The organism is Kitasatospora sp. NPDC002543 (assembly GCF_053594915.1).
Genome location: NZ_JBSFWR010000064.1, coordinates 1 through 48,758 on the forward strand (window position 1 = coordinate 1; position 48,758 = coordinate 48,758).

Here is a 48,758-nt window from a genome sequence, read left to right on the forward strand (position 1 = left end):
GCGGTGAACTCGCCCTGGGGGAAGACCACGCTGACGTTGTCGAGGGCGACGACGCGGGTCTCCCCCTCCCCGTAGACCTTGTTCAGGCCGGTGGCTCGGGCGGCCGCCAGGCCGGTGCGGACGGCGGTTGCGGTCGACGTGGTCACGGGGGACTCCTTGGGCTCGCGGACTTGTACCTCCATGTTCCGCGACGTGATCATGGTCCTGCGTCGCTCCGCCGGACGGTTGGTCCTACCACCGCTGGGCGTACGGAGAGGAGCACCCCTCCTCCTGCGGTATGACGTGGACCCTGAGGCGACGGGGATGGCCGGAACGGATATCCTTCGTGGCCGAATCCCGGACAGTTCGTCAGATGGCAAGGAAACATGACAACTTCCGGGGCTGGGGACATGCGAAAGAGTGAGTCGGGCGACTAGGCTCTGGGTGGTTTCGCAGACGCCCGGATGGTGGAACGCAGACACGGGCAGCTTAAAACTGCTTGGCCGCGAGGCCGTGCCGGTTCGAGTCCGGCTCCGGGCACCGATCACCCGGCGGGGGCGCGACGGCGTCCCCGCCGGTCGCAGTTCACCGATCCTCCTCGCGGCGTATCTCGGAATTTTTGCCAAGCCATTACCCTTGTACACGGGCGGTGCAGTGCCGCCACGGAGGGAATGAGCAATGAGAAGCAGCAACCCGGTCTTCTCGCGGGAGGGGTCCTTCACCCGCGACTCCGGCTACGCAGGGTTCGGCAGCGCCCCGCAGGCCGGGAACCCGTACGGCAACAACCCCTACGCGGGCACGTCCTACGCCCAGCAGCCGCAGGGCCAGGCTCCGATGACCGACGAGCAGCTCTACGAGCTGTACAACGGTCCGTCGGCCGGTCCGGCCGCCACCGGGCGGATGACGCTGGACGACGTGGTCGCCCGCACCGCCATGACGCTGCTGACGCTCGTCGCCGCCGGCGCGGTGGCCTGGTTCGTGCTGCCGTTCGAGAACTTCGGCTACGCGATCGCCGCCAGCCTGGTGGCCATGGTCGTCGGCCTGGTGGTCTCGTTCAAGCGCAGCGTCAGCCCGCCGCTGATCCTGACCTACGCGGCCCTCCAGGGCTTCGCGATGGGCGCGATCTCGCACGCCTTCAACACCTGGCTGAACGGCATCGTGATCCAGGCCGTGCTGGGCACGGCGGCGGTCTTCGCGGCGATGCTGTTCGCCTACAAGAGCGGCCGGATCCGGGTCACCGCGCGCTACCAGCGGATCGGCATCGCGATCGCCCTGGGCTTCGTGCTGCTGATGCTGGTCAACGTGATCGCGATGGCCTTCGGCGCCGACATGGGGCTGCGCTCCGGCCCGCTGGGCATCGTGGTCGGCCTGATCGGCATCGGCCTGGGCGCCTTCTTCCTCTCGCTGGACTTCCACGAGATCGAGACGGCCATCGCCCAGGGCGCCCCGCAGCGGGAGTCGTGGCGGGCCGCCTTCGGGCTGACCCTGTCGCTGGTCTGGATCTACATGGAGATGCTGCGGCTGATCGCGATCCTGCGCGGCGACGACTGACCGCCCTTCCCGTCGTGAACACTGCCGCCGGGCCCCGGAGCGACTCGCTCCGGGGCCCGGCGGCTTTTCTCGCCTAGGCTCCTGTCCATGCATGACGTAGAGCCCCTGGACGTGGATCCCCTGGTCGAAGCCGTCGACAGGTTGGCGGATCGTTTCCGCTCGCTGCCGCAGAGCAAGCTGCTGGGCGCGGTGCCCGGGCACGCCTCGCGGGCGGCGGCCGCGCTGGAACTGGCGCGCCGGCTGGCCGGGCTGGCCGCGGCGGCGGAGGGCGGCCCGCGGCGGGAGTTCCCGGAGGCCGGGGCCTTCGCCGTGGGGGACCAGCTGGCCGTCGCCGGGCACGACCTGGCGGCCGCGCTGGCGGCGCTGCCGGAGGGCGCGGAGGTGGCCCTGCCGGCCGGGCCGGTGGCGGCGGCCGGGGTGCTGGCGGGCGCGGTGGCCGCGGTGCGGGAGACGACGGCGCTCTGCGGCTGAGGCCCGGGGGCGCACACGCCGAAGGCCGGCCGGATCGGTAACCCCGTGATCCGGCCGGCCTTCGGTGCGCCCGGCGCCGGTGAGCGGCTGTCAGATGCTGGCGACCACCCGGTCGGCGAGCACGTAGACGGCCTCCTCGTCGGTGGAGAAGGTCAGCGAGTACGAGCCGGAGAAGCGCGAGCCGCCGAGCAGCCGCACGTGCTCACCGGCCCGGACGGCGTCGATCAGCCGGTACGCGGCCTCGCGGTCGCCCGGGGCCACGCAGAGGGTGGTGCCGTCGGCGAAGGCGTACACGTCCAGGGTGCCCAGCGGGCCCGGGCGGACGTCGATCAGGGCGACCGCCTCCTCGGCGAGGGCGGCCAGCCGGCTGTCGGTCCACTCCCGGGACGGCGCCTGGCTGGGGACGAAGTCGGGGTGCGAGGGGTGGCGGCGCGGGTCGGGCGCGGCGACCGGGGCCTCCTCGACGGCCGGATCGGTGTCCAGCAGCCCGGCCTCCAGGCCGGTGGCCAGCAGGTCGGCCTCGCGGCGGGCCCGGGCGTCCTTGGTCTCGCCGACCGGATGGCCGGGGCGCAGCGGCACGCCGCCCTCGGTGCCGTGCTCGGTCGGGGCGGTGCCGCCCTCGTTGATCATGTCCTCCAGCGCGGAGCGCAGCGCCTCGCCGAACTCCGGGTCCATCGTCCCGGAGTTGTCGACGGCGTCCTGCGGGCCGGTGGGGCGCGGGAAGAAGAGCGGCCACTCGTCGGTGCCGGAGAACGCGCCGGAGAACGGGGAGTCGAACAGCGGGGCGTCCTCGGCCGCGCGGGCCTCCTGCTCGGCCCAGAACGCCCGGGCCTCGGTGATCTCCCGCTCGCGGTCGGCGGCGAGCGCCTCGGCGACGGCCCGGCGTATCGCGGTCTCGTCCACCGGGGCGGGCGCGGCCTGGGCCGCGGCCTGCGCGTCCAGTCGGCGGGAGAGTCCGCGGAGGTGGAGCAGCACGGCGGTCGACACGGTGATCAGGATCAGCAGCAGGATGGTGTAGACGGCGCTCACGGAACGTACTCCTAGCGAGGAGCGGAACGGGGTTACGTGTCCACACTGCCGCATGCGGGGCTGTTACTGCAGTGGCGAATGTCCAATTCCTCCGGGACTTTCGCTCTTGTCCCCAAATTGTTAGGTAACACCGTTCTACGCAGTGGAGTTGATCCGCTCCGCAGTGTCGATTTCCGGGTCGAAAACGAAAGAAAAGAGGGCCGGATCGGCCTCGCGGTGTGATCCGGCCCTCAATTACGCTGCGTCACTCCAAATGGGTGGTCCAGACCCTTCGGAGGGTGCCCCCGGGGGTCAGCTGAGGCGCTCGATGACCATCGCCATGCCCTGGCCGCCGCCGACGCACATGGTCTCCAGACCGAACTGCTTGTCGTGCCACTGCAGGGAGTTGATCAGCGTGGTGGTGATCCGGGCACCGGTCATGCCGAAGGGGTGGCCGACCGCGATCGCGCCGCCGTTGACGTTCAGCTTGTCCAGGTCGACGCCGAGGTCGCGGTAGGAGGGGATCACCTGGGCGGCGAAGGCCTCGTTGATCTCGACCAGGTCGATGTCGTCGATGGTCAGGCCGGCCCGCTTGAGCGCCTGCCTGGAGGCCTCGACCGGGCCGTAGCCCATGATCTCGGGGGAGAGCGCGCTGACGCCGGTGGAGACCACCCGGGCGAGCGGGGTGATGCCGAGCTCCCGCGCCTTGGTGTCGGACATGATGACGAGCGCGGCCGCGCCGTCGTTCAGCGGGCAGCAGTTACCGGCCGTCACGGTGCCGTCGGGGCGGAACACCGGCTTCAGGCCGGCCACGCCCTCCAGCGTGACGCCGGCGCGCGGGCCGTCGTCCGTGCTGACCACGGTGCCGTCCGGGAGCGTCACCGGGGTGATCTCGCGCTCCCAGAAGCCGGCCTTGATGGCGGCCTCGGCGAGGTTCTGCGAGCGGACGCCGAACTCGTCCTGCTCGGCGCGGGTGATGCCCTTGAGCGCGGCCAGGTTCTCGGCGGTCTGGCCCATCGCGATGTAGGCGTCCGGCAGCAGGCCGTCCTCGCGCGGGTCGTGCCACGCGCCGCCGCCCTCCTCGGCCCGCTTCTTCGTCCGGGCCTGGGCCTCGTCGAAGATCGGGTTCGTGGTGCCCGGCAGGCCGTCCGAGGTGCCGTTCACGCTGCGCGAGACGGTCTCCACGCCGGCCGAGAGGAAGACGTCGCCCTCGCCCGCCCTGATCGCGTGCAGCGCCATCCGCGTGGTCTGGAGCGAGGAGGAGCAGTAGCGGGTGATGGTGGCGCCGGGCAGGTAGTCCATGCCCATCTGGACGGCCACGATGCGGGCCAGGTTGTGGCCCTGCTCGCCGCCGGGCAGGCCGCAGCCCAGCATCAGGTCGTCGATCTCGCGCGGGTCGAGCTGCGGCACCTTGGCGAGCGCGGCCTGGATGACGTGGGCGGTCAGGTCGTCCGGGCGGACGTCCTTGAGCGAACCCTTGAAGGCCCGGCCGATCGGCGAACGGGCGGCGCTGACGATGACGGCTTCGGGCATGGCGGGCTCCTCGCTGGGTGACGGCGGACCTGGCGTCCGGGAGGAAAGTTACCGCCTGGTAGCTCAGGCGTCACCCGGGCCGGCGTGTGAGCTGGCCGACGTGTTCCCGGAGGCCGTACCGGCCTCCTTCCCGCTCTCCGGGCGGGGTAGGCCGATCCGCAGCCGGTGCCTCAGCTGGGCCCAGCGGCGGCCGGTGCCCTCCGCCGGTACGGCCGCCACCTCGGTGCCCTCCCGGCCCGCCGCCGCCGCGGCCGCCACCGCGACCGGCAGCACCGCGGCGCCCGGGACGGCCGCGGCCGGGCGCTCCTCCTCCGGCCAGAGCCCGAGCGCGGCGCAGACCGAGGGCAGCACGGCCATCGCGGCGGTCGCGTAGCCCTGGGCCGAGGGGTGGTAGCGGTCGGCGGCGAACATCTCCGGGCGCGCCGCGAACTCCGGGCCCAGCAGCGAGCCCAGCGACACCGTCCGGCCGCCCGCCTCCACGACCGCGATGGTCTGCGCGGCGGCCAGCTGCCGGCTCAGCCGGCGGGCCACCCAGCGCAGCGGCGGCCGCACCGGCTTGATCGTCCCGAGGTCCGGGCAGGTGCCGACGACCACCTCGCAGCCGTTGGCACGCAGGGCGGCGACGGCCTCGCCGAGCTGGCGGACGGCCAGTTGGGCCGGGCTGTGCCGGGTCACGTCGTTGGCGCCGACGATGATCACGGCGATGTCCGGCCGGTGCCGCAGGGCCCGTTCCAGCTGACCGGGGAGATCGGCGGAGCGGCCGCCGGAGCGGGCCACGTTGACCAGCCGGACCGGCCGCTCGGCCACCGAGGCGAGGCCCGCGGCCAGCAGCGCGCCCGGGGTCTCGCCGGCACGGGCCACACCGAGGCCGGCGCCGGTGGAGTCGCCGAGGACGGCCAGCACGAGCGGGGCCCGGGGGGCGGCGGCGCGGTCGGCGAAGGCCTCCCCGTAGACGCCGTCCGCCCTGGGCGGGTGGGTCTCCAGGACGCCGATGGCCTGGACGGCCAGTTTGCTCTCGGTCAGCAGCAGGCCGACCAGGCCCACCCCGAGCAGGCCGAGCCCGCCGCCGCCGTACGCCGCCGCGGTGGCGATCCGGCGGGCCACCCGGGCCCGCGAGTTCCGTGCGCCTGGCATCCGGTGCCCCCTTCACGTGCTCCTGCCGGGCCCTGCGGGGCCGCGGCGATGCCTGCACAGCGCTCTTACCCGCGGGGGGAGCCGGAGTACCGGCGGCGTCGGCCGGGTGGGCCATTGGGGGAGGCGGGAAGGAGGGGGGCCGCGGGGCGGGTGCCACGCCCTACGCTTTGCAGTACCGAAATCGCATGCCCACAGACCGGGAGGACCCCCGTGCGGTACCACAACTCGATCATCGACCTCGTCGGCAACACGCCGCTGGTCAAGCTGAACAAGGTCACCGAGGGCATCAGCGCGACAGTGCTGGCCAAGGTCGAGTACTTCAACCCCGGTGGCTCGGTCAAGGACCGCATCGCGATGCGCATGATCGAGGCCGCCGAGGCCTCGGGCGCCCTCAAGCCCGGCGGCACCATCGTCGAGCCGACCTCCGGCAACACCGGTGTCGGCCTGGCGATCGTGGCCCAGCAGAAGGGCTACAAGTGCATCTTCGTCTGTCCCGACAAGGTCTCCACCGACAAGATCAACACCCTGCGCGCGTACGGCGCCGAGGTGGTCGTCTGCCCGACCGCCGTCGCCCCGGAGCACCCGGACTCCTACTACAACGTCTCCGACCGGCTCGTCCGGGAGACCCCGAACGCCTGGAAGCCGGACCAGTACTCCAACCCGGACAACCCGGCCTCGCACTTCCACTCCACCGGCCCGGAGCTGTGGGAGCAGACCGACGGGAAGATCACCCACTTCGTCGCGGGCGTCGGTACCGGCGGCACCATCTCCGGCACCGGCAACTACCTGAAGGAGGCGTCCGGCGGCAAGGTCAAGGTGATCGGCGCCGACCCGGAGGGCTCGGTCTACTCGGGCGGCACCGGCCGGCCGTACCTGGTCGAGGGCGTCGGTGAGGACTTCTGGCCGACCGCCTACGACCGCGGCGTCGCGGACGAGATCGTCGCCGTCTCCGACAAGGACTCGTTCCAGATGACCCGCCGCCTGGCCAAGGAGGAGGGCCTGCTGGTCGGCGGCTCCTGCGGCATGGCCGTGGTGGCCGCGCTGGAGGTCGCCCGCGGCCTCGGGCCGGACGACGTCGTGGTGGTGCTGCTGCCGGACGGCGGCCGCGGCTACCTGTCGAAGATCTTCAACGACGACTGGATGGCCGACTACGGCTTCCTGCCCTCGGCCACCGACGAGGCGCACATCGGCGAGGTGCTGGCCCGCAAGGAGTCCATCGAGCAGGGCGGTGTCCCGCAGTTCGTCCACATGCACCCCAACGAGACGGTCGCCGAGGCGGTCCGGGTGCTGCGCGAGTACGGCGTCTCGCAGATGCCGGTCGTCTCCCCGGGCGCCGGCCACCCGGACATCATGGCCGGCGAGGTGATCGGCTCGGTGGTGGAGAAGCTGCTGCTGGAGGGCATCTTCGCGAAGGACATCGAGCTCACCGACACGCTGGACAAGGTGATGTCCAAGCCGCTGCCGGTGGTCGGCTCGGGCGAGACCGTCACCAACCTGATGACCGTGCTGGAGAAGGCCGACGCGGCCGTCGTGCTGGTCGAGGGCAAGCCGCAGGGCATCGTGACCCGCCAGGACCTGCTGGGCTTCCTGACCGGCCGCGCCCAGCACTGACCCCGGGGTCACCGCCGCCCCTCCGACAGCGCTCCGACAGCCCTCCGCCCCTGCCGCGGAGGGACGCGGCTCCCCTCGAAGGACGCGGAGGGATCCGGAGGGTTCGTCCACGGGGGAAGTGGTACACCGGCGTCACCTGTCCGCAGCACGTGGTTAACAAGGCTCGGGCATCGTGGTGGTCAACGGCAGGACGCCGAGTGAGGCGACGGCAACCGTCCGGGAGCGGCTCCCCGGCGGTCGCGGTCGGCTCCGGACACGTCGGGCGGCCCTGACCCGGCCGCCGTGTCCTCCCGCCGTGGGAGGCGCCGTCGTCCCGCCCCTGACCGGCCCCGCGGCCGGCTGACAGGGTGCGGCGGCTCCCGCGGCAGCACCGCGCCGCACGGCGCGTGTCCCCGTGGCTCCCGGGTGGGGGAGCCCAGGCGGGGCAGCGGTGGGGCCGGTCCTTCTCCGAGGGACCGGCCCCTTCCGTTGGTAGCGGGCCGCTCCGGGCCCGGCTCTCGGTGCCCGGGGCCCGGCCCACGGCGGAGCCCGGGCCGGGATCGCCCCCGGCGCACTCCGGGCAGGTCGAGCCGGGCGCGCGGGGCGTGCTCCGGGCGGCCGCCCGTGCGCCGCGCCGGGCGCGGCCGTCCCGTACGCTCGCACGCATGACCAGCACTGAAACGACCGACCAGGACAGCCCGCGCTACGTCCGGGTCAAGATCGAGCTCATCGCGGAGATCACCGACGAGGGCGCGCTCAAGGCGGCCGCCCTGGAGGCGGTCACCGCGGACGAGTACCTCGACGACGAGGAGCGCGCCCAGTCCGTCGAGGCCATCGAGGTGGACCCGTCGGGTTCGCTCGCCCACTTCATCGACCCCGTCGCCCTGCTCGGCGAGGTGCCCGGCGTGGAGCTCGCCTCGGCGACCTGGGAGTCGGCGCAGACCGAGTTCGACCCGGAGAGCGAGGAGTGGGACGAGTACCAGGTGGACGAGTCCGCCGAGTAGGACGCGGCGGCCGGTGGCGGCGCCCGCCGTCCCCGCCCGTGAACGCCCGGTCCGCCTCGCGGGCCGGGCGTTTCGTCCCTGTTCGTCGGCAAGTTGGGTCATCTCATACGATCGCTTACCCTTCGGTGATGGAACCGTGAACGGGCGGATTGCGTTTCTGTATCCGTAATGCCCGGGATGATCAGCAGGGAGACGCGACGTGACGGCACGGGACGGTCAGGGGCGGGCGGCCGCAAGCAACTGGAGCCGGCGCGGAGTCCTCGCGGGACTGATCGGAGCGCCCGTCCTGCTGCTGGCCGCCTGCAACGACAACAGCAGCGCCAGCGGTAGCGGCGGCAGCGGCAGCGGCTCCGGCGGCGGGAACGGCACCCCGGGCTCCGGCGGTGGCGGCAGCAGCGCGCCGAAGACCTCGACGGCGGTCATCACCGTGACCCCGGCCGACGGCGCCGCCTCCGCGAGCTTCAGCGACCCGGTCAAGGTCACCGTCGCCAACGGCACCCTGAGCAGCGTCAAGGTCACCGACACCACCGGCAAGGAACTGGCCGGTCAGCTCTCCGCCGACGGCACCAGCTGGACCTCGGCCGCCGCCCCCGCCAGCGGTACCAAGTACTCCGTCGCCGCCACCGCCTTCGACAAGGACAAGCTGGAGGCGGACTCCAACGCCGTCTTCACCACGGCGACCCCGGCCAACACCTTCGTCGGCTACTTCACCCCCGAGGACGGCTCGACGGTCGGCGTCGGCATGCCGGTCTCGATCAACTTCAGCAAGCCGGTCACCGACCGCAAGACCGTCCAGCAGGCGATCACGGTGATAGCCGAGCCGGGCGTCGAGATCGTCGGCCACTGGTTCTCCAGCACCCGACTCGACTTCCGGCCGCAGGAGTACTGGGCCAAGGGCACCAAGGTCACCCTCAAGCTCCGGCTCAAGGACGTCGAGGGCGCCAAGGGCGTGTACGGCACCCAGTCCAAGGACGTGAGCTTCACCATCGGCCGCGCCCAGACCAGCGTCGCCGACCTCGCCACCAAGAAGCTCACCGTCACCACCGACGGCCAGGTCAGCGCGGTCTACAAGATCTCCGGCGGCTCGCCCGAGCACACCACCTGGGGCGGCAAGATGGTGATCTCCGAGCAGTACACCCAGACCCGGATGAACTCGCAGACCGTCAACCTGGGCAGCGAGTACGACATCGCGGACGTGCCGCACGCCCAGCGCCTCAGCACCTCCGGCACCTTCATCCACGGCAACTACTGGTCCTCGCCGTCGATCTTCGGCGGCCAGAACACCAGCCACGGCTGCATCGGCCTCCAGGACGCCAAGGGCGCCCAGGACGGCGGCACCGACGGCTCCAGGTTCTACAAGTCCTCGATGATCGGCGACGTGGTCGAGGTCGTGAACTCCGGTGACAAGACGGTCGCCCCGGACAACGGCCTGAACGGCTGGAACATGGGCTGGGCCGCCTGGAAGGCCGGCAGCGCCGTCTGATCCCGCCGCTCCGGCCGTACCCGGCCGGAGGAACCCCGCGGGCGGACCGGACCCGACGGTCCGCCCGGGGAACGGGACGGATGCGGGCCGGGAGCGGGGCGGTCACCGCTTCGCGTAGTCCGCGAAGCCCTGCCAGTCGACGATCACACAGGCCTCCGGGCCCACCGTCCAGGCGTCGTGTCCGGGCGGGCAGAGCATGAAGTCGCCGGGGCCCACCTCGAACTCCCGGCCGTCGTCCATGACGATCCTCATCCGGCCGGAGACCACGTAACCGGCGTGGGCCGCCCGGCAGCTGTCGGTCCCGGCGATCGGCTTCACGTGCTTGGACCACTGCCAACCCGGCTCGAACACGGCCCGGCCCACCGGGCCGCCGTCCAGGTTGACCAGCCGCAGTTCCCCCGTGCCCCCCTCGAAGGGGCGGACTTCCTCGGGATCGTCGAAGTTCCGCTGGTAGAGACCGGACATGGCGCACTCCTCTCCACGAGGACGGCCCGGCCACCAGAGGGTGGCCGGGCCGTCCCTGCTGGCCCTTCCAGTCTGCGCCCGGACCGGGGATCGGTCACTTTGAGTGGCCGCCCCCGGGAGGGGAGGAGGATGCCGGTCAGCCCTGGGTGCGGGCGACACCGATCGGGCAGGAGGCCCCCGTACCGCCGAGACCGCAGTAGCCGTTGGGGTTCTTGGCCTCCGACAGGTACTGCTGGTGGTACGGCTCGGCCGGGAAGAAGGGGCCGGCCGGGGCGATCTCGGTGGTGATCGGGCCGTAACCGAGCGCGGTCAGGGACGGCTGGAACGCGTCCCGGGTGGCCGCCGCGGCCTCGGCCTGGGCGGGGGAGTGGGTGTAGACGGCGGAGCGGTACTGGGTGCCGACGTCGTTGCCCTGGCGGTTGCCCTGCGTCGGGTCGTGCGCCTCCCAGAACGTCTTCAGCAGGCGCTCGTAGGAGATCACGGCCGGGTCGTACACCACCCGGACCGCCTCGGTGTGCCCGGTCAGCCCGCTGCACACCTCCTCGTACGTCGGGTTGGGGGTGTGGCCGCCCTGGTAGCCGACCAGCGTCGTCCAGACACCGGGCAGCTGCCAGAAGGCGCGCTCGGCGCCCCAGAAGCAGCCCAGCCCGAAGTCGGCGACCTCCAGGCCCTCGGGGTACGGGCCGGGCAGCGGGTGCCCGAGCACGGTGTGCGGTTCGGTCAGGGCGAAGCCCGGGGCGGGCCGGCCGGGCAGCGCCTGGTCGGCGGGGACGAGCGAGGTCTTGTGGCGGTTGAACAGCACGGCCTGCTCCAGCGGGTCGGGGAACCTGGCGCAGTGTCCAACGCGAACGGCCGCCCCCGGATTCCGGGAGCGGCCCCGGGGCCCGGCGCACCGCGCCCCGGCCCTCGGCACCCCCGCTCCGACCTGCGGATTCATCCCGCTCGCCGGTTCGTGCGGGCCGAACGGCATTCGCACACTAGGCTCGGACCCATGACCGAGCACCAGCTTCCTCAGGGCTTCGAGACCCTCGCCATCCACGCGGGTCAGGAAGCGGACCCCCAGACCGGGGCCGTCGTCACGCCGATCTACCAGGTGTCCACCTACAAGCAGGACGGGGTGGGCGGACTGCGGGGCGGCTACGAGTACAGCCGCAGCGCCAACCCGACCCGCACCGCGCTGGAGGAGTGCCTCGCGGCACTGGAGGGCGGCGCCCGCGGCCTCGCCTTCGCCTCCGGCCTGGCCGCCGAGGACACCCTGCTGCGCACCATCCTCAAGCCGGGCGACCACATCGTGATCCCCAACGACGCCTACGGCGGCACCTTCCGGCTGTTCGCCAAGGTACTGACCCGCTGGGGCGTCGAGTTCTCCGTGGCCAACACCCAGGACCTGGCCACCGTCCGCGAGGCGCTGCGCCCCAACACCCGCGCGGTGTGGGTGGAGACCCCGTCCAACCCGCTGCTGGGCATCACCGACCTGGCCGCGCTCGCCGAGATCGCGCACGGCGCCGGCGCGCTGCTGGTGGTCGACAACACCTTCGCCAGCCCGTACCTCCAGCAGCCGATCTCGCTCGGCGCGGACGCCGTCGTGCACTCCACCACCAAGTACATGGGCGGCCACTCGGACGTGGTCGGCGGCGCCCTGGTGCTCGCCGACGCGGGCCTCGGCGAGGAGGTCGCGTACCACCAGAACGCGATGGGCGCCGTCTCCGGCCCGTTCGACGCCTGGCTGGTGCTGCGCGGCATCAAGACGCTGGGCGTCCGGATGGACCGGCACAGCGCCAACGCGGAGAAGGTCGCCGAGCTGCTGGCGAGCCACCCGAAGGTCAGCCAGGTGCTCTACCCGGGCCTGCCCGAGCACCCCGGCCACGACATCGCGGCCAAGCAGATGAAGGCCTTCGGCGGCATGGTCTCGTTCCGGGTCGCCGACGGCGAGGAGGCGGCCGTCGAGGTCTGCAACCGCGCGCGGCTGTTCACCCTCGGAGAGTCGCTCGGCGGCGTCGAGTCGCTGATCGAGCACCCGGGCCGGATGACCCACGCCTCGGTGGCGGGCTCGCCGCTGGAGGTGCCGTCCGACCTGGTGCGCGTCTCGGTCGGCATCGAGTCGATCGACGACCTGCTGGCCGACCTCGAGCAGGCGCTCGGCTAGGGTCTGTCCTCAAACTCCCGTCGTCGCCCCGCAGACGCGAGTTTGAAGACAGACCTAGGTGCCTCGGTGCCCGGGGCCGTCGCGGCCCCGGGCGCTCACTGCCCCTGCCGGTCCGCCGAGTACGACTCCATCGCGAGGTTGAAGCGGGACAGCAGGGCGCAGAACGCGTGCTGCTCCTCCGGCGGCCAGTCGGCCACCAGGCGTCGGGTCAACTCGGCCCGGCCGTCCCGGACTTCGGTGAGCCGGCCGACGCCGTGCGAGGTCAGCGCGAGCCGTACGGCGCGGCGGTCGGCCGGGTCCTGCACCCGGCCGACCAGCCCGGCCGCGACCAGCGGGGCGACCTGGCGGGTCACCGTGGAGGAGTCCACGCCCAGCGCCTCGGCCAGCGCCTTGACGTTGGCGGGCCCGTGCCGCTCCAGCCGGTCGAGCAGCAGGTAGGCGGCCCGGTCCAGCGCCCCGACCCCGCCGCCGGAGGTCCGGACCTGCTCCATCCGGCGTGCGAACACGGCCAGCTGGTACTGGAGTTGGGTGTGCACGGGGTCGGTGCGGTCGGTGGCCTGGGGCGAGGTCGTCGTCATCGCGGCTCACGATCGTCGTGCGGCGAGGGAGGCTCGGAAGCAGCAGCGTACGCGGGCCGGGCGGGCCCGGGAACAGGCCCGGCATCCCGGATTGCCGTCGCCCGCACCCGTAGTCTGGCGCCATGCACACCTGGCCGATCACCCTCGACGACGTCCGCGGCGCCCAGAAGATGCTCGCCGGGGTCGCGCGGGTGACCCCGATGGAGGGCAGCCGGCACCTCTCCGGACTGGTCGGCGCGCCGGTCCACCTGAAGTGCGAGAACCTCCAGCGCACCGGGTCCTTCAAGCTGCGCGGGGCGTACGTGCGGATCGCGGGACTCTCGCCGGTGCAGCGGGCCGGCGGGGTGGTGGCGGCGAGCGCCGGGAACCACGCCCAGGGGGTGGCGCTGGCGGCCTCGCTGCTGGGCGTGCGCTCCACGGTGTTCATGCCGGTCGCGGCGCCGCTGCCGAAGGTCGCGGCCACCCGCGAGTACGGCGCCGACGTGCGGTTGCACGGCGCCTCCGTGGACGAGGCGCTGCTGGCCGCGCAGCGGTACGCGGAGGCGACCGGCGCGGTGTTCATCCACCCCTTCGACCACTGGGACGTGGTCACCGGCCAGGCGACCGTCGGGCTGGAGATCCTGGAGCAGTGCCCCGAGGTGCGGACCATCCTGGTCGGGGTGGGCGGCGGCGGGCTGCTGGCCGGGATCGCGGCGGCGGTCAAGCCGCTGCGGCCGGACGTGCGGGTGGTCGGGGTGCAGGCGGCCGGCGCGGCCGCGTACCCGCCCTCGCTGGCGGCGGGGCGGCCGGTGTCGCTGGAGCACTTCGCCACGATGGCGGACGGGATCATGGTCGGGCGTCCCGGTGACATCCCGTTCGAGGTGGTCAACACGCTGGCGGACGGCATCCGCACGGTCTCCGAGGAGGCGCTGTCGCGGGCGCTGCTGCTCGGCCTGGAGCGGCTGAAGCTGGTGGTCGAGCCGGCCGGGGCGGCTCCGATCGCGGCGCTGCTGGAACGCCCGGACTCCTTCGAGGGGCCGGTGGTGGCGGTGCTGTCCGGCGGCAACATCGACCCCCAGCTGATGCAGCGGGTGCTGCGGCACGGGCTGGCGGCGGCCGGGCGCTACCTGTCGCTGCGGGTGCGGCTGGCGGACAAGCCGGGCGCGCTGGCGGACCTGCTGGCCGTACTGACCAGGGTGGACGCCAACGTGCTGGACGTGGCGCACGTGCGGACCGACCCGCGGCTGGGGCTGACCGAGGTCGAGGTGGATCTGCACCTGGAGACCAAGGGGCCGGAGCACTGCGCGCTGGTGGTCGGGGAGTTGCGGGACGCCGGGTACGTGGTCGCGGGCTGAACCCAGCCCCGCCCCGCCCCCGCCCCTGTCGGCCGGGGCGAGCGGCGGCCGGGCCCGGCCGCCGGCGGCGGGACGTGGTCCCTTGACGCGATATATCGCGTACTGGGAGACTCGCGATACATCGCGTTCGAGTCCCACGGGTCGAGAATCGAGTCGCCCGTATGCCCGGAAACGGGGCAGAGTGGGACAGATCGCCCCATACGTCCGAGGAGATGAGGCAAGGCCATGGCGCCAGCCATCCAAGCCGAGAACCTGGTGAAGACCTTCGGCGACGTACGAGCCCTGGACGGCGTCAGCCTCGACGTCCCCGAGGGCACGGTGCTCGGGCTGCTCGGCCCGAACGGTGCCGGGAAGACCACCACCGTGCGGGTCCTCACCACCCTGCTCCGTCCCGACTCCGGCCACGCGGTGGTCGCCGGGGTCGACGTGCTCAAGCACCCCAACCGGGTCCGCAGCCTGATCGGGCTGTCCGGCCAGTACGCGGCGGTCGACGAGTACCTGACCGGCTTCGAGAACCTCACCATGGTCGGCGAGCTGTACCAGATGAGCAACCGCGCGGCGAAGGCCCGCGCGCTGGAGCTGCTGGAGTGGTTCAACCTCACCGAGGCCAAGGACCGCACCGCCAAGACCTACTCCGGCGGCATGCGCCGGCGCCTGGACCTCGCCGCCGCGCTGGTCGTCCGGCCGCCGGTGATGTTCCTGGACGAGCCGACCACCGGCCTCGACCCGCGCAACCGGCTCGCGCTCTGGGAGGTCATCGAGACGCTGGTCGAGCAGGGCACCACGCTGCTGCTCACCACCCAGTACCTGGAGGAGGCCGACCGGCTCGCCCACGACATCGCCGTGGTCGACCACGGCCGGGTGATCGCCCGCGGCACCGCCGACCGGCTCAAGGCACAGATCGGCGGCGAGCGGATCGAGGTCGTGGTGCACGAGCCCGGCCTGGTCGGCGACGCGGTCGCCGCGCTCTCCGGCTACGCGCTGAACGAACCGACGGTGGAGAGGAACACCCGCCGGATCACCGTTCCGGTCAGCGGCGGCGCCCGGGTGCTCGCCGACGCGATCCGCGAACTGGACGCCCGCGGGATCGAGATCGACGACATCGGGCTGCGCCGCCCGACCCTGGACGACGTCTTCCTCACCCTCACCGGCCGCGTCGCCGAGGAGCGGCCCGAGGAGGAGGACGAGGACGCCGCCGGCCCCGAGGCGCACGGCCGGGGCAAGGACGGCAAGGGCGGCCCGGGCGGCCCGGGAACGGACAAGCAGGCCGTCGCGGCCGGGAAGGAGAGCTGAGATGACCACCGCCACCGAGCACGCCATCGGTCCGGCCGTGCCCAGGCAGCGCCGGGGCATATCCGCCTCCCTGCACGACTCCTGGGTGGTCGCCAAGCGCAACCTGCGCCGGATGACCCGCATCCCGGAGATCGTGATCTTCGGGCTGATGCAGCCGGTCATGTTCGTGCTGCTGTTCTCGTACGTGATGGGCGGGGCGATCAAGATCCCCGGTACCGACTCCAGCTCGAACACGTACATCCAGTTCCTGATGGCCGGCATCTTCGCCCAGACCGTCACCTTCGCCGTCGCCGGAGCCTCGGCGGGCATCGCGGAGGACATGAGCAAGGGGCTGGTGGACCGGTTCCGCTCGCTGCCGATGGCCCGCTCGGCCGTGCTGGTCGGCCGCACCCTCGCGGACCTGTGCCAGACCGCGTTCACCCTGGTCGTGCTGGCGGCGGTCGCGCTGCTGGTCGGCTGGCGGATCCACGACGGCCTGCTCAGGGCGCTCGGCGCCTTCGGCCTGCTGCTCCTGCTCGGCTACGCCTTCTCCTGGATCGGCGCGCTGATCGGCCTGTCGGTCCGCAGCCCCGAGGCGGCCACCTCGGCCGGACTGATCTGGCTGTTCCCGCTGACCTTCGTGTCCAACGCCTTCGTGCCGGTCACCTCGATGCCGGGCTGGCTCCAGGCGGTCGCCTACTGGAACCCGTTCAGCGCCACCGTGCAGGCCTGCCGGGTGCTCTTCGGCAACCAGGTCGGGCCGGTGGACAGCGCCTGGCCGATGCAGCACGCGGCGCTGGTGTCGGTGCTGTGGTCGATCGTGATCACGGCGGGGTTCTCCTGGCTGGCGGTGCGCAAGTACCGCTCCTCCACCGCCTGACCGGACAGCCCTGACCGGGCATCCCGACCGGGCAGCTCTGACCGGGCATCCCGACCGGACACCCCGGGCCGGGCCGTCCGGAACGTGCGAGGGCGGCCGCGGAAGTCCCTGACCTCCGCGGCCGCCCTCGCGTCGTGCGGCCGGATCAGCCGGCGTGCGGCACGACCTTGACGATCTTCACCATGGCCGGCTTGCCGTTCGGCAGCTCGTAGGCGGCCTCGTCGCCGATCCGCTTGCCGTCGATCGCGCGGCCCAGCGGGGACTGCGGCGAGTAGACGTCCAGGTCGTCGGCGCCCGCGACCTCGCGGGAGGCGAGCAGGAACTCCATGAGGTCGTCCTCGTCGCCGTCGAAGGCGACCGTGACGACCATGCCCGGGGCCACCACGCCCGAGTCGGCCGGAGCCTCGCCGACCTTGGCGCGCTCCAGCAACTGGGTCAGCTGGCGGATGCGCAGCTCGTACTTGCCCTGCTCCTCCTTCGCCGCGTGGTAGCCGGCGTTCTCCTTGAGGTCGCCCTCCTCGCGCGCCGCCTCGATCTTCTGGGCGATCTCGATGCGCCAGGGCCCGGTCAGGTGTTCCAGCTCGGCCTTGAGCTGGTCGTAGCCGGCCTGAGTGAGCCAGGTCACGTTCTCACTGGTCTGGGTCACGGGTGCTCCTCGTAGGTGCTGGGGCTGTGCTGAGGGTGTGAGTCGTCAGCAGGGGTCGGTGGTGATATCGGTCTCAACTACAAAGCAACGCCCGCTCCCGTACCATCCGGTGCGGAAGGGGCGAAACCACGAGCCTAACAAGTCCTGCTGACAAGCGGGAGAGCCGTTTGCGCGCCATTGACGGCGGCGTTACGCCACGGTGTACAGCAACGGAGTGCGGGACCCTCTACGGATGCCCGCTCGTCGGATCGGATAACCGTGCGGCGGGCGGGCGGGTGCGTCGCGCGGGGCGGGTGCGCAGCCCGGGGGCGCGGGCCCCGCCCGGTGCGCTACTTGGCCGGGGTGCAGCCCAGCAGCTCGGCGGTGGTGCCGCGCGAGGTGGTGCGCAGGGTGACCACCGCGTCGTAGTCGGAACCGGCCGCCGGGACCGGGAAGTCGGCCACCCCGACCACCCCGTGGTCCTCGCCCTGCGAGCGGACCGTGCAGGTGCCGGCCTGCCCGCTGCTCTTGCGCACGGTGAGGTGCAGCTGGACCTCGGAGTCGGAGAGCACCTGGAAGGTCGGCACCGAGCCGTTGATCTTCGACTCGCGCAGCATGTAGGAGCCGCCGAGCCAGGCGACCAGGCCCAGGCCCAGCACACCGCAGACCGCGCCGACCACCTTCAGCCGGCGGTCCGAGTCGCGGTCGCCGCCACGGCCGTAGCGCCCCTGGGGCAGCTCGGTGGCGGTGGTGTCTGCACTCATCGGACTCCGTCCTCTCCTGGGGAGGGGCCGCGCGGGGTGGTGCGGGGGGAATGCGACGCGCCTCCAGTCCGTCACTATAGGAGGGGCACGCCCGCGGCCGGTCCGGCGGGGGCAGGGCTCGGCCGCGCCGTTGACGTTCCGCGGCCCGGCCCCGCGGCGACGCGGTCCCGAAGTGAGCGGTTCGTACGGTGGGCAGACCCGGACTTCGCGGAACGCCCGACGAGTGTGGAAGGAACGCAAGGCGTTGAGTGAGCAGTTGCGACTGATGGCGGTGCACGCCCACCCGGACGACGAGTCCAGCAAGGGCGCGGCCACCATGGCCATGTACGTCGAGCAGGGCGTGGACGTGCTGGTGGCCACCTGCACGGGGGGCGAGCGCGGGTCGGTCCTCAACCCCAAGCTCCAGGGGGACCCGTACGTCGAGGAGAACATCCACGAGGTGCGCCGCAAGGAGATGGACGAGGCGAGGGCGATCCTCGGCGTCAAGCAGGCCTGGCTGGGCTTCGTGGACTCCGGCCTGCCCGAGGGGGACCCGCTGCCCCCGCTCCCCGAGGGCTGCTTCGCCCTCCAGGACGTCAAGGAGGCGGCGGAGCCGCTGGTCCGGCTGATCCGGGAGTTCAAGCCGCAGGTCATCACGACCTACGACGAGAACGGCGGCTACCCGCACCCGGACCACATCATGACCCACAAGATCACCATGCTGGCGTTCGACGCCGCGGGTGACCCGGACGCCTACCCGGAGGCCGGCGAGCCCTGGCAGCCGCTCAAGCTGTACTACAACCACGGGTTCCCGATGGGCCGCATCCGGGCGCTGCACGAGTACCTCACCGAGCACGGCCACGACTCGCCGTACGGCGAGTGGATCGAGGGCTGGGAGAAGAGCGGCCGCAAGGAGCGCGAGATCACCACCCGGGTCCGCTGCGACGACTGGTTCGAGACCCGGGACCGCGCGCTGATCGCCCACGCGACGCAGATCGACCCGGACGGCCCGTGGTTCCGCGTCCCGCTGGAGGTCCAGCGCGAGGTCTGGCCCACCGAGGACTACGAGCTCAGCCGTACCCTGGTCGACGTGGACCTGCCGGAGGACGACCTGTTCGCCGGCCTGCGCACCCCCACCCTGGCGGCCGAGGCCGCCGACGCGCGCGACTGAACCACCCCCCGACGGCCCGGCTCCGCGTGAGCCGGGCCACCATAGAGATATGAGCGCCTCCGTGAACCTCGTCAACCTCGCCGCTGACCTCGCCGTCGACGACGCCAAGGTCACCCCCGGCCTCCTCGGCTTCGTCGTCTTCGCCGCCCTCGGCGTCGCGACCTGGTTCCTCGCCAAGTCGATGAACCGGCAGTTCAAGAAGGTCGACTTCGTCGAGGAGCCGGAGGCCCCGAAGGAGTGAGCCGTCGGCCGGCCCCGGGTGGGGCCGGCCTTCGGTGGAGCCGGGCCGCCCGGACTCGCGGGCTCGCCGGCTCCGGGGCTCGCTGACTCCAGGGCTCGCCGGCTCCGGAGCTTGCGGGCTCTTGGGTTCGCCGGCTCCGGAGCTTGCGGGCTCTTGGGCTTGCGGGCCGGCCGGTCGGGGAAGCCGCGCCGAAGCGGCTCCGACGGCCCCGCCCGGCCCGGAATCGCCGGACCCGCCCTGGCGGGCCGTCAGGCTTCGTAGGATCCCGAACCATGACGTGGTCGTGGCACACCGTGGTGCGCAGGGCGGGGTACGTGGCGGCGGTGGCGGGGGTGGTGACGGCCGCGGTGGCGGGGTCGGGGAACCCCGGGCCACTGATCGTCGGCTCCGGTGTGGTGGCGGTGGCCGCCGGGCTGTTCCCGGTGCTCTGGGCCCCGGGGCGGGTCGGTGCGGTGGGCCCTTCCGTGCTGGTCGCCTGCGCCGTGTCGCTGCTGGTGACGGCGGGCTACCGCAGGCCGGTGTCCGGCGGCATCGAGTCCTGGTGGCTGCTGGAGACCGTCGCACTGCTCGTGCCGATCGTCCCCGCGGTGCGCCGTCCGCGGGCGGCGGCGGCCTGCGGCCACGGCGCCCTGCTGGTCCTGGCGGTGGCGCTGGTGCCGCTGCGGATCGGGGTCTGGGCTGATCCGCCGGCCCCGCCGGCGGTGACCGTCAAACTCTGCCTGACCTCGGCGCTGCTGTCCTGCGTGGTGGTGGGGGTCGGCTGCTACCTGCGCTCGATGGACACCCGGGCCCGGGCGGCGGTGGCGGCCGAGCGGCGGGCACAGCGCCTGGACCTGGCCCGCGACCTGCACGACTTCGCCGCGCACGACGTCACCGGCGTGGTGGTGCTGGCCCAGGCCGCGCAGGTGCTGGCCCAGCAGGACCCCGGGAAGGTGGTCGAGCTGCTGGCCGGGATCGAGGCGGCCGGGCGGCAGGCGCTGGTCACCATGGACCGGACCGTGCAGGTCTTCGCGGCGGAGGACGCGGATCCGGCGCCGCGCGGGCGGTTCGGGACGGCCCCGGCCGCGGCCGCGGCGTCGGACCGGGGTGGGGCCGGGGAGGCGCGAGGGGATGCGGGGCGGCCGGCGGCGGGCCGGTCCGGTGCGCGCAGCCTGCGCCGTGACCTGAGCGAACTGCCCGCGCTGGCCGAGCGGTTCACCCGCAGCGGTTCCGCGCGGGTGCGGCTGGAGGCCCCGTCGGAGGCCGAACTGGCGGCGGTGCCGGCGGCGATCAGCGGGCTCGGCTACCGGCTGGTGGTGGAGGCGCTGACCAACGTCCGGCGCCACGCGCCCGCGGCCGGGGAGGTGGCGATCGAGGTCGGGTCGTCGTGGCACGGGGAGCGGTCGGCGCTGCGGGTCGCCGTCACGGACGACGGGGGGACGGGTGGGGCGGGGGGCCCGGGGGGTGCCGGTGCGGACGGTGTTGGTACAGGTGCGGGTGATGGTGATGGTGATGGTGATGGGGGTGCGGGCGGCGTCGGTGCGGGCGGTGCGTTGGGCGGGACCGGGCGGGAGGGCGGCGGCTTCGGTCTCGCGGGCCTGCGGGAGCGGGTGGAGGCGGCCGGCGGCGACCTGACCGCCGGACCGGGGCCGGAGGGCGGCTGGCGGGTGGTCGCGGTGCTGCCGACCGACGGCGTGGCCGGCCTCGGGGGCTGACGCGGGCGTTCCGCGGGTACGGCCGGCAGGCGGGCGGAGGGCCGGCTCGGAAGGCGGGCGGAGGGCTGGCCCCGGAAGGCGGTCGGAGGGCCGGTTCGGAGCCCGCGGGCGGGATGATCCAGGCAATTCGGCACATCCGGCGGCGGCCGATTCGGGGCTGCGAACGATCGAATAGGCCGATCGGCCGATGGCGATGCGCCCCGTGCGCGGGGAAGGATGTCGGTACGGCGATCAGGGATCGGGGTTCCCCTGCGCCGTCACGACGGAAGAACCCCGAGCGGGGGATCGGCCTGTGATTCGCATTGCCATGTCTGTCGAAGATCTGGCTCGTGTACGAATTGCCGGAAATGTCGACCAGGAATTGGAGGCGGTGCTGGCATTCGAGGCCTGGCGGAGCGGCGGGGAATTCTTCCGCCCCTGGCAGCGGGCCGTCCGCGGCCGGCTGGCGCGGCAGCCGGTGCTGGCCGAGCGGTTGCGGCGCCTTTCGGGAGCCAACGGTGGTTTCCGGGACGTACTGCGGGTGTGGGCGAATGGCCGGATCCTGTCGTCCGACGGCGGTATCGAGCCGGTTGTCCAGCGGGTCGACGTCGCCGGGGCGGTCCGCGAGTTCCAGCGCGTGGCGCTGCAGCCCTGCTGGACGGACATCAGGTCCCGGCTGGAGGCGGAGCGGGACGTCCGCCGCCGGATCGCCGGCCGCGGCGGAGTGGACGCGCTGCTCGGCACGCTGCACCCGCGGATCCGCTGGAACGCCCCGGTGCTGGAGGTGCCCGCCGAGCGGGACGTCGAACTCGCCCTCGACGGGAGGGGCCTGCGGCTGGTGCCGTCGCTCTTCCTGCAGGGCGCCGGGGTGGTGATCCGGCCGCGCCGGGGGGATCCCGAGGAGGCCCCGATGCTGCTCTTCGCGGTGGGCGCCGACCGGGCCGGCCTCCCGGTGCCGGTGGGCGGGCCCGCGGCGGAGGAGTCCGAGCGCCGGGGCGAGGAGCCGCTCGCCGCCCTCGTCGGCCGGACCAGGGCGGCGGTGCTGCGTGCCGTGCCGGACGGCTGTACCACCGGCGAGCTGGCGGGCCGGATCGGAGTGACCGCCTCGGCGGTCAGCCAGCACACCTCCGTGCTGCGGGCGGCCGGGCTGATCGACACCCGGCGCCGCGGCAACGGCGTGCTGCACACCGTCACCCCGCTGGGGCGGGCGCTGCTGCGCGGCGAGGCCCCGGCGGCCGTGGGAGGGCGCCACTTCGGGGGCTCGGGGCCGCGATGGGCCGAGGGGCGCCGGCGGGCGCTGCGGTGAGGCCGTCGGGTCGTGCGGCCGGTCGGGGGCGGGCCGGTTCAGGCGCGCTCGGCCAGGCCCGACTCCCAGGCCCAGGTGGCGATGCCCACCCGGTTGCGGGCCTTCAGCTTGCGCTGGAGGTTGGCCAGGTGGGTCTTGACGGTGCTCAGCGAGATGAACAGCTCGGCGCCGATGTCGGAGTTGGTCAGCCCTTCGGCGACGAGGACGGCGATCTCCTCCTCGCGGCTCGTCAGCGGCTCGACCGGGGAGCGGTCGACCCGGCGCGGGCCGGTGAAGTGGTGCAGCAGGCGGGTGGTGATCTGCGGGCTGATCAGCGAGTCGCCGACGACGGCCGAGCGGATCGCCTCGGCCAGCAGCGCGGGCCCCGAGTGCTTGAGCAGGAAGCCGCAGGCGCCGTTGCGCAGCGCGGTGTGCACGTACTCGTCGAGGTCGAAGGTGGTCACCACGACGACCTTCACCTCCGGGGTGATGCCGGCCAGCCTGCGGGTGACTTCGAGGCCGTCCAGCTCCGGCATCCGGATGTCGACCAGCAGGACGTCCGGCCGCAGGGTGCGGACGGCCTCCAGGGCCTCCAGGCCGTCCGCGGCCTCGGCCACGACCTCCATGTCGGGCTGCGCCGCCAGGATGTGCCGGAACCCCTGGCGGACGCTCGACTGGTCGTCGGCGATCACGACACGCGTCTTCATGGCGTCATGATCGCACGGGTTTTCGGCGGCCCCGAAGCGAAGTCCCGGATTCCGCCTGGTGTACGTCGGATTCAGTTTCCGCTTAACACGGTTGTCACACGGCGGAGCGTCCGGGAATGATGGTTCCTGTCGGAACAGGGGCCGGTGATTCGAAAATCCCGGCGGGAATCGGAATGCTGTCCGGCAGGGATTCGAAAGGGGGGCGGGTGGCGAAATGGACGCGAAATACGAGTCGTACGCGATAGCCGATCCGATGTGGTACGACGCCCTGGAGCGGTGCGACGACCGGGCCTCCCGGTTCGCTCCGAGGTGAGACAACCGTGGCCGTGGCATTGGATCCGACAACCCGCTCTCGTGGACCGCTCGGCGGGCTGCGACTGTGCGTCGCCGAGGTGCGGGCGTACCCGGGGCGCGTCATAGGTGTCGCGGTCGCCTGCGCGCTCACCGCCACCGGGGTCGGGGCCTGTCTGCTGCTGCTCGCGGCGGTCAGCGGCCCGGCCTACCCACCGGGCTCGGCCGCCGCCGCGGCGGCCACCGACACCCAGAACCTGCTGGGCCTGCTGCTGACCCTGCTGCTGATGTCCGCGGTGCTGGTGACCGGGTCGACGGTCGCGCTCTGGACCAACCAGCGGCTCGGGCAGTTCGCCGTGCTGCGCGCCCTCGGAGTGACGGCCGGCCGGCTGCGGGTCCTGGTCGTCGCGGACGTCGCGCTGGTCGCGCTGGCCCCCTCCGTCGTCGCCGCGGTGGCAGGGACGGTCCCCGCGGCCGGTTTCGGACGGCGGATGCTGATCGAGCGCGGGCTGTTCCCCGCCGCGGTCGGCCTGCCCTCCGCCGGGCAGACGTGGGCGATCGCGGCCGGCGCCTGCGTCGGCACCTGCGCGGTCGCGGTGCTGGCCGCGCTCGCCAGCGTGCTGGCGGCCGGCCGGGTCCAGCCGATCGACCTCCTCAAGGACCAGTCACTGGCCCTGGCCCCGCCCCGCCGCAACGTCGGCCGACTGGTGGCGGGCATCGCCATGGCCCTCCTGCTCTGTGGGCCGCTCGTGGCCCTGATGGCCGTGATGGACATGCCGCCGGTGCTCCAGGGCGCGCTGGTGACAGGGCTGGCCATGTCCGTCATCCCCACCCTCGCGGTGCTCGCCCCCTGGTTCGTGCCGCTGCTCGTCGGCCCGTGCTGCGCCCTGCTGCGGCTGGTGGACCGGAAGGCCGGCCGGATCGCCGCCGCCGGTCTCCGGGCCGCGCCCGCCCGGACGGCCGCGATCGCGGTGCCCGTCCTGCTGTCCGTCGGCATCGTGGTCTGCCTGCTCGGCTCGGGCATGACCATCGGCGCCGCCGTGCGGCAGCAGACCGAGCAGGCACTGCGGGCCGACGCCGTGGTGACGGCAGAGCCGGGCAGCAGGCTGCCCGCCAGGCCCGCCGGCCTGCCCGGCGGTACCGCGGTCGCGCCGATCGCCACCGAGGTGACGCCGCCGCCCAGCTTCTACGACAACAAGCCCCGGCCCACCCGTGCCTGGGGCGTCGACGGGACGGCCCTGCGAAGCGTGCTGGACCTCGGCGAGGAGCGGGGCCGGCTGGACGAGCTGGTGCCCGGCACGTTCGCCGCCGGTGGCACCGCGGCCGCCGCGCAGCACTGGGAGCTCGGCCAGAGCGTCACCTTCAGGCTCGCCGACGGGCAGGAGGAGCAGCTGCGGCTCGTCGCCGTGTACCAGCGGGACCTGGGCTTCCCCTCGTACGTCCTCCCCGCGGACCTCGCCCTCGCCCACACCCCGGCCCCGTACGCCGACCGGGTGCTGCTCGCCGGTGATCCGGCCCGCTGGAAGCTCGAACCCGGCCAGCGGCTCGTCACGCGGGCCGACTACCTGGCCCACCAGCGGCCGCGCAGCGTTCAGGACGACCTGGCCTCCCGGCTGATCGTCTCCGTGGTGGCCGGGTACGCGCTGCTCGCGGTCGCGAACACCTGCGCCATCGCCCAGCGGGACCGCCGCTCCCAGCGCGCCCATCTGCGGGCCCTCGGCCTGGGCCGGGGGCAGCTGCTGCGCTGCGTGGTGTACGAGGTGCTGGCCTCGGCGCTGGTCGGGACGATGCTGGCGGTGGTGACGGCCGGGATCTGCCTGGTGCCGCTGGCCCGGGCGGTCGGCCAGGGGCTGCCGGCCCTGGACGTGCCGTGGACGACCGGGGTCCTGCTCGGGGTGCTGGTCGCCACGGCCGTCCCGGCGGCACTGGCGGCCCGTCCGTTGCGTGGTATCCGGCGCCAGTTCGCGACGGGGACGGCGTGAGCGGGGTGGCCACCGGTGCCGCCCGGCCGCCGGCCCCGCCCCCAGTCCCGACCTTCGCCCGTGCCCAGCCGAGGAGAGCACCACCGATGATCGAACACCCCTACCTCCCCGGGGGCCCGTCCCACCCGGCGGCCCACACCCCGGTCGCCGCGGCAGCCGTCGACCTGACCAAGGTGCACGGGTCGGGAGACGTCCGGGTGGTGGCGTTGGAGCGGGTCTCGGTGGCTTTCCGGGAGGGGGAGTTCGCGGCGATCATGGGACCGTCCGGATCGGGCAAGTCCACCCTGCTCCAGTGCCTCGCCGGGCTGGAGTCCTGTACCTCGGGCTCGGTCCGGATCGGCGACATGGACCTCACCCGGCTGAGCGACGCCCGGCTGACCAGGCTCCGCCGCGACCACGTGGGCTTCGTCTTCCAGGCCTTCCACCTGATCCCCACCCTGACGGTGTCGGAGAACATCACCCTGCCGCTGACCCTGGCCGGCCGCACCCCCGACCGGCAGTGGCTGAACACCCTGATCGAGGCGGCCGGCCTCGGCGCCCGGCTCGGCCACCGCCCGACCCAGCTCTCCGGCGGCCAGCAACAGCGCGTCGCCTGCGTCCGGGCGCTGGCCGGCCGCCCCCGGATCGTGTTCGCCGACGAACCGACCGGCAACCTGGACTCCCGCTCCGCCGCCGAGATCCTCGCCCTGCTGCGCCGGTGCGTCCGGGAGCTCGGCCAGACCGTCGTGATGGTCACCCACGACCCGGTGGCGGCCTCGTACGCCGACCGCGTCGTGTTCCTCGCCGACGGCCGCGTCGTCGACGAACTCCTCCGCCCGACCCCCGAACAGGTGCTCGGGCGGATGCGCACCTTCGACACCAACCTCGGGATCAGCTACTGGTCCGGACCGGCCTGACCTGCCGCGTGTCGGCCGCCGGATGCGGGAGGATGGGGGGGCATGCCGAACCGTCTCGCGGACGCGACCTCGCCGTACTTGCTCCAGCACGCCGACAACCCCGTGGACTGGTGGCCCTGGGGGCCGGAGGCCTTCGCGGAGGCCGAGCGGCGCGGCGTGCCGGTGCTGCTGAGCGTGGGCTACGCGGCCTGCCACTGGTGCCAGTGAACTCCCCAACCGAGTAGTGGGTCCGGCAGGACGTTGCCAGCACCACCCAGGCTGGGCCAAGGACCCATGGCGAGCAGGAGACAGGGCGGATCAGAGTTTTTGCACCCCGAGGTCGGCGAAGAGCTTCCTGGCGGAAGGGTCGACCGAGTAGAGCACCAGGCCGCGGATGGAACGGGTCATCAGCACGCCGTAGGCCCTGCACAACGCCCGGGCCAGTTCGGTGTCGTCCTCGATACGCGAGGCCTTGCTCTTCACGTGCTCGCGGTGGGCGACCCATGCGCCGTCCTCCCACGTGAGATCAGGGCCCATGATCACGCCGCCCCACTCGTACTCGAGCCCCTGGGCCGTGTGCACGCACCCGATCTGCCCGAAGCCTCCGGGGTCGGTCGCCCAGAACTTCCGCTTGGGTATTCCCTGGGTACTGTGGCTGTCGCCGGCGTTCCAGGGGCGTGCCCAGCCGGGTTCGGGGCTGACGTCGGGGAAAGTGCCGGTGTCGTCGGTCCAGCCCCAGCACATTCCGGCGCTCATCCGGGCGCTCACGCCCACCGGGTCCTTGCTCAGGAGGAAGGACTCCATCTCGGCGGCACTATCGGTGTAGTAGAGCTCGAACGGCTCCGGATCGGTGGCGCCGTCCGGGCGCCATGCGATGGGGTTCCCAGCCATGAGTCGACGGACCCATGTGTCGTAAGTCGAGCTGCCGACAGTTCTGAGTACCCGATCCAGGTTGATCGGCACGATCTCCACACCGAGGCTCCAGAGCTCGCTCTTCAGTCTCTCCGGAGACCACACCTCTTCCGCGAAGAGCCGTTGGTCACCGTCAATGAAGAAGACCGGCACACGGGCTTGGGTGACGACCACCTCCACCGAGCTAGGTCCCGTCGACCGCATGCCGAAGGAGCCGGTCATGGGCCGCTCGCTGAGGCGGTGGGCCTCGTCGCAGACGATCAGGTCCAGTTCGTCGGGCCCGAACTTGTCGGCGACCTGCACCAGCGGTCTGAAGACCTTCTGGTACCCCTTGGCGGCCCGCTTGAATGTGTCACGGGATGCGATGCCGCCGGAAACGAAGGCAGCAGAGCGCCCGGCTTGCAGCGCCTCTCCCAGAGCGGTGAGCGCGACGAGGGACTTGCCGCTGCCCGCACGTCCCTCGATGACGAATGCTTTCTTCACCCCGTGCGATCCGGGGGCTGCGGTGGCATCGGCGATTGCCCGTGCTGCCCGCAGTTGATGCTCGACGAGACTGAACCGGGTGTGCCCGTTGACAATCGCCCCGGTCTCACTGGTCAGCAGGCTGCTCGAGCGTCGACGCCCGAGCAGCTCCTGCGCGGCCTCCGCGCCGGAGTGCGGGCTGAAGTTTGCAGTCAGGAAGTTCTCCAGGTCCCCCGGCTGCCGCGCGGTGAACGTAGGGATCCCGGGACGAGGCGATACCTGGCTGATCCACTGGTGGCCCTCGTCCATGAGGTTGTGCAGATAGGCAGCGCCCACGAGGTTGATGTAGCGGTCGTCGAACATGCTGTGGTGCCTGCGCAGGTTGTCCAGGTTGTTGCCCACTTGGACCGCGGGATGCTTGAGGTGCCTTTCGTACCCAGGGAACGGCGCGTAGACCAGGTCCAGGGCGCAGCGCTGGCAGAGTGTGGTGTTCCCCTCCACCCGGCAGGAGGCGCAGAGCCCGGCTGTCTTTGACACGGTCGGACGCTCGATGCTTCCCCACTGCTTGAGCTCGATGACCGCGTAGCTGAGCCGCCCCGATGGATGCTGTCCTGCGAGGACGACATCGATATGGTTCATCTGGCCGTCGGCAAGGTACTCGATGAACATCCGTACCTGGCCAAGCCCGCGGTTGTCCAGCGTGGCCGCCAGCTCGTAGACGCTTTCACGCCAGGCATCGACCTCGGCGGGGCTCGGTGGCTTGTCCTTCGGGTGTGAGGCGGAGTAGCGCTCGCCGATCTTCAGGACCAGCTCGTGGCGGTCACGCACCACACGTTGCACGGGCCAGAATGCCTCCAGCGGCTTCCAGCCGCCCCCGACCGCCATCCCGTCTACCTCCTGCCGTGCGTGGAAACTCTTGCGAGCCGATCCACCTGGAACCTAGCAGAATCGTTTCTTCATCCCGCCTGGGTGCCAGCGACCGAGCCATGGATACGGACTTGAGGCGCTCAGGGACCAGTGTTCGCTCCTGCAGGGGGTGGAGAGAGGGGTGAGTCGAGAACGGGGAGTGGGCCGGGAAGGCCTACGCGTTCGGAGATGGCCGACGTGCCTCAGCGGGCGTTGTGCTGCAGCCCCGGCCGGCCGGTCGACCAGGGCTGCAGTTCGGCGAAGCACGGCGCACTCTCGTGCGGCAGGGGCCACCGGTGGGGGGGGCGGCGGCGCTCTGCCGTCGACTCTGACTTCCGGTCGAGGAGCCTGTGCCGCACCGCTACTGGTGGAGGTTCCGCCTTCTGCTTGTCCGTGATCACCAACGCTGTGCGGTACATGGACACGCACGGTTCTATCCGACGAGCCGACGGAACTGCGCATTGAGCAAGCGAAACTCCCCGGGCTGCGGCCTGTTGCGTATCACCGTGCCGTCGGGGCCGCGACGAGGACCGAGAGACTTCTTTACCTCCTTGACCAGCAGGACCAAGTCGTCGTCATCGAGGGCGAGGACGAACTCGCGGCGGCTCAAGGCCACGTCGCGGCAGCTCAGCAAGAATTGCTCCTTGTCGGTGAAGGAGCGGCAGACGATGATTCCCACCTTTCCTCGCATCGGGGTAAACCGTTCGCACAGCTGATCCAGCTCTGGGTTCCCCAGGTCGGATTTATGGTTCCTGCATTCGATGAACACGTGCGAGCACTGGTGGCCCTGCCGAGTGAGCCGGTCGAAGAATCCGCGCTTGTCTCGATTCGTGTAGGTGATGTCAACCTGTTCACTCCCCTCCTCGAGGGAGTGCTCTATCACGGGCTGGGTCAGCGCCGGATAGAACAGCGCAGTGAAGAGTGATTCGATGGCCGTGTGGTAGCGCGAGGCACTCTCCGGGCCGGGGGGTACTTCAAGTACTGCCGCAAGGAGGGAGTCGAAATCCACGGGATCAGTGCCGGTGGTCGCGCTCAGCTGCGCATGGGTGAGCGGTTTGATGGGCATCGCCTGCTTTTTATCTTTGTAGGCTCGGAAGACGTCGACCCTGTCTTCCGACAGTTCCACCATTCGCGTCTTGTCGCCACCGTACTCTGCTTCGATGTCGGCTTGCTCAAGCAGACGCCCCGCTTCCTTGGCGGCCTGGACCAGCTTTCCAGTGGGTCTGTTGCTTTCGGTCGCGAAGAGCGCCGGCGCCAGGTGGTTACGGAAATACTCCTGCTTCGTCAGCAGGAGGTCGTGTCGCACGATCACCTTCGGGACGAGCAGGAGGGGCTTTCCGGCCGCTATGGGGAGGCGCGTCGGGGAGAAGTCCCACTCCCGTCGCTTCGAGTCCCATGCGGGGCCACACGGGATGTCGTCCACAAGTGGTATCCCGTGCATCGAGGCCATTGCCTGCGTGTAGGAGGTCAGCATCCCGCGAATCACGCAGGTCGTAATATCCGAGACTATGTCCTTCCCGATCTTGTTGATGAAGAGTGCAGTGTCCTCGAGGTCTGCGAGAAGTCCGCTTCTAGCAGCGCGACTGACGGACAGGTTGTCGCATATGCGTGCCACGAGGTATGGGCCGAGTGCGCGGCCTCTGGACTTCCTTTTCGAAAGTCCGAAATGGGTCTCATTGGGCTCTTGGATGCTAGTGAGGAGGTCGCTGACCCTGCCGTCGTCGCCGAGGGCGAGGGACTGGACGATACTGTCGAAGAATGTGCCGAGCATCTCCATGCACTGGCGAGCCCAGTCGTCGGGAAGCTTCTTCAGTGTGCTCGGATCTATATAGACGGGAGTGTCGTTCTCCGTATCGACGTCGACGAAGTCGAGGGTCGGTTGTGTCCGCTCCAGGCTGTAATATTCGGAAACACGCATGAGCCCCCCCTGGGAATGCGGCTGATCAGTGGCCGACGGTACTTACCCGGCTTCCGGTGGGCCCACTCGCGCCGCTGTTCCTACTCGCCAGTATGGGGTCGATATCGGCCATGCCGGGGCGGGCCATGCTGTGGCGCGGAGGTGCAGGTCCTGCCGTTCGGGGTGTGGGGGCCGGCTCCTTGATGTGTTGGCGAGGCTGTTCGTGCGGCGGGTCGGGTGGCTGGGATACTGCGGGCATGGTGAACCGCCTGGCTGATGCCACCTCGCCCTATCTCCAGCAACACGCCGACAACCCCGTGGACTGGTGGCCCTGGGGGCCGGAGGCCTTCGCGGAGGCCGAGCGGCGCGGCGTGCCGGTGCTGCTGAGCGTGGGGTACGCGGCGTGCCACTGGTGCCATGTCATGGCGCACGAGAGCTTCGAGGACGCCGGGCTCGCCGAGTACCTCAACGGGCGGTTCGTCGCGGTCAAGGTGGACCGGGAGGAGCGGCCGGACGTCGACGCCGTGTACATGGAGGCGGTCCAGGCCGCGACCGGGCAGGGCGGGTGGCCGATGACGGTGTTCCTCACCCCAGAGAAGCAGCCGTTCTACTTCGGCACCTACTTCCCGCCGCAGCCCCGGCACGGGATGCCCTCCTTCCGGCAGGTGCTGGAGGGGGTGGACGCCGCCTGGCGGGACCGGCGGGAGGAGGTCGGCGAGGTCGCCGGGCGGATCCGGGCCGACCTGGCCGAGCGGGCCGCCGTCTACTCGGCCGGCGCCCACAATCCGCCCGGGGAGGCGGACCTGCACCAGGCGCTGGTGACCCTCAGCCGGGACTTCGACCAGCACCGCGGCGGTTTCGGCGGCGCGCCCAAGTTCCCGCCGTCCATGGTGCTGGAGTTCCTGCTGCGCCACCACGCCCGGACCGGCTCGGAGGCGGCGCTGGAGATGGCCGTCCGCACCGGCGAGGCGATGGCCCGCGGCGGCCTCCACGACCAGCTCGGCGGCGGTTTCGCCCGGTACGCGGTGGACGCCGGCTGGGTGGTGCCGCACTTCGAGAAGATGCTGTACGACAACGCGCTGCTGCTGCGCGCCTACCTGCACCTGTGGCGGGCCACCGGATCGGACCTCGCCCGCCGGGTCGCGCTGTCCACGGCGGACTTCCTGCTGCGTGAACTCCGTACGCCCGAGGGTGCGTTCGCTTCCGCGCTGGACGCCGACAGCCTGGACGAGGAGACCGGCGAGTCCGCCGAGGGCGCCTACTACGTGTGGGAGCCCGGCCAGTTGGTCGACCTGCTCGGCCCGGCCGACGCGGCCACCGCCGCCCGGCTGTTCACCGTCACCGCCGAAGGCACCTTCGAACACGGCACCTCGGTGCTCCAACTCCTGGCGGACCCCGAGGACTTCGCCGAGTACGAGACGATCCGGGCCAAGCTGGCCGAGGCCCGGTCGTCCCGGCCCGCCCCGGCCCGGGACGACAAGGTGGTCGCCGCCTGGAACGGCCTGGCCGTCGCCGCGCTCGCCGAGACCGGCGCCCTGCTGGACCGCCCCGACCTGGTCGAGGCCGCCGAACGCGCCGCCGACCTGCTGCTCGCCGTCCACCTCACCCCGGACGGCCGGCTGCTGCGCACCTCCCGGGACGGCCGGGCCGGTGCCAACGCCGGCGTGCTGGAGGACTACGCGGACACCGCCGAGGGCTTCCTCGCGCTGTACGCCGTCACCGGCGAGGCCTCCTGGCTCCAGCTCGCGGGCGGCCTGCTCGACACCGTGCTCAAGCACTTCACCGACGAGGCCTCCGGCGCGCTCTACGACACCGCCGACGATGCCGAGGAACTGATCCGCCGCCCGCAGGACCCGACCGACAACGCCACCCCGTCCGGCTGGACGGCCGCCGCCGGTGCCCTGCTCACCTACGCCGCGTACACCGGCTCCGACCGGCACCGTACGGCCGCCGAGCGGGCCCTCGGCGTGGTCGGCGCGCTCGCCGGCCGGGCACCGCGGTTCATCGGCTGGGGCCTCGCCGTCGCCGAGGGGCTGCTCGACGGGCCGCGCGAGGTCGCCGTGGTCGGCCCCGACGGAGACCCGGCCACCGCGGCGCTGCGACGGGCCGCGCTGCTCGCGACGGCACCGGGCGCGGTGGTCGCGGTCGGTGCGCCGGGGGAGGCCGGGGAGACCGGGGAGGCCGAGGTGCCGCTGCTGGCCGACCGGCCGCTGGTCGGCGGGGCGCCCGCGGCCTACGTCTGCCGGCACTTCGCCTGCGACGCCCCGACCACCGACCCGGCGGCGCTGGCCGAGAAGTTGGGCGTGGCGGTCGAGTAGCGGGCGCACGGCGGCGGCCGGAAAGCAGTTGGCGAGCGCCTCCGGTCCGGTCCACCATGGGCCATGGCCTGGACGTTCAGCACCTCCCTCGACGAGTTCCGCGACCGGGCGGGCGCCTTCCTGGCCGCCCGCCCCGCCGAGAACACCGTCCTGCTCACCATCGCGCACCGGCTGGCCGAGTCCGGCCCGACGGTGTTCGGCGAGCCACCGGTCTTCGGCTGGTGGCAGGCCGAGGAGGGCGGCCCGGTCGCGGGAGCCTTCCTCCAGACGCCGCCGTTCGACCCCCGGCTCTCCTTCATGCCGCCGGCCGCGGCCGCCGAACTGGCGACCGCCCTGGCCGCCGCCGGAACCGGGTTCACCACGGTGACCGGCGTCGGCGGGGGCGCCGACGCGGTCCGCGCCTTCGCCGCGGCCTGGACGGACGCCACCGGCACCGAACAGTCCGTCCGCTTTGACGAACGGCTCTACCGGCTCGGCACCCTGGCCGGCCCGCCGCGCCCGCCCGCGGGCCGCCACCGGCTCGCCGAACCGGCCGACCGCGATCTCGCGATCCGCTGGTACGAGGAGTTCCTGGTCGAGGCCGGGGTCGAACTCCCCGACGTCCCAAGGGCGGTGGACGAGCGCACGGCGGCCGGCTGCCTTCACCTGTGGGAGGACGGCGGCCGCCCGGTCGCCCTGGCCGGCAGCAGCCCGATCCTCGCCGGCATGTCCCGCATAGGCCCGGTCTACACCCCCGCCGAGAGCCGTGGCCACGGCTACGGCACCGCCGTCACCGCCGCCACCTCGGCCCATCTCCTGGCCCGCGGCGCCACCGAGGTCCTGCTCTACACCGACCTCGCCAACCCGACCAGCAACTCCATCTACCAGCAGATCGGCTACCGGCCGGTGGAGGACTCCCTGATCGTGGACTTCCACCGGCGGTAGCGGCGCCGCGGCATCCCGGTCGCTGCGCGGCCGCTACGCGTCCTCGGCCGGGTGCGCGCCCACCGGTTTCGTCCCGAAGGGGTGGCCGGCGCCCGGGGCGACCTCGCGGGCAGCCGACCGGCCATGGGCCCGCTGCCGAGGTCGACGGCCCGTACGGACCGCACCGACCGGGCGCCGCCTCACTCCCAGTCCCACCGGATCCCCAGCAGGCAGGGCCGGAGGGCCGTCGCCACCAGGTGGACGCAGTGGTGGCCGTCGAGGGTGAGTTCCTCGGTCTCGTAGGGGACGGCGCCGGGGGAGTGGAGGGCGAAGCGCTGGCAGCGGACGGGGAGGGCGGCGGGGTGGAAGGTGATCTGGAGGACGTACTGGCCGGCGCCCGAGTTGAAGCCGCGGACGTATTCGCAGCTGGGGTCGGGGGAGGGGGCGTCGTCGAAGCCGTAGCCGAGCAGGTGGGTGTCGCCGGCGCGCAGGCGGCGGTCGAGGAGGAGCTCGGCAGCGAGCAGGTGGTGGGTCCGGTCGCGGCGGATGCGGCCGGGGCGGCAGTTCTCCTCGGCGCGGACGCCGACGCGGGTGATGTCGCTGCCGGGGTCGCCCTGGTAGAGGGCGAGGTAGCGGTCGATGCCGTCGCGGTGGGCGCGCAGGGCGTGTTGGGAGTCGCGGCGGGTGAGCTGGCGGTCCGGGCCGATCCGGATGCGTTCGATGTGGGTGATGGTGTGGAGCCCGGTGTCGCGGGGGCCGGCGAGGGTGGCGAGCAGGTCGTCGACGGCTACGGCGGGGGAGATCAGGTCGCGGTAGGGGCGGACGGGCGGGCCGGTCGGGGTGGGGTCGGTGCGGCGGGGGCCGAGCAGCCGGGTGAGGGAGTGTTCGGGCAGGTCGAGGACGTCTTCCAGGGCGGCGACGGCGCGCAGTGACTCGGCGCGTTCGGGGCGGCGGCGGCCCTGCTGCCAGTAGCTGAGGCTGGTGAGGCCGACGTTGACGCCGCGCAGGGCGAGGTGGCGGCGGACGCGGTGCAGGGCGAGGCCGCGGACGGAGATGGCGGTGCGCAGGGCGAGGTGGAAGGGGCCGGTGCGCAGGGCGGCGGCGAGGTCGGCTGGGTCGCTCCGGTGGATGGCGGCCTCCTGGGGACGGGCGGACCGGCCGGAGGGCGGCTCGGGCGGACCGGCGTTTGACCGTGAATATTCACATCGGTGCGGCGGTTTGTCACCGGTCCGTGCCTGTTGCGCGGGGGTTTCCGGGGTGTCGTTCACATCCGCGCGGGTCCGTTCACACCCGGAACCGGGGCCGTTGACCTGTCCCTGACGAGGCGCGATGCTCGGGGCCGCGATCCGGACCGCGCCCCCACACAGCACCTCGCTCCACTCGCGCAAGGAGGCACCTCCCCATGCCAGTTCCACGGATACGGCTGCGCCGCGCGGTCTCGCTGCTCGCCCTCGGCGTGCTGGGCCCGGCGTTCACCGCCGCGGTGGCGGCGCCCGCGATCGCCGCCCCGGCCGGGCACCCGTCCCAGGACCGGGACCAGTACCAGACTCAGGCACAGGCACAGGCACAGGCACAGGCACAGGCACAGGCACAGGCGCAGACTCAGGCACAGGCACAGGCACAGGCCCAGGACCGGGCCGCGCACCAGGTCCGCCAGGCCGCCGCGCCCGGCAGCACGGCGGACCTCGCCGGCACGTACAAGAAGCTCAACATCACCATGCAGCAGCAACAGCAGACCAACTGGTGCTGGGCCGCGAGCGGGAACACCATCGCCACCTGGTTCGGCTACAACTACAGCCAGAACCAGTTCTGCAACGCCGCGTTCGGCCGCTCCGCCAACTCCAGCTGCCCCAACAGCCAGGCCACGCTGGGCGATGTGCAGAACGGGCTGAGCTGGGCCGGCATCAACCCGGGCTCGTACGTCAACGGGTACCTGAACTACGGCACCGTGCAGTCCGAGGTGAACGCCGACCGCCCGATCGAGACGCGCATCCAGTGGAGTTCGGGCGGCGGCCACATGCACGTCCTGTACGGCTACGACACCGGGAACAACTGGGTCTACTGGGGCGACCCGTGGCCCTCCAACTACCGCTACAACTGGGCGGACTACGGGTACTACGTGAACAACGGCACGTTCTCGTGGACCCACTCCCTGTACCGGATCGGCGCGTGAGGACGGCCATGACCGAGATCAAGAGCCTCCGTCGGGCCGCCGCCGCCAACGCCGCCGCCCTGTTCGCCGCCGGCCTCGTGCTGGCGCTCGCCCCGGCCGCGCACGCGGCCGAGCCGGCGGCGTCCGCCCCGGCCCCGGTGCCCGCCGCCGAGCTGGCGCAGGCCCGCAGCGCGGTGCAGGACCCGGCCGTCCTCGACAAGGTCGGCCACTTCTTCGCCCGCAAGGGCGTCCCGCCGACCGAGCAGCTGACCATCGGCGCCGCCGACGAGGACCGGGCGGCGAGCGCGGCCGCGCCGCGGCTGGCCGGTGACACCGTGCCGGTCTACCTGCTGGACCCCGGCTTCGTGGCCGGCACTCCGGGCGCGCCGGTGGCGAAGGCCGAGTTCACCGCCAGCAAGGTGGTCGCGGCGGACGGGCAGAGCGCCTCGGTCTGGACCGTCCGGCAGGACGGGGCCTGGAAGGTGGTCAACATCGCCTCGGGCGGTGACGAGAGCGACTACGCGGCGAAGGCGGCGGACGGCGGTGGCGGCACCGCCTTCCGCGAGCCGCAGGTCAACGCCTGGTACGTGCTGCGCGACGGCCGGGTGCTGCCGCTGGACGACGAGGCCCGGCGATCGGTGGGCGCGGGCGGGGTCACGCTGGCCGCGTACCAGCAGCTGGTGCACCAGAGGTACGGGGACAAGCTGCCCGGCTCGGCGTACGACCGGGCGGGCAAGGGCGGCGGCTACGAGGCGGACGGCGCCGCGGCGGCGTCGCAGACCGTAGCCGGGCCGCAGTCCGTGTCCGTGGCGGAAGCCTCGGGCGGGGGTTCGGTGCTGCCGGCCGTGACGGCCGCGGCCGCCCTCGGGGCCACCGCGCTGGTGGGCGCGGGCGCCGTGCTGCGGCGGAGGGCGGGCATCCGCCGCGGCTGACGCCGGACGGCGGACAGCGAGCGGGCGCCGCGCAGGGCGCCGCAGGGCGTCGGAGGGGCGTCGGAGGGCGCCGGAGGGGCGTCGGAGGGGCCGTCGACCGGAGGGTCGGTGGCCCCTCCGGCGTTCTCGGTGCCGCCGTGGGGGCCGTCCGCACCGCGCAAGTCCGGCTACGCTCCGTGATGTGTCCAGGAAGTGCCGCTTCCGCACAAGGAATTGACGCAACGTTGATCTGTCGTTCGCCGCCCCGGGGCAGTCGGCCATGACTGTCGGTAGATACCATGTGGCAATCGGTCAGTGCTGGCCGACGCGTGCCGAGAGCGGAGAAGAGGTGGGGCGGCGGGAGCCGACCACGAGCCCGGCACCGGGAAAGGGGACCGAGGTGGCCGACGCGGACGACAAGCAGACGAGCGCCCAGCTGTGGGGTTCGGCGATGGTGGTGGGCTCTGCGCTGGCCGTGGTCGCGGCCTATCTGATCAACGGCGCCCTGCTGGTGCTGGCGGTCGCCGGGGTGGAGACCCTGCTGCTCATGGTCTACGTCGCCCGCCGCTGGCGCGCGCTGCACGGCGGGTCGGCCCCGGTGCGGCACCGTCCGCGCCGCGGCGGCCCGGACGCCGCGCACTGCGAGCGCTGCCGCCGGGCCCGCGAGGCGCTGGACGCCCGGCAGGCGCGGGCCCGCTCGGCCGGCTCGCCCCGCGAGTCCTATGCGTCCTATGAGTCCCCCGGTTCCTACGGGTCCCCGGGTTCCTACGGTTCCCCGGGTTCCCACGGGTCCCCCGAGTCCCACGGTTTCCACGAGTCCGAGGGATCCCACGGGCCGTACGGGCCGTACGGGCCGCACGGCTCCCATGACCCGCACCGCCAGTCGCACGGCGAGCAGCACCACGCCCACGGCGAGCAGCACGGCGAGCTCCACCACGCCCACGGGCCGCTGCTGGACCAGGGTTCGCCGTCGGAGTCCGGCGCCGCCGACCACGGGTCCTACCCGCGCCGCCCGCAGATCCGGGCCCCGTACGAGCGGCCCTGGACGGCCGAACGGGCGGCCGCCCGGTCCGTGGACCGTGCGACCGCCCGCCGGGGTGCGCCGGGATCAGCCGGCCGTGCTGTACGCCACCAGTGAGACGCCGACGTACTGGACGATGAACGCGCCCAGCGTGAAGGCGTGGAACACCTCGTGGAACCCGAACCAGCGGGGTGAGGGGTCGGGGCGCTTGAGCCCGTACACCACGCCGCCGATGCTGTAGAGCACTCCGCCGACGATCATCAGCACCAGGACGGCGACCCCGCCGGTGCGCAGGAAGTCCGGCAGGAAGAAGGCGGCGGCCCAGCCCAGCGCGAGGTACACCGGTGTGTACAGCCAGCGCGGTGCGCCGACCCAGAACACCCGGAACGCGATCCCGGCCAGCGCGCCGCCCCAGACCGCCCAGAGCAGCACCTGCTGGGCGGCGCCCTTGAGCAGCAGCATCGTGAACGGCGTGTAGGTGCCCGCGATGATCAGGAAGATGTTCGCGTGGTCCAGCCGGCGCAGCACGGCGTCCCCGCGCGGGCCCCAGTCGAAGCGGTGGTACACCGCGCTGACCCCGAACAGCAGCCAGGCGCTGACCGAGTAGATCGCGCAGGCGATCTTGGCGGGGGTGGAGTCGGCCAGGCAGATCAGCACGATCCCGGCGGCCACCGTGGCGGGGAACATCCCGGCGTGCAGCCAGCCGCGCCACTTCGGCTTGCTCTCCGTGAGTGCACTCTCCGCGAGCGCAGCAGCAGTCATGCGCAGCATGCTACCCGCTACCTACGGCTCCGTAGGTTACTCATGCGTAGGAAGTGGCGATCGTCACTGTTAGACGTTTTGGAGTAATTGGAGTGTGGCCCCGCACACTCCGTCGGCTGCGCGGACGGCGTGTTACTGGTGGGTAATCGTACTGGCTGGAGTAAAAGGTCCGTCAATTTCGACGCTTAGCCGCGTTCTGGCCTTGAGCCCGGAGCTACGCTGCAAGCACCCTCAGACCCCCGCGACGCCATCTCCTCGCCGAGATGGCGTGAAACGGAGCGATCGTGTCGTACGAGATCTCTGCTCTCAGCGCATCCGCGCCCACCCACCACAAGCAGCTGCTCGCTTGGGTGAGCGAGATCGCCGAGCTCACCCAGCCGGACCGCATCGAGTGGTGCGACGGTTCCGACGAGGAGTACCAGCGCCTCGCGGACCTGCTGGTGGCTCAGGGCACCTTCAAGAAGCTCAACGAGGAGAAGCGCCCCAACTCCTACTACGCCGCCTCCGACCCCTCGGACGTGGCGCGCGTGGAGGACCGCACCTTCATCTGCTCCGAGCAGGAGAAGGACGCCGGACCGACCAACCACTGGAAGGCCCCCGCCGAGATGCGGGAGATCTTCCAGGGCGAGCAGGGACTCTTCCGCGGCGCGATGAAGGGCCGCACGATGTACGTCGTGCCCTTCTCGATGGGCCCGGTCGGCTCCCCGCTGGCCGCGTACGGCGTCGAGATCACCGACTCCGCCTACGTCGCCGTCTCCATGCGCGTGATGACCCGCATGGGCCAGGCCGTGCTGGACCAGCTCGGCGAGGACGGCGACTTCGTCAAGGCCGTGCACACCGTCGGCGCCCCGCTGGCCGAGGGCCAGGCGGACGTGCCGTGGCCGTGCAACAGCACCAAGTACATCTCGCACTTCCCGGAGACCAAGGAGATCTGGTCCTACGGCTCGGGCTACGGCGGCAACGCCCTGCTCGGCAAGAAGTGCTACGCGCTGCGCATCGCCTCGACCATGGCCCGTGACGAGGGCTGGTTGGCCGAGCACATGCTCATCCTGAAGCTCACCCCGCCGAACGGCGAGGCCAAGTACGTCGCCGCCGCCTTCCCGTCCGCCTGCGGCAAGACCAACCTGGCCATGCTCCAGCCGACCGTCCCGGGCTGGAAGGTCGAGACGATCGGCGACGACATCGCCTGGATGCGCTTCAACAAGGAGGACGGCCGCCTCTACGCGATCAACCCCGAGGCCGGCTTCTTCGGCGTCGCGCCCGGCACCGGCGTGGACACCAACGCCAACGCCATCGACACCCTCTGGGGCAACACCGTCTTCACCAACGTCGCCCTCACCGACGACGGCGACGTGTGGTGGGAGGGCCTCACCGAGGAGCCCCCGGCGCACCTGACCGACTGGCGCGGCAACGACTGGACCCCCGAGTCCGGCACCCCGGCCGCCCACCCGAACGCCCGCTTCGCCGTCCCGGCCGCGCAGTGCCCGACCATCGCCCCGGAGTGGGAGGACCAGGCGGGCGTGCCGATCTCGGCGATCCTGTTCGGCGGCCGCCGCGCCACCGCCGTCCCGCTGGTGACCGAGTCCTTCGACTGGCAGCACGGCGTCTTCCTGGGCGCCAACATCGCCTCCGAGAAGACCGCCGCCGCCGAGGGCACCGTCGGCGAGCTGCGTCGCGACCCGTTCGCGATGCTGCCGTTCTGCGGCTACAACATGGGTGACTACTTCGCCCACTGGCTGAAGGTCGGCGCCCAGGCGGACGCCGCCAAGCTGCCGAAGATCTACTACGTCAACTGGTTCCGCAAGGACGCCGAGGGCAAGTTCGTCTGGCCCGGCTACGGCGAGAACAGCCGCGTGCTCAAGTGGATCGTCGAGCGCCTGGAGGGGACCGGCGAGGGCGTCGAGACCCCGATCGGCGTGCTGCCGACCGTCGAGGGCTTCGACCTCGGCGACCTGGACCTCTCCAAGGAGGACCTCGACCTGCTCTTCACCGTGGACGCCGACATCTGGCGCCAGGAGGCCGCGCTCGTGCCGGCCCACCTGGAGACCTTCGGCGACCACACCCCCAAGGAGCTGTGGGACGAGTACCGGAACCTCGTCGCGCGTCTCGGCTGAGCCTGAGCCTCAGCCGGGAGAGAGGCGGGCGCGCGGCACGAACCGCGCGCCCCGCCGAGCGGCAGGACGGCCGGAGTTCCGCCGGGCGATTTTCCCCCGACCAAGGAGATCGCCCGGGCCGGAGCTCCGGCCGTAGTGTTTTTCCCGCCCGTCGGGATTCCCCGCCCGACCGGGGCAGGAAAGCCCCGCCCGACCGGGACAGGAAGGCCCCGCCCGACCGGGACAGGAGGGCGGGCGGGCCGACGGGCCGACGGGCTACGGCTGGACGTAACCGCCCAGGAAGTCGCCGATCCGGGTCACCGCGTCGGTGATCTCCTCCGCCCGGGGCAGCGTGACCAGCCGGAAGTGGTCCGGCTCGGGCCAGTTGAAGCCGGTGCCCTGGACCAGCAGGATGCGCTGGGACCGCAGCAGGTCCAGCACCATCCGGGCGTCGTCCTTGATCTTGTGGACCTTGGGGTCCAGCCGGGGGAAGGCGTACAGCGCGCCCTTCGGCTTGACGCAGCTGACCCCCGGGATCTGGTTGAGCAGCTCGTACGCGGCGTCGCGCGAGGCGTGCAGCCGGCCGCCGGGCAGCACCAGGTCGCGGATCGACTGCCGTCCGCCGAGTGCGGCGGCCACCGCGTGCTGCGCGGGCATGTTGGCGCACAGCCGCATCGAGGCGAGCACGGTCAGGCCCTCGATGTAGCTGCGGGCCCGGTTCCGGTCGCCGGACAGCACCATCCAGCCGGAGCGGAAGCCCGCGACCCGGTACGCCTTGGACAGCCCGTTGAAGGTGACGCAGAAGAGGTCCGGGGCCAGGGTGGCCAGCGGGACGTGCTCGGCGTCGTCGTAGAGGATCTTGTCGTAGATCTCGTCGGCGTAGACCACCAGGTCGTGCCGACGGGCGATCTCCGTGATGCCCTCCAGCACCTCGCGCGGGTAGACCGCGCCGGTCGGGTTGTTCGGGTTGATCACCACGATGGCCCTGGTCCGGTCGGTGACCCTGGCCTCGATGTCGGCGAGGTCCGGGTACCACTCGGACTGCTCGTCGCAGCGGTAGTGCACCGCGGTGCCGCCGGCCAGCGAGACCGAGGCGGTCCACAGCGGGTAGTCCGGGGCCGGGACGAGCACCTCGTCGCCGTCGTCCAGTAGCGCGGTCATGGCCAGCTGGATCAGTTCGGAGACGCCGTTGCCGAGGAAGACGTCGTCGACCGAGAGGCCGTGCAGCCCGCGGTCCTCGTAGTGCATGACCACCGCGCGGCGGGCGGAGAGCAGGCCCTTGGAGTCGCCGTAGCCGTGCGCGTTGGACAGGTTGCGCAGGATGTCCTGGAGGATCTCCGGGGGCGCCTCGAAACCGAAGGTGGCCGGGTTGCCGGTGTTGAGCTTGAGGATGCGGTGGCCCTGTTCCTCCAGCCGCATCGCCTCGTCGAGCACCGGACCGCGGATGTCGTAGCAGACATTGGCGAGCTTGCTGGACTGGATGACCTGCATGTCCGCCTACTTTAGGGGTACGGAGGGGCCGTGCGGCGGGCCTTCGCGGGGGTGGTTCCGAGGCCCTCCAGGGCCCCCTTCGATCGGCAGGCGCGGGTGGCGGGCGGCCTTCCGAAGCAGCGTTCGGATGTCCGGAATGCCCCTGTATGCGAGGAGCGTCGCCGTGCCGTCGTACGGAACGAGACGGACGGCACACCGCCGGCGCGGGAGGATGAGCCGGTTGCGTCGGTCGAGGAGGGGGTGCGCCGGTGGTCCCGGTCGTGGTCGCGGCGGTGCTGGTCGGTCTTCTGGCGGCCCCGCTGCTGCGCGCTCTGATCGCCCGGTTCGCGGTGCCGGAGGGAGAGCCCTGGTGCGACGACTGCCCGTCCTGCGGGCGCCGGGTGCGCCTGCTGCCGCCGACCGGGCGCTGCCCGGGCTGCCGGGAGCGGCTGGGTGCCGGCCCCTGGACGGTGGAGGCGGTCGCGGCGGCGGTCGCCGTCGCGGTGGCGTACGCGGCGGACCGGTTGCTGGTGGTGACCCTGGCGCTGGCCTGGGCGGCGGCGCTCGGCGTGGTGCTCGGCTTCGTCGACGCGCGGGTGCGCCGGCTGCCGTACCGGCTGACCGTGCCGCTGCTCGGCGGGGTGGCCGCGCTGCTGCTGTCGGCGGTGGCGGCCGCGGGGCCGGGGGCCGCGCTGCGCTGCCTGCTGGTCGCGCTCACGGTCGGGGGCGTGCTCGAACTGGCCGTCTGGCTGGGGGCCCTGGGCCCCGGGGACTCCCCGCTCGGGCTCGCACTGGGCGGGCTGCTCGGCTGGTTCGGCTGGTCGGTGGCGCTCGGCGGGCTCTTCGCCGCGACGGTGCTCGCCGGGCTCTGGGGCACCGTGCGGGCGGCCGCGGCGCTGGCCCGCCGCCGCCCGGTGCGCGGACTGGACCTCCCGGTCGGCCCGTTCCTGCTGCTCGGTGCGCTCACCGCGGTCCTGGCGCGGTGAGCGCACCGGCCGGGGCCGCTCACGGGCCCGTCCCTATAAAGAGCCGCTCACGGGCCCGTCCCCTGTAAAGAGGGGACAGGGAAGACGGAAGGGCCCGCCGCACCGGTCGGTGCGACGGGCCCCGCCGCCGACGCGCAGGCCCCACCCTCAAGGAGCGGCGCGCCGGGGGAGTTGGGCTCTGGTGGCCGTGGCAGCCGGCGCGGGTCTCGTGGCGCGTGCCCGGTGCCGTGGCCGAGTGCCGTTACGGCATCTTGTGGACGAACGGGCCGACCGCGTTGGAGAAGGCGTTGCCGTTGTTGGCGTCCCAGTTGGTCGACCAGGTCATGGCACCGCGGATGGTCGGCCACTTGGCGGGCGGCACGAAGCTGCCGCAGTTGTTGCCCGTGGCCAGGCAGTCCAGCGCGTTGTTCACCACGGTCGGCGAGACGTAGCCGCCGCCCGCCGCCCGGGTGGAGGCCGGGACGCCGATGCCCACCTGGTCCGGCCGCAGGCCGCCCTGGATCTGGGTGCAGACCTGCGAGGTGATGAAGTCGATGGTGCCCTGGGTGTAGACCTTGCCGTCGCAGCCGTTCATGCCGCCCGAGTTGTAGAACTGGGTGTTGACGACGGTGAGGATGTCCTTGGTCTTCAGCGCCAGCTGGAAGTAGGCGCCGGAGGTGTTGTACATCCCGATGGTCTCGGGGGCCATGGTCAGGACGAAGCCGGGGCCGACCTTGGCCTGCAGGGCGTGCAGCGCGTCGCCGAGCGGGCCGGCCTGGACGCCGTTCTCCAGGTCGACGTCGATGCCGTCGAAGCCGTAGTCCTTGATGATCGCGTAGGCGCTGTTGACGAAGTTGGCGCCGGCGGTGGCGTCCCCGACGGTGATCGCGCCGTTCTGGCCGCCGATGGAGAGGATGACCTTCTTGCCGGCCGCCTGCTTGGCCTTGACGTCGGCGCGGAACTGGGCGTCGGTGTAGCCGCCGAGCGCCTTGGACAGGCCCGGGTCCAGGGTGAAGCTGATCGCGCCGGTCTTGGTGGGCACGGCGTCGGCGAAGGACACCGCGATGATGTCGTACGCGCTCTGGACGTCGCTCAGCCGCTGCACGGTCGAGTTGTTGTCGAAGTTCTGCCAGTACCCGGTGACGGCGTGGGCGGGCAGGCCGGTGACCGGCGGGGTGGTGCTGGTGGGCGTCGCGGTGGGGGTCGGCGTCGCGGTCTGGGTGGCGGTCGCGGTCGCGGTGGGGGTGGGGGTCGCCGTCGCGGTGGGCGTCGCGGTCGCCGTGGGGGAGGCGGTGGCGGTCGGCGTGGGGGTGGGGGTCGCGGTCGGCGACGGGGTGCCGGTGCCGCCGGGGCCGATCAGCGCGACGTCGTCGGCCAGGTAGGCGCTCTGGCCGTACCAGCCGTGCAGGTAGACGGTGACGCTGGTGGCGTTCGCCCCGGTGGTGAAGGTGGTGGACAGCTGGTTCCAGCTGTTCTGGTTCGACCAGGCGGACGGGTCGGTGCCACCGGTGCCGCGCGCCCCGAGGTAGACGTACGGGCCCTGGACCCAGGCGCTCAGCGTGTAGCTGGTGTTGGGCAGCACGCTGATGGTCTGGCTGCACTCGGCGGTGTCCCCGGCGCCCGGGGTGGCCTGGAGCGCGCCGGTGCCGGAGTGGACCGGGGAGGACACCGTGGTCGCGGCGCCGGCGCAGGTCCAGCCGCCGAGCCCGCCGTCGAAGCCGCCGTTGGAGACCAGGTTGCCGACCGCGGCGCTGGCGCCGCCGGCGAACAGGGCGAGGCCGCCGCCGGCCAGGGCGAGGGCGGTGGCGCCGGCCGCGACGGCCGGGAGAGGGCTGCGCCGGCGCTTGTGCGAGGGCTGGTTCAGCGTACGGGCCATGGGGTGACGCTCCTGGGGGAGGAGCGGCCGCCGCGGTGGGGGGCGCGGCGGCCGCGTGTGGGGGAGGGGAGGTCCGAAGTGAGCCTGCGGGGCGGAGCAGGAGGATCGTTCCGTCCCGGATCAAAAGCTGGACTAGACCATTGCTGGTCGTCAAGCACCGGACGAACGGCTTACGGTTCCGTTAAGGATTCGGAGACCGTTCCGTGTCCGCGTCCCGCGCGCCCCGCGGCGGCCCCGCCGCCCCCTCGGACACCCCCCGACACGCCTGTCGCAACAGACTTCGTACAGGACTGTGACAAGACCGCTACCTGCGGCTTTACCGCGCATCTGTGCGCCGGAGTAGGCTGCGCCGGGGGCGGTGACGCACCAGTTGCAACGAGTACGGAGGGGCCGGGAAACATGGGTCTGCGCGATGTCGTCGAGAGGACGCCGGGACTGCGCACCCTGCTCGGCGGGATGTACGGGCTCTACGGCCGACGGGTCGAGGTCCACCTCGAGAGCACCCCGCGCCACATCGGCGTGATCCTGGACGGCAACCGCCGCTGGGCCAAGGCGGCGGGCGGCTCCACCGCGTACGGCCACCAGCGCGGCGCCGACAAGATCAGCGAGTTCCTCGGCTGGTGCGACGAGACCCACGTCAAGGTCGTCACCCTCTGGATGCTCTCCACCGACAACCTGGACCGCCCGGCCGACGAGCTCGTCCCGCTGCTCGGCATCATCGAGGACGCCGTCACCGGCCTGGCCGCCGCCCGCCGCTGGCGGGTCAACCCGGTCGGCGCGCTGGACCTGCTGCCGCAGCACACCGCCGACGTGCTCAAGCGGGCCGCCGACCGGACCGCCGACATCGACGGGATAACGGTCAACGTCGCGGTCGGCTACGGCGGCCGGCACGAGATCGCCGACGCCGTCCGCTCGCTGCTCCAGGAGCAGGCCGGACGCGGCACCTCGATCGAGGAACTGGCCGAGGTCCTGACCGTCGAGCACATCGCCGAGCACCTGTACACCCGCAACCAGCCCGACCCGGACCTGATCATCCGCACCTCGGGCGAGCAGCGGCTGTCAGGCTTCCTGCTCTGGCAGAGCGCCCACAGCGAGTTCTACTTCTGCGAGGCGTACTGGCCGGCCTTCCGCAAGGTCGACTTCCTGCGCGCCCTGCGCGCGTACGAGCAGCGCCACCGGCGGCTGGGGCTGTAGCTCCGCACTCCGGCGGGTCCGCGGCGCGCCGGGCGCGCCCGACCGCCCGGTGGGTCCGCGGCGCGGAGCGCCCTCGCCACCCCGGCCGCCCGGCGGAAATGACCGCCGTAGGCCTGGCCTACCCGGCGCCCGCGCGAGGCCAAACGTTCACCGGCAATGATCCGTCAGTTCGCCGGGGGCGCGAATGCACCGCTCCCCGCCTGGGAATACTCCAGTCAGTCCGGCCCCGAGGCCACCGGGGCAGCGGGGGCCGGCTGGACGCGGATGACGCAGGGTCATCCGCTCTGGAGGCCTAGTGGTCAGTTCCAAGAGCCGCCGGACACCAGACCGGCGCACGTACGTTCTCGACACCAGCGTGCTCCTGGCGGACCCGCTCGCCATGACCCGCTTCGAGGAGCACGAGGTCGTCCTCCCGGTGGTGGTCGTCACCGAGCTGGAGGCCAAGCGGCACCACCCGGAGCTGGGCTACTTCGCCCGCCAGGCGCTGCGGCTGCTCGACGACTACCGCATCCGCCACGGCCGGCTCGACGAGCCGATCCCGGTCGGCGAGCTCGGCGGCACCATCCGGGTCGAGCTCAACCACTCCGACGTGTCGATACTGCCGGTCGGCTACCGGGCCGGCGGCGGGGAGGCGGACACCCGGATCCTCGCGGTCGCCCGCAACCTCCAGGCCGAGGGCTACGACGTCACCGTCGTGTCCAAGGACCTGCCGCTGCGGATCAAGGCCAGCTCGGTGGGCCTGCTCGCCGAGGAGTACCGGGCGGAGCTGGCTATCACCTCGGGCTGGACGGGCATGTCCGAACTGCACGTCCCGGCCGACCAGGTGGACGCGCTGTTCTCGGCCGGCCACGACGGCGGGGTGGACGTGGACGGGGCCGCCGAACTGCCCGTCCACACCGGGCTGGTGCTGACCTCGGAGCGCGGCCGCGCGCTCGGCCGGGTCACCGGCGACGGCCGGGTGCGGCTGGTGCGCGGCGAGCGCGAGGCGTTCGGGCTGCGCGGGCGCAGCGCCGAGCAGCGGGTGGCGCTGGACCTGCTGCTCGACCCGGAGATCGGGATCGTCTCGATGGGCGGCCGGGCCGGCACCGGGAAGTCGGCGCTGGCGCTGTGCGCGGGGCTGGAGGCGGTGCTGGAGCGGAGGCAGCACCGCAAGGTGATGGTCTTCCGGCCGCTGTACGCGGTCGGCGGGCAGGAGCTGGGCTACCTGCCCGGTTCCGAGGCGGAGAAGATGGGCCCCTGGGCGCAGGCGGTCTTCGACACCCTCTCCGCCGTCACCACCCCGGACGTGATCGAGGAGGTCATCTCCCGCGGGATGCTGGAGGTGCTGCCGCTGACCCACATCCGGGGGCGCTCGCTGCACGACGCCTTCGTGATCGTGGACGAGGCGCAGTCGCTGGAGCGGAACGTCCTGCTGACGGTGCTGTCCCGGATCGGCCAGGGTTCGCGGGTGGTGCTCACCCACGACGTGGCGCAGCGGGACAACCTCCGGGTGGGCCGCTACGACGGCGTGGTGGCGGTGGTGGAGAAGCTGAAGGGTCATCCGCTCTTCGCCCACATCACGCTCACCCGCTCGGAGCGCTCGCCGATCGCGGCGCTGGTCACGGAGATGCTGGAGGACATCCACCCGTGAGCCGGCCACGGTAGGGCATAGTCGGACAATACGGTCAACTCATGACCGGGGGCCCGTTCCTGAGGGAGCGGGCCCCATCCGTTTCATCACATCGAGTGCTTTCCGTCCGGGGAACCGCCGTGCGGTGAATGTGACATGCGCCACGTGGACGGGAATTGCGTCGACAGTGCCCGGTGCGGCATGGTGAGGGTTCTGTCAGGCCCCGCGTACGGCGCGGCAGGGCTCCCGGACTCCGTGAGTCAGGCCCCGGAAGGTCCGCCAACTCCGGTCGGTGGACGCACAATTGAACACAGTTGAGCCGTACGCCGCCCGATTCCAACGCCCGGTCGCCTCACCTCGGCCGGACGCCGGGCCAGCACCTCCCGTGACCAGAGCACCGTGCGGAGGTCCGTGCCAAGGGGCATGTTGCGCCCGTACGGTCACGCGTGGGCGATGCTGGAAGGAATCCATGTGACTCGGATCTCGGTCCGGGGAGTCGCTGTGGCCTCCGCCACCGCCGTCACCGCTGTCGGTGCCGTCGTGGGCATGGCCTCGGGCAGCGAGGGCAAGACGACGCAGACGGTCGACGTCGCCGGCGCGACCCTGCTTGCCGAAGTCCCCTCTGGCGCCCAGGCGCAGACCATCAGTGACAACATCGGCCAGCAGGCATCCGCCCAGCAGGCCTCCGCCGACGCCGCCGCCAAGGCCGCCGCGGAGCAGAAGGCCGCCGAGGAGGCCGCGCGCCAGCAGGCCGCCGCGGACGCCCAGGCGAAGGCCGATGCCCAGGCCAAGGCCGACGCGGAGAAGGCCGCCAAGGCCGCGGACGACAAGCGCAAGGCCGACGAGGCCGCCGCGAACCGCTCCAAGGCCCGTTCCGCGATGACCGCGGTGGAGGACAGCGCGCCGGCCGTCTCGGTCAGCCCCGGCTCGGTCCAGGACCTGGCCCGGCAGATCGTCGGCAACGACGCGCAGTTCCAGTGCTTCAGCCAGATCGTGAAGCGCGAGAGCGGCTGGGACTACACCGCGACCAACAAGAGCTCCGGCGCCTACGGCCTGGTCCAGGCGCTGCCCGGCACCAAGATGGCCTCGGCCGGTGCCGACTGGAGGACCAACCCGGCCACCCAGATCAAGTGGGGCGTCGGCTACATGAACTCCCGCTACGGCAGCCCCTGTGGCGCGTGGTCGTTCTGGCAGGCCCACAACTGGTACTAGGAACGGCCGCCGCTCCGGCGGCGCGGTTCCGCACGGCCCCGGCCGCGCACCCGATCGGGGCGCGCGGCCGGGGC

Annotated in this window: 40 protein-coding genes, 1 tRNA gene and 2 pseudogenes; 27 read left to right on the top strand and 16 right to left on the bottom strand. The window is 72.4% G+C overall.

Annotation, left to right across the window (positions count from 1 at the left end; translation table 11 throughout):
• Window positions 1-182, bottom strand: a pseudogene (locus ACWD4P_RS24455) (hypothetical protein); the annotation flags it as partial.
• A 255-nt stretch (window positions 183-437) separates the two neighbouring features.
• Here ACWD4P_RS24455 and ACWD4P_RS24460 point away from each other — a divergent pair.
• From ACWD4P_RS24460 to ACWD4P_RS24470, 3 genes are all read left to right on the top strand, one after another.
• Window positions 438-519, top strand: a tRNA-Leu gene (locus ACWD4P_RS24460).
• A gap of 138 nt (window positions 520-657) precedes the next feature.
• Window positions 658-1,530, top strand: coding sequence for a Bax inhibitor-1/YccA family protein (locus tag ACWD4P_RS24465; RefSeq protein ID WP_449781047.1), 873 nt, complete (start codon window positions 658-660; stop codon window positions 1,528-1,530).
• Window positions 1,531-1,617: 87 nt separating this feature from the next.
• A complete protein-coding gene (locus tag ACWD4P_RS24470; protein WP_449781048.1) occupies window positions 1,618-2,001 on the top strand; it encodes a hypothetical protein in 384 nt (127 codons plus the stop codon).
• A 90-nt stretch (window positions 2,002-2,091) separates the two neighbouring features.
• On the opposite strand, the gene ACWD4P_RS24475 is transcribed toward ACWD4P_RS24470, so the two are convergent.
• The 3 genes from ACWD4P_RS24475 to ACWD4P_RS24485 form a co-directional block, all read right to left on the bottom strand.
• Window positions 2,092-3,030 (bottom strand): hypothetical protein, encoded by a 939-nt coding sequence (locus ACWD4P_RS24475; RefSeq protein WP_359823491.1) that lies wholly within the window; start codon window positions 3,028-3,030, stop codon window positions 2,092-2,094.
• Between the two features lie 291 nt (window positions 3,031-3,321).
• Window positions 3,322-4,542 carry an acetyl-CoA C-acetyltransferase gene (locus ACWD4P_RS24480; protein ID WP_359823489.1) on the bottom strand — a complete coding sequence of 407 codons (1,221 nt, stop codon included), beginning with the start codon at window positions 4,540-4,542 and terminating at the stop codon, window positions 3,322-3,324.
• Between the two features lie 63 nt (window positions 4,543-4,605).
• On the bottom strand, window positions 4,606-5,676 hold the full coding sequence (locus ACWD4P_RS24485; protein WP_359823487.1) for an SGNH/GDSL hydrolase family protein: 1,071 nt from the start codon (window positions 5,674-5,676) through the stop codon (window positions 4,606-4,608).
• A 210-nt stretch (window positions 5,677-5,886) separates the two neighbouring features.
• On the opposite strand from ACWD4P_RS24485, the gene ACWD4P_RS24490 reads away from it, so the two are divergent.
• From ACWD4P_RS24490 to ACWD4P_RS24500, 3 genes are all read left to right on the top strand, one after another.
• On the top strand, window positions 5,887-7,287 hold the full coding sequence (locus tag ACWD4P_RS24490) for a cystathionine beta-synthase (protein ID WP_359823485.1): 1,401 nt from the start codon (window positions 5,887-5,889) through the stop codon (window positions 7,285-7,287).
• Between the two features lie 644 nt (window positions 7,288-7,931).
• Window positions 7,932-8,270, top strand: coding sequence for a hypothetical protein (locus tag ACWD4P_RS24495; RefSeq protein WP_359823483.1), 339 nt, complete (start codon window positions 7,932-7,934; stop codon window positions 8,268-8,270).
• Window positions 8,271-8,469: 199 nt separating this feature from the next.
• Window positions 8,470-9,753, top strand: a complete 1,284-nt coding sequence (locus ACWD4P_RS24500) for a L,D-transpeptidase (RefSeq protein ID WP_359823481.1) — start codon at window positions 8,470-8,472, stop codon at window positions 9,751-9,753.
• A gap of 102 nt (window positions 9,754-9,855) precedes the next feature.
• On the opposite strand, the gene ACWD4P_RS24505 is transcribed toward ACWD4P_RS24500, so the two are convergent.
• Window positions 9,856-10,218, bottom strand: coding sequence for a cupin domain-containing protein (locus ACWD4P_RS24505; protein WP_359823479.1), 363 nt, complete (start codon window positions 10,216-10,218; stop codon window positions 9,856-9,858).
• A 136-nt stretch (window positions 10,219-10,354) separates the two neighbouring features.
• Entirely contained in the window at window positions 10,355-11,020 is a 666-nt protein-coding gene (gene msrA / locus ACWD4P_RS24510; protein ID WP_359823477.1) for a peptide-methionine (S)-S-oxide reductase MsrA, read from the bottom strand.
• 189 nt (window positions 11,021-11,209) lie between these two features.
• Between msrA and ACWD4P_RS24515 the strand changes: the two genes are divergently transcribed.
• Window positions 11,210-12,364: a cystathionine gamma-synthase gene (locus ACWD4P_RS24515; protein WP_359823475.1), complete on the top strand. Its 1,155-nt coding sequence runs from the start codon at window positions 11,210-11,212 to the stop codon at window positions 12,362-12,364.
• Window positions 12,365-12,459: 95 nt separating this feature from the next.
• Here ACWD4P_RS24515 and ACWD4P_RS24520 read toward each other — a convergent pair whose 3' ends face one another.
• Window positions 12,460-12,942, bottom strand: coding sequence for a MarR family winged helix-turn-helix transcriptional regulator (locus ACWD4P_RS24520; RefSeq protein WP_359823473.1), 483 nt, complete (start codon window positions 12,940-12,942; stop codon window positions 12,460-12,462).
• A gap of 122 nt (window positions 12,943-13,064) precedes the next feature.
• On the opposite strand from ACWD4P_RS24520, the gene ilvA reads away from it, so the two are divergent.
• The 3 genes from ilvA to ACWD4P_RS24535 all read left to right on the top strand — a co-directional run bounded on the left by ilvA (window position 13,065) and on the right by ACWD4P_RS24535 (window position 16,428).
• Complete coding sequence (gene ilvA / locus ACWD4P_RS24525; protein ID WP_449781049.1) at window positions 13,065-14,276, top strand: threonine ammonia-lyase; 1,212 nt, start codon at window positions 13,065-13,067, stop codon at window positions 14,274-14,276.
• A 225-nt stretch (window positions 14,277-14,501) separates the two neighbouring features.
• A complete protein-coding gene (locus tag ACWD4P_RS24530; RefSeq protein WP_449781050.1) occupies window positions 14,502-15,569 on the top strand; it encodes an ATP-binding cassette domain-containing protein in 1,068 nt (355 codons plus the stop codon).
• Window position 15,570: 1 nt separating this feature from the next.
• A complete protein-coding gene (locus tag ACWD4P_RS24535; RefSeq protein ID WP_359823467.1) occupies window positions 15,571-16,428 on the top strand; it encodes an ABC transporter permease in 858 nt (285 codons plus the stop codon).
• 145 nt (window positions 16,429-16,573) lie between these two features.
• On the opposite strand, the gene greA is transcribed toward ACWD4P_RS24535, so the two are convergent.
• Together greA and ACWD4P_RS24545 are read right to left on the bottom strand one after the other, a co-directional pair.
• A complete protein-coding gene (gene greA / locus ACWD4P_RS24540; protein ID WP_359823464.1) occupies window positions 16,574-17,074 on the bottom strand; it encodes a transcription elongation factor GreA in 501 nt (166 codons plus the stop codon).
• A 329-nt stretch (window positions 17,075-17,403) separates the two neighbouring features.
• Complete coding sequence (locus ACWD4P_RS24545; protein WP_359823462.1) at window positions 17,404-17,817, bottom strand: DUF4307 domain-containing protein; 414 nt, start codon at window positions 17,815-17,817, stop codon at window positions 17,404-17,406.
• A 244-nt stretch (window positions 17,818-18,061) separates the two neighbouring features.
• Here ACWD4P_RS24545 and mca point away from each other — a divergent pair, with 244 nt between their 5' ends.
• From mca to ACWD4P_RS24565, 4 genes are all read left to right on the top strand, one after another.
• Window positions 18,062-18,967: a mycothiol conjugate amidase Mca gene (gene mca, locus ACWD4P_RS24550; protein ID WP_359823459.1), complete on the top strand. Its 906-nt coding sequence runs from the start codon at window positions 18,062-18,064 to the stop codon at window positions 18,965-18,967.
• Window positions 18,968-19,016: 49 nt separating this feature from the next.
• Window positions 19,017-19,208 (top strand): hypothetical protein, encoded by a 192-nt coding sequence (locus ACWD4P_RS24555; protein ID WP_359823456.1) that lies wholly within the window; start codon window positions 19,017-19,019, stop codon window positions 19,206-19,208.
• Between the two features lie 272 nt (window positions 19,209-19,480).
• Window positions 19,481-20,902 (top strand): histidine kinase, encoded by a 1,422-nt coding sequence (locus ACWD4P_RS24560; protein WP_449781051.1) that lies wholly within the window; start codon window positions 19,481-19,483, stop codon window positions 20,900-20,902.
• Window positions 20,903-21,272: 370 nt separating this feature from the next.
• Complete coding sequence (locus tag ACWD4P_RS24565; RefSeq protein ID WP_449781052.1) at window positions 21,273-22,187, top strand: ArsR/SmtB family transcription factor; 915 nt, start codon at window positions 21,273-21,275, stop codon at window positions 22,185-22,187.
• A gap of 38 nt (window positions 22,188-22,225) precedes the next feature.
• Here ACWD4P_RS24565 and ACWD4P_RS24570 read toward each other — a convergent pair whose 3' ends face one another.
• Window positions 22,226-22,873 (bottom strand): response regulator transcription factor, encoded by a 648-nt coding sequence (locus tag ACWD4P_RS24570; RefSeq protein WP_359823449.1) that lies wholly within the window; start codon window positions 22,871-22,873, stop codon window positions 22,226-22,228.
• Between the two features lie 332 nt (window positions 22,874-23,205).
• Here ACWD4P_RS24570 and ACWD4P_RS24575 point away from each other — a divergent pair, with 332 nt between their 5' ends.
• From ACWD4P_RS24575 to ACWD4P_RS24585, 3 genes and pseudogenes are all read left to right on the top strand, one after another.
• Window positions 23,206-25,146 (top strand): FtsX-like permease family protein, encoded by a 1,941-nt coding sequence (locus tag ACWD4P_RS24575; RefSeq protein ID WP_449781053.1) that lies wholly within the window; start codon window positions 23,206-23,208, stop codon window positions 25,144-25,146.
• 86 nt (window positions 25,147-25,232) lie between these two features.
• Window positions 25,233-26,042 carry an ABC transporter ATP-binding protein gene (locus tag ACWD4P_RS24580; protein ID WP_449781054.1) on the top strand — a complete coding sequence of 270 codons (810 nt, stop codon included), beginning with the start codon at window positions 25,233-25,235 and terminating at the stop codon, window positions 26,040-26,042.
• Between the two features lie 42 nt (window positions 26,043-26,084).
• Window positions 26,085-26,243 (top strand): annotated as a pseudogene (locus ACWD4P_RS24585) (DUF255 domain-containing protein); the annotation flags it as partial.
• Window positions 26,244-26,339: 96 nt separating this feature from the next.
• On the opposite strand, the gene ACWD4P_RS24590 reads toward ACWD4P_RS24585, so the two are convergent.
• Entirely contained in the window at window positions 26,340-28,280 is a 1,941-nt protein-coding gene (locus tag ACWD4P_RS24590) for a DNA/RNA helicase domain-containing protein (RefSeq protein WP_449781055.1), read from the bottom strand.
• 454 nt (window positions 28,281-28,734) lie between these two features.
• Window positions 28,735-30,219: a hypothetical protein gene (locus ACWD4P_RS24595; RefSeq protein ID WP_449781056.1), complete on the bottom strand. Its 1,485-nt coding sequence runs from the start codon at window positions 30,217-30,219 to the stop codon at window positions 28,735-28,737.
• 236 nt (window positions 30,220-30,455) lie between these two features.
• Between ACWD4P_RS24595 and ACWD4P_RS24600 the strand changes: the two genes are divergently transcribed.
• Both ACWD4P_RS24600 and ACWD4P_RS24605 read left to right on the top strand, forming a co-directional pair.
• On the top strand, window positions 30,456-32,516 hold the full coding sequence (locus ACWD4P_RS24600) for a thioredoxin domain-containing protein (RefSeq protein ID WP_449781057.1): 2,061 nt from the start codon (window positions 30,456-30,458) through the stop codon (window positions 32,514-32,516).
• Window positions 32,517-32,579: 63 nt separating this feature from the next.
• The gene (locus ACWD4P_RS24605; protein WP_449781058.1) at window positions 32,580-33,440 is read left to right on the top strand and encodes a GNAT family N-acetyltransferase; all 861 of its coding nucleotides are present in this window, start codon (window positions 32,580-32,582) and stop codon (window positions 33,438-33,440) included.
• A gap of 179 nt (window positions 33,441-33,619) precedes the next feature.
• Here the strand turns inward: ACWD4P_RS24605 and ACWD4P_RS24610 are convergent, their stop codons facing one another.
• Entirely contained in the window at window positions 33,620-34,549 is a 930-nt protein-coding gene (locus ACWD4P_RS24610; RefSeq protein ID WP_449781068.1) for a hypothetical protein, read from the bottom strand.
• Between the two features lie 272 nt (window positions 34,550-34,821).
• Between ACWD4P_RS24610 and ACWD4P_RS24615 the strand changes: the two genes are divergently transcribed.
• From ACWD4P_RS24615 to ACWD4P_RS24625, 3 genes are all read left to right on the top strand, one after another.
• On the top strand, window positions 34,822-35,592 hold the full coding sequence (locus tag ACWD4P_RS24615) for a papain-like cysteine protease family protein (protein WP_449781059.1): 771 nt from the start codon (window positions 34,822-34,824) through the stop codon (window positions 35,590-35,592).
• An 8-nt stretch (window positions 35,593-35,600) separates the two neighbouring features.
• Window positions 35,601-36,503 carry a hypothetical protein gene (locus ACWD4P_RS24620; RefSeq protein WP_449781060.1) on the top strand — a complete coding sequence of 301 codons (903 nt, stop codon included), beginning with the start codon at window positions 35,601-35,603 and terminating at the stop codon, window positions 36,501-36,503.
• A gap of 379 nt (window positions 36,504-36,882) precedes the next feature.
• A complete protein-coding gene (locus ACWD4P_RS24625) occupies window positions 36,883-37,620 on the top strand; it encodes a hypothetical protein (RefSeq protein ID WP_449781061.1) in 738 nt (245 codons plus the stop codon).
• Here the strand turns inward: ACWD4P_RS24625 and trhA are convergent.
• Window positions 37,591-38,265, bottom strand: coding sequence for a PAQR family membrane homeostasis protein TrhA (gene trhA, locus ACWD4P_RS24630; protein WP_449781062.1), 675 nt, complete (start codon window positions 38,263-38,265; stop codon window positions 37,591-37,593). The genes ACWD4P_RS24625 and trhA overlap by 30 nt on opposite strands.
• 284 nt (window positions 38,266-38,549) lie before the next feature.
• Between trhA and ACWD4P_RS24635 the strand changes: the two genes are divergently transcribed.
• Window positions 38,550-40,379, top strand: coding sequence for a phosphoenolpyruvate carboxykinase (GTP) (locus ACWD4P_RS24635; RefSeq protein ID WP_359828994.1), 1,830 nt, complete (start codon window positions 38,550-38,552; stop codon window positions 40,377-40,379).
• Window positions 40,380-40,634: 255 nt separating this feature from the next.
• Here the strand turns inward: ACWD4P_RS24635 and ACWD4P_RS24640 are convergent, their stop codons facing one another.
• On the bottom strand, window positions 40,635-41,849 hold the full coding sequence (locus ACWD4P_RS24640; protein ID WP_449781063.1) for a pyridoxal phosphate-dependent aminotransferase: 1,215 nt from the start codon (window positions 41,847-41,849) through the stop codon (window positions 40,635-40,637).
• Window positions 41,850-42,097: 248 nt separating this feature from the next.
• Between ACWD4P_RS24640 and ACWD4P_RS24645 the strand changes: the two genes are divergently transcribed.
• A complete protein-coding gene (locus tag ACWD4P_RS24645) occupies window positions 42,098-42,814 on the top strand; it encodes a prepilin peptidase (protein WP_449781064.1) in 717 nt (238 codons plus the stop codon).
• Window positions 42,815-43,055: 241 nt separating this feature from the next.
• Here the strand turns inward: ACWD4P_RS24645 and ACWD4P_RS24650 are convergent, their stop codons facing one another.
• Window positions 43,056-44,669, bottom strand: coding sequence for a chitinase (locus ACWD4P_RS24650; protein ID WP_449781065.1), 1,614 nt, complete (start codon window positions 44,667-44,669; stop codon window positions 43,056-43,058).
• Between the two features lie 399 nt (window positions 44,670-45,068).
• Between ACWD4P_RS24650 and ACWD4P_RS24655 the strand changes: the two genes are divergently transcribed.
• From ACWD4P_RS24655 to ACWD4P_RS24665, 3 genes are all read left to right on the top strand, one after another.
• Entirely contained in the window at window positions 45,069-45,863 is a 795-nt protein-coding gene (locus ACWD4P_RS24655) for an isoprenyl transferase (protein WP_449781066.1), read from the top strand.
• Between the two features lie 295 nt (window positions 45,864-46,158).
• Window positions 46,159-47,493 carry a PhoH family protein gene (locus ACWD4P_RS24660; protein WP_359828999.1) on the top strand — a complete coding sequence of 445 codons (1,335 nt, stop codon included), beginning with the start codon at window positions 46,159-46,161 and terminating at the stop codon, window positions 47,491-47,493.
• Between the two features lie 450 nt (window positions 47,494-47,943).
• On the top strand, window positions 47,944-48,684 hold the full coding sequence (locus ACWD4P_RS24665; RefSeq protein ID WP_449781067.1) for an aggregation-promoting factor C-terminal-like domain-containing protein: 741 nt from the start codon (window positions 47,944-47,946) through the stop codon (window positions 48,682-48,684).
• Window positions 48,685-48,758 lie beyond the last annotated feature (74 nt).

Bases quoted from the DNA above. Each gene is read 5' to 3' on its own strand.
- ACWD4P_RS24640 (WP_449781063.1), bottom strand. From the start codon at position 41,849: ATGCAGGTCATCCAGTCCAGCAAGCTCGCCAATGTCTGCTACGACATC.
- ACWD4P_RS24535 (WP_359823467.1), top strand. From the start codon at position 15,571: ATGACCACCGCCACCGAGCACGCCATCGGTCCGGCCGTGCCCAGGCAG.
- ACWD4P_RS24530 (WP_449781050.1), top strand. From the start codon at position 14,502: ATGGCGCCAGCCATCCAAGCCGAGAACCTGGTGAAGACCTTCGGCGAC.
- ACWD4P_RS24615 (WP_449781059.1), top strand. From the start codon at position 34,822: ATGCCAGTTCCACGGATACGGCTGCGCCGCGCGGTCTCGCTGCTCGCC.
- ACWD4P_RS24650 (WP_449781065.1), bottom strand. From the start codon at position 44,669: ATGGCCCGTACGCTGAACCAGCCCTCGCACAAGCGCCGGCGCAGCCCT.
- ACWD4P_RS24515 (WP_359823475.1), top strand. From the start codon at position 11,210: ATGACCGAGCACCAGCTTCCTCAGGGCTTCGAGACCCTCGCCATCCAC.
- ACWD4P_RS24545 (WP_359823462.1), bottom strand. From the start codon at position 17,817: ATGAGTGCAGACACCACCGCCACCGAGCTGCCCCAGGGGCGCTACGGC.
- ACWD4P_RS24555 (WP_359823456.1), top strand. From the start codon at position 19,017: ATGAGCGCCTCCGTGAACCTCGTCAACCTCGCCGCTGACCTCGCCGTC.
- ACWD4P_RS24560 (WP_449781051.1), top strand. From the start codon at position 19,481: ATGACGTGGTCGTGGCACACCGTGGTGCGCAGGGCGGGGTACGTGGCG.
- ACWD4P_RS24485 (WP_359823487.1), bottom strand. From the start codon at position 5,676: ATGCCAGGCGCACGGAACTCGCGGGCCCGGGTGGCCCGCCGGATCGCC.
- ACWD4P_RS24495 (WP_359823483.1), top strand. From the start codon at position 7,932: ATGACCAGCACTGAAACGACCGACCAGGACAGCCCGCGCTACGTCCGG.
- ACWD4P_RS24480 (WP_359823489.1), bottom strand. From the start codon at position 4,542: ATGCCCGAAGCCGTCATCGTCAGCGCCGCCCGTTCGCCGATCGGCCGG.
- ACWD4P_RS24580 (WP_449781054.1), top strand. From the start codon at position 25,233: ATGATCGAACACCCCTACCTCCCCGGGGGCCCGTCCCACCCGGCGGCC.
- ACWD4P_RS24605 (WP_449781058.1), top strand. From the start codon at position 32,580: ATGGCCTGGACGTTCAGCACCTCCCTCGACGAGTTCCGCGACCGGGCG.
- ACWD4P_RS24470 (WP_449781048.1), top strand. From the start codon at position 1,618: ATGCATGACGTAGAGCCCCTGGACGTGGATCCCCTGGTCGAAGCCGTC.
- ilvA (WP_449781049.1), top strand. From the start codon at position 13,065: ATGCACACCTGGCCGATCACCCTCGACGACGTCCGCGGCGCCCAGAAG.
- trhA (WP_449781062.1), bottom strand. From the start codon at position 38,265: ATGACTGCTGCTGCGCTCGCGGAGAGTGCACTCACGGAGAGCAAGCCG.
- ACWD4P_RS24655 (WP_449781066.1), top strand. From the start codon at position 45,069: ATGGGTCTGCGCGATGTCGTCGAGAGGACGCCGGGACTGCGCACCCTG.
- ACWD4P_RS24595 (WP_449781056.1), bottom strand. From the start codon at position 30,219: ATGCGTGTTTCCGAATATTACAGCCTGGAGCGGACACAACCGACCCTC.
- ACWD4P_RS24465 (WP_449781047.1), top strand. From the start codon at position 658: ATGAGAAGCAGCAACCCGGTCTTCTCGCGGGAGGGGTCCTTCACCCGC.
- ACWD4P_RS24520 (WP_359823473.1), bottom strand. From the start codon at position 12,942: ATGACGACGACCTCGCCCCAGGCCACCGACCGCACCGACCCCGTGCAC.
- ACWD4P_RS24600 (WP_449781057.1), top strand. From the start codon at position 30,456: ATGGTGAACCGCCTGGCTGATGCCACCTCGCCCTATCTCCAGCAACAC.
- ACWD4P_RS24570 (WP_359823449.1), bottom strand. From the start codon at position 22,873: ATGAAGACGCGTGTCGTGATCGCCGACGACCAGTCGAGCGTCCGCCAG.
- ACWD4P_RS24620 (WP_449781060.1), top strand. From the start codon at position 35,601: ATGACCGAGATCAAGAGCCTCCGTCGGGCCGCCGCCGCCAACGCCGCC.
- ACWD4P_RS24505 (WP_359823479.1), bottom strand. From the start codon at position 10,218: ATGTCCGGTCTCTACCAGCGGAACTTCGACGATCCCGAGGAAGTCCGC.
- ACWD4P_RS24590 (WP_449781055.1), bottom strand. From the start codon at position 28,280: ATGGCGGTCGGGGGCGGCTGGAAGCCGCTGGAGGCATTCTGGCCCGTG.